Here is a 57,317-nt window from a genome sequence, read left to right on the forward strand (position 1 = left end):
CTCAGGAGGATGATGCGGCTGATCCAATGCACGAAGACCGGGCCCTCTAGGGTGAAATGAGAAAATGGACTGACCTGCGCACCACATTGATCAGCGACCCAGTATTATAGAGAAGCCACGCTTGCTGCGTGCAATCCGCCGTTTTCATTGCCACGACCCCCTCATGACCGACACCCACACCCCGGACACCCGCCTGGCGGCCCTGCGCCAATGGCTGGAAACCCATGCCGCCGCCCAGGGCCTGAGGCTCGATACCCTCGCTCCGGTTTCCGGGGACGCCAGTTTCCGCCGCTACTTCCGCATCCAGGCGGCAGGCGGCCCGCAGATCGTGATGGACGCCCCGCCGCCCCACGAAGACTGCCGGCCTTTCGTCGCCATCGCGCAGCGGCTCGCGGCTGGCGGTCTGCACGTGCCGACCATTCTGGCTCAGGACCTGGACCGGGGCTTCCTGCTGCTGACCGACCTGGGCAAGCAGACCTTCTACGAGGCAGTCCAGGCGGGCCTGACCCAGGACGACGCAGCCTGGCAGCAGCACATGCGCGGGGCGCTGCGGGCATTGGCGCAGTTGCAGCAATGTCCGACCGAGGGCCTGCCCGCCTACGACCACGCCCGCCTGCGACAGGAACTGACCCTGTTCCCCCAGTGGTACCTGGAAACACATCTGGGCCACGCGCCTGGCACCGACACCCAGGCCATGCTGGATCGCGTCTTCGACCTGCTGGCAGATCAGGCCGCCGCCCAGCCCCAGGTGTTCGTCCACCGCGACTACCATTCGCCCAATCTGATGCTGGGGTCGGGGGCGCCTGATTTCATCCCGGGCGTGATCGATTTCCAGGATGCGCTGCTGGGCCCCATCAGCTATGACATCGCCTCGCTGGTCATGGACGCGCGCACGACCTGGGACGAACCCCAGCAACTGGATTGGGCCATCCGCTACTGGGAATACGCCCGCGCCGCCCACCTGCCGGTGCCTGACGATTTCGCCCAGTTCCACCAGCAGTACGAGTGGATGAGCCTGCAACGCAACCTGCGCATCCTGGGGGTGTTCGCCCGGCTGTCTCATCGGGACGGCAAGCACCACTATCTGGACCACATGCCTCGGGTCCAGGCTTATGTCCGTCAGGTGGCAAGCCGCTACACGGTTTTTCGCCCGCTGCTGCGCCTGCTGGACCAGGCTGAACAGGTGCCGCTGCAAAACGGCTATTCCTTCTGATGCGAGCCATGATCCTGGCGGCCGGGCGTGGCGAACGTATGCGTCCGCTGACCGACGCCTGCCCAAAACCCCTGCTGGCCGTGGGCGGCCAGCCCCTGATCATCTGGCACCTGCAGCGTCTGGCGCAGGCCGGCTTTATCGACATCCTGATCAACCACGCCTGGCTGGGCGCGCAGATCGAAACCGCGCTGGGCGACGGCAGCCCCTGGGGGGTGCGCCTGCGCTATTCGGCCGAATCGCCCGCGCTGGAAACGGCCGGCGGCATCGCCCACGCGCTGCCTTTCTTCCAGGACCAGCCGTTTCTGGTCGTCAATGGCGACATCTGGTGCGACTGGGACCCCGTTCAGGCCCACGACTGGGCGTCACGCCTGCCCACTGACGCCCAGGCCCACCTGCTGATGGTCGACAATCCCGCACATCACCTGGCCGGCGACTTCCACCTGCGGGCCGACGGCCGGGTCACGCTGCCCGAGCCGGGCGCCACCACGCTGACCTTTTCAGGCATCGGCCTGTACCGCCCGGCCCTGTTCGCCGCCACGCCGCCGGACCGCCCCGCCCCACTGGCGCCGCTGCTGCGGCTGGCCATGACCCGGGGCGCCGTCCAGGGTTCCCGTCACGCAGGCCGCTGGACCGACGTCGGCACCCCCGAGCGCCTGCAGGCGCTGGACCAGGCCTTGCGCGAGGCTGCTGCACGATGACCGGCGCGCAGGGCGGGCTGTTAAACTGAGCGATGAATCGGCCTGCGCCGCCTTGGTCGGCATTGGCCCCGATTCCGGCGCCTTTTGTCCAGTTCTGGCAATTCGCAACCGTCTGTAGGCCTCTTGGCGACGACGGCGGCAAACCGTTTATGCTAACGGACTTTGGTGTCCAGCACCTCGCCTTGCCGCTTCAGGAATTTTGTCATGTCTCTCGGTTCCAACCGCCCCACGTTCAAGCCCACCCCCTACGGATACACCCGCCGCAGTCGCGGCATTCCGCGCTGGTTGCTGCTGCTGATCACCGGCATCGTGCTGGGCGCGGGCGGCGTGCTTTTCCTGCAACGCAGCTACGGCCCGCAGCGCCTGACGGTGGAACAGTCCGAACAACTGCGCATGGACCTGAACACGGCCAACCTGGAAAACCAGCGCCTGAACAGCGACGCCAAGACCCTGCGCCAGGATCTTGGCAAGGCCCAGGCCGCGCAGAAAGACCAGAGCACCCAGGTGGAACAGCTGCGCAAGCGCGCCGCCGACATGGAAGCCGGCGTCTCGTCTCTGATCGCGGCCATCCCTGCCGACCCACGCGGCACGACTCCCGGCATCCGCAGCGCCGACATGGTCCTGCAGGAAGACGGCCTGCACTACCAGGTCCTGCTGATCCAGGATCCGCCCAAGGGTGAAACGGAAGTGCCCAACCTGCGAGGCGAGGTCAAGCTGATCGGCACGGGCACTTATCCCAACGGCAACACGGCCTACGTGGAGCTGGGCCAGCAGGCCCTGGACATGGGCCGCTACATCGTGATCAGCGGCCAGACAGAGCTGCCCAAGGCCTACCGCCTGCACCAGGTCACGGTCCAGATCATGGCGGAAGGATCCGACAAGGTCATCGCCACCCGCACGATGCGGGTCACGGCGCCCCGCCGATAATCGGGGACAGCGCGATATGACATGGGGGCCGGCAGGCCCCCATGTCATATCGGCAAAGCGGCACCGGTCAGGACACGTGCTGCAGGAAGTCCTTCAGGCGCTGGCTGGGCGGATTGCTGAGCAGCGCTTCGGGAGCGCCGTCCTCGGCGATTTTCCCCTGATCCATGAAGATCAGCCGGCTGCCGACCTTGCGGGCGAATTCCATTTCGTGCGTGACCACGATCATGGTCATGCCTTCCTCGGCCACGTCCTGCATGACGCGCAGGACCTCGTGGCGCAGTTCGGGGTCCAGTGCCGAGGTGGGCTCGTCAAACAGCATCAGCAGGGGCTTGATGGCCAGCGCGCGGGCGATAGCCACGCGCTGCTGCTGGCCGCCGGACAACTGACCGGGATAATGGCCTGCACGTTCGGCCAGGCCGACCTTGTCCAGCAATTCCTGGGCCTGCTGCCGGGCCTGGTCCTTGGGCGTACCTCGGGTGTGCAGGGGGCCGAACATGACGTTCTCCAGCGCTGTCAGCTGCGGAAACAGGTTGAACTGCTGGAACACCATGCCGGCCTCGCGGCGCAATTCGAGAATCTGGGACTTTTTCCCCAGCACGCTGTGGCCGTTGACCACGATGTCGCCACCCTGGATGGTTTCCAGTACGTTGATGCAGCGCAGAAACGTGGATTTCCCCGATCCGGACGGCCCGACCACCACCACGACCTCGCCGGATTCGATGGACAGGTCGATGCCGTCGAGCACCACGTTGTCGCCGAATCGCTTGGTGACGTTCTTGAATTCGACGATGCTCATACGATGCGGGTCCTGTGTTCAATGAATTTGAGCACCAGGGCAATGAAACCGGTCATGATCAGATAGATCACCGCGACCGCCCCCCAGATTTCCACCGCGCGGAAGTTGCTGGCGATGATTTCCTGCCCCTGGCGGGTGAGTTCGGCCACGCCGATCACGATGAACAGGGAGGAATCCTTGAGGCTGATGATGCACTGATTGCCCATGGTGGGAATCATGCGCCGCAAGGCGACCGGCCCGATGATGCGCAGCAGGATCTTGTAGAACGGCAGGCCCATGGCCTGGCCGGCTTCCTGCAGGCCCTTGGGCACCGACAGCAGGCCGCCACGCACGATTTCGGCGATGTAGGCCCCCGAATTGATCATCAGGGTAAAGGTGGCGGCGGTGAAACCGTCGATGCGCAGGCTGACCATCAGCGGCAAGGCGAAGTAGATGAACATCACCTGCACCACGATCGGGGTGCCGCGTATCAGCAGGATGTAGATCTGGGCAATCACGGACAGGGCCACCGGCACCCAGGCCAGGCAGCGCCAGGCCACCAGGGCCAGGACCGCCAGTCGCACGACCCACCAGACCGGGTCCGGCACGCTGGCCAGCGGCCCGGCGCCCAGCCAGGACAGCAGTCGCAGCACCGCGTACAGAACCACCAGGCCCACCACGCTCCAGGCCAGTGTGCGGCGCGTTACCGGCACCGGCACATAGGTGACGACCACCCCGGCCAGGCCGCCGATGATCGTCCCCCCCACCAGGCCCAGCACCGTGATCTGGACAGTCATCCAGGCGCCGGCCATGAGGTCGGGCCAGGCGGCCCAGATTGCAGACCATTCAAACGTCACGATGGATTCCGGTCTGATTTAGTCGGGCTTTTTGCCAAACCAGGTTTCGTACAGTTTGTCGTAGGCGCCGCTGGTCTTCAGATCGGCCAGTGCCTTGTTGACGACAGGCACCAGCTTGCTGTCCTTAGGGAAGGCAATGCCGTAGAAGTCGCCGCTTTTCAGGGAACCCACGACCTTGACCTTGCCCTGGCCGGCGGTCTTGGCGTAGTACTGGACATTGGGCGTATCGTGCACCACCGCATCCACGCGGCCGGTCGCCAGTTCCAGGAAGGCATTGTCGATATTGGGGAAGAGCTTCAGTTTGGCCGACGGCACGTTGGCCTTCATGTAGTCCACCGTAGCCGTACCGATCTTGACGGCGACGGTCTTGTTTTCCAGGTCCTTGGCGGTCTTGATGGGGCTGTCCTTGGACACCAGGATGGCCAGGCCGGACTCATAGTAGGGATCGGAGAAATCGATGACCTTGGCACGGTCCGGGCGGATGGTGATGCCGGCCAGCGCCACGTCGATGTTGTGCGTCTGCAGACCCGGGATGATGCCGTTGAAATCCATGGGCTGCAGGCGGTATTTCAGGTTCGCCTGCTTGGCAATGGCGTCCCAGAGCTGGATGTCGAACCCGGTGTATTTTCCGTCTTGCTTGAATTCGAACGGAACAAAGGCGGTGTCGGTTGCGACGACCAGTTCCTTGTCTGCCGCTTGGGCAGTGGGCAGGGCCAGGGTAAAGGCCAGCCCCAGCAGGGCGGCTTTCAGGGATTTAGGCAACATGATCTGGGTCTCCTTGTGGGATGGTTCTTCAGCGGCCAGCCGGTCGCGCCAGGCCACCATCTTAACTGAAAGGCCCGGGATTCCCGCCTGAAAAGTGGCGGAAATCCCGGACCTTGCGGGTGCTTCTGGGGAAATCCCCTAGGGTTTCCAGGGGATTTCCGGCAGGCGCATCGGCTTAGAACGCCGGCACGATCGCGCCCTTGTATTGCTTCAGGATGAAGTCGCGCACCTTGTCGGACTGCAGCGCAGCGACCAGTTTGCGGATCGCGGGATCGTCCTTGCGGTCGGCACGGGTCACCACCAGGTTCGCGTAGGGGGAATCCTTGTCCTCGATGAACAGGGCGTCCTTCACCGGATTCAGGCCGGCTTCCAGCGCGTAGTTGGTGTTGATCAGGGCCACGTCCACGTCCGGCAGCACGCGCGGCAGCGTGGCGGCTTCCAGTTCCTTGAACTTCAGGTGCTTGGGATTCTCGGACACGTCGCGCGCCGTCGCCAGGATGTTGCTGGGATCCTTGAGTTTGATCAGGCCCTGTTTCTGCAGCAGCAGCAAGGCGCGGGCGCCATTGGACGGATCATTGGGGATGGCGATCAGGGCGCCGTCCTTCAGGTCCTTGATGTCCTTGATTTTCTTGGAATAGGCGCCAAAGGGCTCCACGTGCACGGCACCGACCGACACCAGCTTGGTGTCGTGTTCCTTGTTGAAGGAATCCAGATACGGCTGGTGCTGGAAGAAATTGGCGTCGATCTGCTTGTCGGCGACCTGCAGGTTGGGCTGCACGTAGTCGGTGAAGACCTTGATGTCCAGATCCACGCCTTCCTTGGCCAGATCGGGCTTGACGAATTCCAGCAGCTCGGCGTGCGGGACGGGCGTGGCCGCAATGGACAATTTTTCCGCATGAGCGGGGGCGGCGAAGGCCAGCGGCAACGCCAGCGCCAGGACCGGCGCGAACTTCTTGAACATGAGTAGAACCTCCTGAGACATCACGATATGACTACTTCCGATTCAACCGGGCCACCCAGCGGTCGCCCAGCACCTGAAACACCTGCACCATGATGACCAGGATCACCACGGTCACTGCCATCACGTCGCCCTGGTAGCGCTGGTAGCCGTAGCGCACGGCCAGATCCCCCAGGCCGCCGCCGCCGATCACCCCCGACATGGCCGAATAGCCCACCAGCGTGATTGCCGTGACGACGATGGCCGCCAGAATGCCGGTAGTGGCCTCGGGCAGCAAGGCCCACAGCACGGTCTGGCGCGAAGTCGCGCCCATGGACCGGCAGGCCTCGCTGACCCCGGGATCGAGCTCGCGCAGCACGTTCTCCACCAGGCGCGCGAAAAACGGCGCGGCGCTGGCCACCAGCGGAGGGATCGAGCCCTGCACCCCCAGAGCCGTGCCCACCAACAGGCGAGACATCGGGATCATGACGATCAGCAAAATCAGAAAGGGCACGGAGCGCAGCACATTGACGATGAAGGCCGTGCTTTGATAGATGCCCCGGTGGCTCATCACCTGCCCCGGGCTGGTCAGAAACAGCAGCACGCCCACCGGCAGGCCGATCAGCACGGTGAACAGCAGGGAAAAGCCGGTCATCAGCAAGGTGTCGATCGTGGCTTCGCCGATCATCCACCAGTCCACATTGGCCATCATGTCCGCAGTACCTCGTAGTGCACGCCAGCCTGATCCAGTGCGCCTCCCAGCGCATCCAGGTCGGCATCGGCGCCCTGCGCCGCCACGACCAACTGGCCGTAGGGCGTGTCCTTGATGCGCCCGACCGAGCCCTGCAGAATGCTGAGATCCAGATTCAGGTCACGGCTGAGCCGGCTGAGCAGCGGCGTGCCCGTGGCGTCGCCCCGGAAGCTCAGTCGCAGCAGGCGGCCCGACAGGCCTTCGGCCATGGCCCGCCAGCCTTCGCCGCCGTCCAGACCGCTTTCGGACAACAGCGAACGCGTGGCGTCGTGCTGCGGATGCAGGAAGACTTCCAGCACCTGGCCGGATTCCACGATGCGCCCGGCTTCGATCACCGCCACCCGATCGCACACGGCGCGGATCACGTCCATGCTGTGCGTGATCAGCACGATGGTCAGACCCAGACGCTGGTTGATGTCGCCCAGCAGCCGCAGGATGGACTGGGTGGTTTCCGGGTCCAGTGCGGACGTGGCCTCGTCGCACAGCAACAGGCGCGGCTTGCTCGCCAGCGCCCGGGCGATGCCCACCCGCTGCTGCTGGCCACCGGACAGCTGGCCCGGATATTTGTGCGCATGATCCGCCAGGCCGACCAGGTTCAGGACTTCGCGGGCGCGTGCTTCGCGGGCTGCGCGCGACATGCCCGACAGCCGCAGCGGAAAGCAGACGTTGTCCATGACCGTGCGAGCGCGCAGCAGGTTGAAGTGCTGGAACACCATGCCCACGCCGCGCCGGTATTCGCGCAGCTGCGCATCGGAATAGGCGGTGATGTCGTGGCCGTCCACGCGCACGACGCCTTCGGTGGGCCGTTCCAGCAGGTTCAGCATGCGAATGAGCGTGCTCTTGCCCGCCCCCGAGCGGCCGATGATGCCGAAGACCTCGCCTTCGCGGACGTTCAGATTGACATCGGCCAGCGCATGCACGGAGCGGCCGGCCGATTCAAAAGTTTTACGGATGTTCTCGAGATCGATCAAGATGCGGAGTCACTTAAAAGGCGAAATCCTGGATCAGCAGGATGCGGGGACCCTGTGGCAATGTCCCTCAAGCCGAGAATTTACCATGCCGATTCACAGGGTTAGCTGTGTAGCATATAGCGAAAAATTATAACTCGCCCCCGCTCAGCGCCGTCCCGAAGGCTTGTCGCGATACATGGCCTCGTCGGCCTGCTTCAACAGAGCTTCGGCATCCCGGGCGTCGGCGGGCCAGCAGGCCGCGCCGATGGCGACGCCCAGACGCACGACACGGCCCGGCGGGATATTCGTCAAGGTCTCCAGGGGAGCGGTGATCCGGATCCGCAACTTGGCCTTCAGGCTGTCCAGCGCGTCGGCCGACGACACCCCCATGGCCACCACGATGAATTCGTCGCCGCTGCGCCGGGCCAGCAGATCCTCCGCCCGCAAGCACGCCTTGATCCGGCCGGCGATTTCAAGCAGCGCTTGGTCGCCACTGTCATGCCCAAACTGGTCATTGAGCGGCTTGAAATCATTCAAATCGATGAACAGGACCGCGAAAGACATCGCGCGTCGATCGGCCGTCAGCCGCGCCAACAAGCTGTCGAGCGCCATCCGGCTGGCGGCCCCGGTCAGGCGGTCCGTGAACAGGTCCCGTTGCATGGCGCTGAAATTGCGGGCCAGATCGCCCAGTTCGTCCTGGCGCCGGGTGGCGATGGCAACCGAAGGGTCGCCGGAACGAATGCGGTCGACGGCCTGCGACAGGGCAATGACCTCCTGGGCGATGCGGCCGAAAATACGGGTGCCGATCAGGATGGTCAGGAGCACGGCCAGCAGGCCGATGCCCAGTGCGATGCCAAGCTGCTGATGGATGCCGGTGAAGATCGCCGTACGCGGAATGGCGACGATGGCCAGCCAGTCCATGCCCGCATCGTCCACCACCCGGCGAGCCGCCACGGTGATGGTGTCGCCCTCGTCATCCTGCACCAGCAAGCGGTATTCTCGATTGTCGTCCAGCCGCGAGTCGGCCCGGGATTCGCCCACCAGCCGGGCCATGCCCTGATACGCCGCCCGGATGACGGGATCGTCGCTGTTGGCCGCATTGACCCGCAGCGGCTTGCCATCGACGCTCAGCCCCAGATTCGCCGCCCCCGTGGCGGCGATCAGCTTGCCGTCGCGCTCCACCACGAAGGCGCGGCCCCGGTCGCCGACATCCAGCCCGCCGACGAAGCGATTGACTTCCTGCAGCGACACATCCGTGGCCACCACGCCCTGGAACAAGCCATCGGCGCCCAGCACGCGCCGCGCGCGGGTCACCACCAGATCCTGCGAGGAAAAATCAATATAGACTGTCGTCCAGACCTGCATGCTGGTCTGCCGGGCCAATTGATACCAGACCCGTTCACGCGGATCGAACAGCCCGGGCTCCTGTCCAATCAGACGCGGTTTGCCCTGGACCCCCCGATAACTGTAGTACAGGCGATGCAGTTCCGGGCGCAGCTTCAGGCGCAATTCGGCCTCCTGCTCGCTCAGGCGCTTGAGCGCGATGCTCTGCCCGGCCTCGTTGCCGTAATAAACGTAATTATTGGGATTGGTGAACATGGACGTGGCCACCCAGAACCGGGTGCGCAATTCGGCCAGTTGCAGAGCAAGATCCGACTTCACCGGCATCCCTTCCGGAAAGGCGGCCTCCAGGACGGACGCCGAGCCACGCACGTGGAAATGCACGGCCTGCGCGATGCGCGATGCAATCGCCCGCATGTACTGATCGGAAAACAGACCGATGTTGCGGCTGGCCGCCCAGTAGAACGTCCCCCCCAATGCGGCTGCGACCAGGGCCAGCAGCAACACGTAAGGCAGGACCAGCGAGACGCGCAAGGATCTCAGAGTCATCAGTGGATGAAAAAATATATTACAAATAAAGCCGTGCTGCAGTTTACCCGGATGCCGCCGGTCACGCTGGTTCGTCTTGGCCAACCCCGGGCATGCCCTATCCGACACCTTCCGCGCACCGCACGACCCTCCGATGGTTTAAGCTTCGACCGCCGCTGCCGTAAACCCGTACCGTGATTTCTTTTTCTCTTTGTCGCCCCCACCTCACAGCGCCATGACCATGATGATGGATTCCTTTTTTCTGACGGCGGCCGACGGGACGCATTTCGTCCAAGGCGCCTATCAGCCCGGCCTGGTCTTGCTGTCGGTCCTGGTCCCGGTCTGCCTGTCCCTGATGGCGCTGCACACGGCGCACATCGCCCTGAGCACCCAGAACCGGTCCTATCGCCACATCGCCATCGGCATGGGCGGCATTGCCCTGGGCGGAGGCATCTGGGCCATGCATTTCATCGGCATGCTGGCCTTCACGCTGCCGGCCCCGGTGCACTACGACATGGGGCTGACCCTGTTGTCGCTGCTGCCGGGCTGGGCAGCCTCCTGGCTGGCCCTGTACATGCTGTCGCGCCAGGCGCTGCCGCGCAGTCTGCTGGCCATCAGCGGCGTCCTGATGGGGGCGGGCATCGGCCTGATGCACTACACCGGCATGATGGCGATGATGACGCCGCTGGCCATGCGCTACGATCCCGCGCTGTTCGCGCTCTCCATCGTGGTCGCCGTGGGACTGGCCATGCTGGCGCTGTGGATCCGTTTCGGACTGCAGCAGACCCGGCTGGATGGGCGCCTGCGCTTCGTCCTGAGCGGCGTCATCATGGGCGTGGCCATCGCCGGCATGCACTACACCGGCATGGCGGCCGCGCGTTTCCTGGGCGAACCCAGTCTGGCCGACAACACCATCCGCGTGGATGCCACCTACGGCGCCCTGGCCCTGTCGTCCCTGACCCTCACCATCGGCGTGCTGGTGGCGGCGCTGAACGGCCTGATCCACACCCGCGAACTGTATCGCGAGATGGAGCTGAGCAAGTCGCGCCTGCGGGCCATCGTCGACACGGCCGTGGACGCCATCATCACCATCGACGGCCTGGGCACGGTGCAGGAATTCAGCCCCTCGGCCGAGCGTCTGTTCGGCTACACGGCCGACGAAGTCGTGGGCCGCAACGTGAAGATGCTGATGCCCGAACCCTATCATTCCGAACATGACGGCTATCTGCAGCGCTACCACGCCACGGGCGAACCTCACATCATCGGCACCGGGCGCGAAGTCACGGCGTTGCGCAAGGACGGCATCCGGGTGCCGGTACGCCTGGCCGTCGGCCGCGTCCACCTGATCGGCGACGAACGTCTTTACGTCGGCATGCTGACCGATATCAGCGATCGCCAGGCCCTGGAAGCCTCCCTGCGCGACGCCGCGCAGCGAGCGGAACTGGCCGCCGCTGCCAAGACCCGGTTCCTGGCCAACATGAGCCACGAAATCCGCACGCCCATGAATTCCATCATCGGTTTCGCCGAACTGTTGCAGCAGACCGACCTGAGCACGACCCAGCGCAATTATCTGAATACGATCGGCCAGTCGTCGCGCACCCTGCTGCGGCTGATCAACGACATCCTGGACACGACGAAACTGGAACACGGCCGGATGGACCTGGAAAGCCGGGACTTTTCCCTGAAGGCCCTGGCGCACCAGATCGAATCTTCGCTGCGGCTGGGTGCGCAGGCCAAGCACCTGACGCTGAGCACCCATTACCCGGACGACATGCCCGAATACTTCCAGGGCGATACCCTGCGCCTGCTGCAGATCCTGACCAATCTGGTGGGCAATGCCATCAAATTCACCGAAAGCGGCTCCGTCGAATTGCATTTCTCCTACCAGACCGGCACCGTGCATGTGCAGGTCCGCGACACCGGCATCGGCATGAGTCCCGAGCAGATCCGGGCGATCTTCGACCCCTTCACCCAGGCCGATGCCTCGATCAGCCGGCGCTTCGGCGGCACCGGGCTGGGCACGACCATCGCGCGCCAGCTGGTACAGACCATGGGGGGCCGCATCGAAGTCAGCAGCACCCCGGGCCAGGGCAGCACGTTCCACATCCGGCTGCCGCTGCCACTGGGCAAGGCGCCCGAGCAGGAACCCACCGTCCACGACGTGCCGGCCCTGGCGCCGCTGCGCGTGCTGATCGCCGATGACATCGACCTGAACCTGGAACTGCTGGCCCTGACGCTCCAGGCCCAGGGCCATCAGGTGACCTCGGCCCGGGACGGTCGGGAAGCCGTCGACACGTTCATGGCGGGCGCCTTCGACGTGGTGCTGATGGACGTCCACATGCCGGGCATCGACGGGCTGCAGGCCACCCGCCTGATCCGCCAGCACGAACGGCAGCACGGCCTGCGCCCCACGCCCGTCATCGCCCTGACGGCCAGCGTCATGGCCCACGACCGTCAGCAGGCGCAGCAGGCCGGGATGGACGGCTTCGCCGTCAAACCGCTGGACGCGCCGCGCCTGTTTGCGGAAATGGCCCGCGTGACCACCGGGCAGCCCGGCGCCTCCGCGCCGGCGGACGCGCCTCGGGCGGATGCCGCCGCGCCGGCCATCGACTGGGACCGGGGGCTGCGCCTGTGGGGCAGCCGGGATCAACTGGCCGAACGGATCCTGGGCTTTCTGGACCAGGCGGGGGCCCAATACCCCCTGCCTGCGCCCGACGGCCCGGCGGCGGATCCGGACGCCCTGCGCTTCAGCTTGCACGGCTTGCGGGGCGCCGCCGGCAATCTGGCGCTGACGGCGGTGTCGCGCTGCGCCGCCGAACTGGAAGACCAGACCCGGGCGGGCCTGCCCCACGCCGCCCAGGCCCGCATCCCGCAGTTGCTGGCCCTGATGGATGCCGCCCGCCAGGCGGCTGCGCAGGCCGTCGCCCAGTCCACCGCCGCGCCGCCTGCGGCGGATCCGCTCCCGGCAAGCGCCCTGGACGACGGGCTGCTGAACGCCATGTCCGCCCTGCGCACCGTGCTGACCCGCCACGAACTGGACGACCCTGCGCTGGACGCCGTCTGCGCCGGCCTGACCGCGCACGGTCGCCATGCGCACGCCCAGGCCCTGCGCGAAGCCACCGACGGTTTCGATTTCGATCGCGCCAGCATGCTGCTGCACACCTGGCTGGACGAGGAAACCCCCGCATGAACACTTCCCCCGACATGCGCCGCACCCTGCTGCTGGTGGACGACGAATCCACCAACCTGCAGGTGCTGCGCCACACGCTGCAGGCCGACTACCGCCTGTTGTTCGCCAAGGACGGCCCGACCGCCCTGACGCTGGTCGCCCAGGACCGGCCCGACCTGATCCTGCTGGACATCATGATGCCCGGCATGTCGGGCTACGAGGTTTGCACCGCCCTGAAACGCGACGACGCCACCCGCCCGATTCCCATCATCTTCGTGACGGCGCTCAATGAATCCGCCGACGAACAGAAAGGGCTGGAACTGGGCGCCGTGGACTACATCGCCAAACCCTTCAGCCCCCCGATCGTGCAGGCCCGGGTGCGCACGCACCTGTCCCTGGTACAGGCCACGGAGGTGCGCGAAACGCGGCTGCAGATCATCCGCTGCCTGGGCGCGGCCGCCGAATACCGGGACAACGAGACCGGCCTGCACATCGTGCGCATGAGCCACTACGCCTGGCGCCTGGCCCGCGAGATCGGCTACAGCGACGAAGCCGCCGACGAACTGCTGCATGCCGCACCCATGCACGACGTCGGCAAGATCGGCATCCCGGACGGCGTACTGCTCAAACCCGGCAAGCTGGACACAGCCGAATGGGCCATCATGCGCCAGCACCCCATCATCGGCGCCCGCATCATCGGCGATCATCCGTCCGGCCTGCTGCGGCTTGCCGCCAGCATCGCCCTGCACCACCACGAGAAATGGGACGGCAGCGGCTACCCCCACGGCCTGGCCGGCCTGGCCATCCCGCAGCCGGCCCGCATCGTGGCCCTGGTGGACGTCTTCGACGCCCTGACCAGCATCCGGCCCTACAAGCCCGCCTGGCCCGTGGACGAGGCCATGGACTACATCCGGCAGCAAAGCGGCCGCCACTTCGAACCCGCGCTCGTCGAGGCCTTCGAGCGCTGCCTGCCGGACATCCTGATATTCAAGGAACGCTGGGCGGACGAGCCCAGTGAACTGACCGAGCAGGTCGGCACCTGACGCACGGCCGCGATGCCCGGGCGCCGCGAAGGCCGCCGGACATCAGGCCGCCGCGCCCAGCAGGGACAGCCATCCGTACAGGGCCGCCAGCACCAGCAGCAGGACCGGCGGGGTGATCAGGATGCCGATCCGCATGTACTGCCCCCAACCGATCCCATAGCCCTTGCCCGCCAGCACGTGCAGCCACAGCAAGGTGGCCAGACTGCCGATGGGCGTGAACTTCGGGCCCAGGTCGTTGCCGATCACGTTGGCATAGACCATCAGTTCCTGGACATGGGAGGCCACCTGGGCCTGGCCGATGGCCAGCGCCCCGACCAGCGTGGACGGCAGATTGTTCATCACCGACGCCAGGATGGCCGACAGGAAACCGGTGCCCACCGTGGCGACGAAGCCCCCCTGCTGCGACAGCCAGACCAGCGCGCGAGCGCCCTCATCGGTCAGGCCGGCCTTGCCCAGCCCATACACCACCAGATACATGCCGACGGAAAACAGCACGATCTGCCAGGGGGCATGGCGCAAGGCCGACGCCACCGACACCACGGCCCCGCGACCGCCCTGCCACCAGCGCCCGGCGATCGCCATCAACAACAGCGCGGCGGTGCCGGTCACCAGCGAGACCGGGATGCCAGACGGCGCCGTCACAAAGTAGGCCAGCAGCAGAACCGCCAGCAGGGGCGGCGCCATCCGGAAGATCAGGGCATCCTGGATGACCGACCGGGGCGGCTCCAGCGCGTCCACCCGGTAAACGGCCGGCACCTGGCGCCGGAAGGCCAGCCACAGCACCCCCAGCGTTGCAGCCAGCGACACCAGGTTCACCGGCACCATGACGAGCGCATACCGCCCGAACCCGACGCCGAAATAATTGGCGCTGACGATATTGACCAGATTGGAGATGATCAGGGGCAGGCTGGTGGTATCGGCGACAAAGCCTGTCGCGATGATGAACGCCAGCGTAGCGCCCGGGGCGAAGCGCAGGCGGACCAGGATGGCGATGACGATGGGCGTCAGCAGCAAGGCAGCGCCGTCGTTGGCGAAAAAGGCGGCAATGACAGCCCCCAGGACGATGATCAGGGCGAACAGCCGGCCCCCCCGGCCCGCGCCCCAGCGGGCGACGTGCAGGGCAGCCCAGGAGAAGAACCCCGCCTCATCCAGGATCAGGGAGATGATGATCAGCGCGACGAATGTGAAGGTGGCATCCCAGACGATGCCCCAGACCGTCGCGACGTCTGCCCACTGCACGACACCCGTGAGCAGCGCCACGCCCGCGCCACCCAGGGCGATCCAGCCAATGCCCAGGTCGCGAGGCTGCCAGATCACCAGAACCAGGGTGACCGCAAAAATAATCAATGCCAGCATGATGTCCGCACGATGACGACAGGCCGCAGACGGCCGAAGGAATGAATAGTAAGCTACCCGCAACACAAAACCTTCCCGGACCCGCCGCATCCCGAAACCTGCGCCCCGCCATGCACCTTACAGAACCGGTCAATTCCCTGCGCCACTATGACGGACAGGCCCACGCCCACGTGCACGAGCACGTCCAGGTCATGGTGCCGCTGGCCGGACGCATGGAACTGGACGTCGACGGGCACGCAGCATTCACGGATCCGTCCTGCGGCATGATCATCCCGGCCGGTGCCCGGCACGCCTACCAGGCGCAGCCCGGCACGCGCATCCTGGTCATCGACGCGCCGGAATCCGCCGGCCTGTCGCGGCTGCGACGCTTTGCGCTCACCCCGGCCTGCCGCACGCTGGACGAACACGGCGACGCCGGCCGGCAGCTTGCCCTGCTGCTGGGACTGCCGACCGTGCTGCCTTCGCGCCGGGGGCTCGACCTGGCCCGCCTGGACGCCGCACTGACGACTGCGCTGGACGAACCCTGGAACACCGCTCGCATGGCCGGTCTCTTCCATCTCAGCGCGCAGCGCTTCCATGCGCGCCTGCTGGAACTGAGCGGCAGTACGCCCGGTAACTACCTGCGCACCCTGCGGCTCAAACAGGCCAGCCGCCTGCTGACGCGGGGCGTGACCCTGGAGGCCGCCGCCGCGCGGGTCGGCTACCGATCCGCCAGCGCCCTGGCCTACGCCCTGCGGCGCGACATGGACGCCACAGCCCGGACCTTGCGCCAGCCCCAGGGCTGACGCATCCACGCGAGTTTCTCGATAGTTCCGGCGCCGACACGCTGCCATCATGGCGGCATGAACACACGATCGAAATCATCAGACACCGCCTCCCTGGCCCCAGGCACACCCCTGAACGGCGCGCTGCTGGTGCTGGCAGCCGGCCTGTTCTGGGGCACCACGGGCACGGCGCAAAGCTTCTCCGACGCCGCGCTGTCGCCCTACTGGGTGGGGGCCCTGCGCCTGCTGGTGGCAGCCGTCTTCTTCCTTGCCTACGCCGCCTGGCACCTGGGAGCCGCACGCCTGCGCCACGAACTGTCCGCACTGTGCTGGAAGCAGGCGATCTGGGCGGGCGCCTGCATGGCGGGCTACAACCTGACGTTCTTCGCCGGGGTCAAGATCACCGGCGTGGCGGTCGGCACGGCGCTGGCGCTGGGCAGCGGTCCGATCTGGGCCGGCCTGCTGCAGGTCCTGTCAGGCGCGCGCCCGGCATGGGGCTGGTGGCTGGGCACCCTGCTGGCGGTGGGCGGCGGCGTGCTGCTGGTATTCGGGCGCGGTGGTGACGTGCAGGCCGACCCGCTGGGCATCGGCCTGTGCCTGGCCTCGGGCCTGTGCTATGCGCTGTATGCGCTGATCAACAAGCAACTCGTCCATCGGACATCCCCGGCCGTCACGACGCTGGGGGTGTTCTCGGTAGGCGCAGTGCTAGCGCTGCCTGCGGCGGGACTGCAAGCCGGAGCACTGCAGATCACGCCTTCGGGCTGGCTGGTGGTCGGTTTCCTGGGGGTGGCCGCCACAGGCATCGCCTATCTGCTGTTCACCACCGGTCTGCGCAGCATCAGCGCGGCCAGCGGCGTGTCGCTGGCACTGATGGAACCGGTCACCGCTTTCCTGCTGGCCATCCTGATAGTGGGCGAGCGGCCCGATGCGCCCGCCTATGCGGGCCTGGCGGCCCTGCTGGCCGGCCTGCTCATCGTCATCCGGGCGGAAACGCGCCGCCCGGCGTGAAACAAATCCGGACGATCCAGCATCTATTGAGGCAAGACCGGCGGAACACGTGTCACGACCGGCCATGACCCCATCAGGAGAACCTCCAAATGCTGACCGTCACCCTACTGGTCTTCGCCATTGCCGCCATCGGCGGCCTGATCCTTGCCGCGCACGTACTGCGAGGCAAGTTCGCGCCCTGGGCGCTATCCGTGCTGCACGCGCTGCTGGGCGCCATCGGCCTGATTCTGCTGATCACCCTGCTGGTGCAGGGCAACGCCGCGCAGCAGGTGCTGGTCGGTTTCATCATCCTGCTGATCGCTGCTCTGGGCGGGTTCTTCCTGGCGTCCTTCCATCTGCGCAAGCGCCTGCCGCCCAAGGCGGTCGTGATTCTGCACGCTGCCTTGGCCGTGATCGGTTTTCTGACCCTGCTGAGCCTCGTTCTGTAGCGCCATGCGCCACCCTCTCCATCCCGCGCTGGTGCATTTTCCGGTCGCCTGCTGGTCATTATCCGCGCTGACCGATTTCGCCAGCCTGTGGCTTGGCGAAGCCGCCTGGCAATGGTCGGCCGGATTGCTGGCGGTCGGCTGCATGATGGCCCTGGCCGCCATGACGGCGGGACTCATGGAACTCGCCCGGATCCCGGACGGCCCCGCCTTGCGGGACACCTATTGGCACATGGGCGTCATGCTGACCGCATTCGCGCTCTTCACCGCACGGCTGCTGATCGGCCTGGACCACCTGCAGCCCCTGCCCCCGGACGCGTTGGCGCTGCTGCTCGACGCACTCGGCTTCATCGCCCTGGCGGTCGGCGGCTGGCTGGGCGGCCGGCTGGTGTATGGCCACGGCATCGGGCGCTCGCCGCACACCCCCCACTGACGATCACACGTCACTTCCCCGCATGCACATGCGGGGAAACACATATTCACAGGCCTTGAATCTGGCGGCAGAATGTCCATAGCCGGTGCTCGCGGCTGCGCGCAGGCAGGCGACAAAGGACGTGCAAAGGGGGAATGAATACAGAAGATATGGTGGGTCGTGCGCGGCTCGAACGCGCGACCAACGGATTAAAAGTCCGGTGCTCTACCGACTGAGCTAACGACCCAACCTAAGCATTAAATTTTGACATCATATGAAAATGCCGTCAAGTAGCCTAGGGAGAATTGGCCTTCATGTCAGAATCCCGTGACCCAGCAGCCCTGCGGCTGCACATCGTATCGGACTTGCATCTCAGCATGCAGGGTCTGGCGTTGCCCGACATCCAGGCCGACGTCACCATTCTCGCGGGCGACATCGCCCGCCCACAGGCGGCGATGCAGTGGGCGGAACAGATCCCGCGGCCCGTGCTCTACGTGCCGGGCAATCACGAATTCTACGGCGGGGACATTCCAGGGGTGCGCGCGCAGCTGGCACAGGCCGCCGCCCAGCACGGCATCGAACTGCTGGATCAAAGGACGGCAGTCATCAACGGGGTTCGATTCCTGGGGGCTACGCTCTGGACGGATTTCGAACTGTTCGGCACGGACCAACGCGACCACGCCATGGAACAGACCGGCCAGTTCATGCGGGACTTCCAGGTCATACGCAACGGCGACGGGTCGCGCTTCACACCGCAGGATTCCGCAATTTTGTTCCGGCAGCAATATGATTGGCTGGACACGATGCTGGACGAACCGTTCGACGGCCCGACCGTGGTCATCACGCACCATGCGCCCAGCCTGCGCAGCGTCCACCCGCGTTTCGAGGATTCCCTGATCAGCGCCGGCTTCGTGTCCGACTGCACGGGGCTGATGGGGCGCGCCTGCCTGTGGGTGCACGGACACACGCACGACAGCTTCGACTATGTCGTGCGCGGCACTCGCGTGCTGTGCAACCCCCGGGGCTACTGCCGCGACGGGGTCAACGAAAACCCGGTCTTCAACCCCGGGCTACGCGTCGAAGTACCGGTTACCGAATCATCGCGCCCGTGAGATCCGGACTTCCGCGCCGCGACGCTTGACCTCGAGGCCCTCGGACGGCAGGATCTTCAGGCCTTCCAGTCCTTTGATGTAGCTGGATCCCTGCATCTGCATGACGCGGATCTTGTTGCGCATGACCACCGGATTGTGTTCCGGCATGCCGAACATCCAGACCTCTTCCAGGATGCGGGCGGAATTGATCTCGCCGGTATGCTGCGCCACCGGCCCCAGGCACAGCATGTGCCCTTCGCGGCCGAACACGGGCAGGTCGTTCAGGCCGGCGCTGACCGTCCAGCGGGTGCCGCCTTCGTAGCGCCAGCCCGTTCCCAGGTCCCACCAGGCGTCGCCCTTGGGCAGGTAGATCTCGGTTTCGCCGCCCGGCTGCATGACCGGCGCCACCAGCAGCGCAGGCCCCAGCAGGTATTGGGTGTCCCAGGCATGCGCATCCGGGTCTTCGGGATAGGCCTGCATCATCGAACGCTGCACCGGCAGGCCGGTGCGCACGGCATCGTCGATGATGCCGGCCACGTAGGGCAGCAAGCGATAGCGCCACTGCAGCCAGTGTTTGATTGTCGCGCGGGTGTCCGCATCGAAGGCATCGGGCATCAGATCAGGAGCGCCCTGGAAGCTGAAATTGGCGGAAAACACGCACATCGCCAGCCAGCGCAGATACAGCTCAGGGGACATGCCCGCAGTCGGATGCGAGGCACTGCCCAGCCCGTGCGTCTGCACGGCTACGCCGCTATTGCCAACCGACAGCGCTGCGCGCAAGGTGCGGGCGTAGCCGTCCCAGGTGTTGTCCACGTCCGGCCCCTGTTGCCAGGCGAACCGCTGCACGCCCGGGAACAGATCGCGGCTGAGCATGACGCCTTCCTGGGGCGTGCGCGGCCCGGCGACGGCATCGAACAGGGCGCGCCGCGCCAGGTGCGGGTAGGCGGTGCGCAGCACCGCGTCGGACTCGCCGCCCCGGGCCTCGACCACCGAAGGAAAATCGAACTGCGCCTGGCAGGCCGGGGCTTCCAGCCCGTCTTCCAGCGCCTGTTGGTAGCGTTCCGTCCAGAGACGGGCGGCGTCCTTGTGGGTCAGGTCCAGCAAACCGAAAGGCCGGCCATCCGAGGCCGGTGTGCCGGGACAGACCCAGGCCGCCCCACCGTCATCGCACAGCAGCCAGCCCCGATCTTCCCATTCGTCGAACAAGGCGGTGCCCTGCACGACCCCGGGAACTACGCTGCCGGCCAGATGGATGTCCAGGGATTCGGCGGCCGCGACCAGGGCGCGCCAATCCGGGGCGCGATCGGACCACTCGAAGACGGGTTTGTCCGTCTGGAACCCGATGATGGCGGGATCGGCCAGGCGCAGGACATCCAGCGCCAGACCCTGCGCGCGCAGGCTGCGAATCTGCTGCAGGCTGTCGTCGATCGTCTGTCCGGCAGCCTGGTCCAGCCAGACCCCCATGGGCCAGAGATTCGGCTGGCCGGCGCGACCGGTCAGCGCGGTATATTGATTGAGGATTTCCGACGGATCGCCGATGAACAGGAAGACGTCCAGCCCGGCCCCGCGCACCTGCATCCGGTAACTGCCGGGCTCGCGGGCATCGTGTTCGACCCGATCCAGGGTATTGGCTGCCACGCCCCAGCCGGCCGGCGTCCAGGCCAGCGGCAGGCAACGGTCGGCCGGGCTGTCCGATACCAGCAGGCTGCCGCGCCGGTCCGGGTCCCCCTGGGTTTCACCCAGGCCGAACAGGCCTTCGGTTTCGTCCAGAGACCAGTCGATCGACCAGGTCGAAGCGCCGTCGCTGCCAACCGCCGGATGGAAGGACGCCCTGGCGCGCGCTATGCACCGGTCCCGATGCAGCAGCTGGATGGAGGGTTCGGCCCCGCCGATCTGCAGGCAGGCATCCCCCTGCGTCAGGCGCCAGACGCCGGATTCGGGGGATTGGCAGTCGAATTCGCCGACTGCCTCGTGACGGGCCAACAGCATGTCGGCCTGGCGCTGTGCCCGCGCCGTCGGTTTTCCGGGTTCCAGCCAGGTGCGTGGGCCGCAGCGCAGGCGATAGACGCCGGGGGCGTGGGCTTCGATGCGCAAACACCATTCGTCAGAATGGTAGGCCCACTCGACGCAGGACGACGTCGTGGTGGCCGGGCCTGTCTCGAACAGTTGGTCCGCCAATTCGATGGTGGGCGACACAGCGTGATCCTCTGGGCAATTCGCCCACATGAGTCTTGTAAAAGACATTATTCTGACGGATTTGCGCCATAAAATAAAATCCGACCGCAGTTTCACTCCGAAAACCGCCGTTTGCCCCCGGTTTTCAGGCAGTTTTTCCTGCCCGGCCCCCCGTGCCGGGCATCAGCGCACGCGAATTCGATGTTGCAATTCACGTTCGATCGGCCTGGGTTCCTGATCCAGCCGGGACGCGATCAGGTCGCCGGCCAGCGCCGACCAGCTCAAGCCCCTGGACCCATACGCACACGCCAGCCACACGCCAGGCAACCCAGGCACGGCATCGATGATGGGCAGGTGATCGCGCGTGGCCGCCCGCCAGCCCGCCCAGCCCTGCGGGGCTCCGCGCCCCAGCCAGGGCAAGGCCCCATCCGGCAGCCAGGCGCCGATCCGCGCCAGGATCTCTCGATGCCCATCCAGATCGGCCACGCTGTCGACGCCCCCCGGCCGGTACGTGCTGCCCGCCACGGCCCAGCCGTGACGCGGAGGCAGGCAATAGCCATTGCCCGACACAATACACGACGGCGTCCGGGATTCCGATGGCGCCACCGGATAGAGGCTGACCTGCCCGGCCAGCGGCATCACCCCCTCCAGCACCGGCCAGCCCGACAAAGACACGCAAGTGGCCAGCAGCGGCGCTGCATGCCGGGCATTGGCCAGCACGACCTGGTCGGCCCGTCCCAGGGCCGCGCCATCATCGGCCAACAGCACCCAGCCGCCGTCGGACTCGGGCCGCAAACTACCCACGTGCACAGCATGCCGGGTCACGCCAGGCTGCGCCATCAAGGCCGCGATCAAAGCCCCCGGGCAGATCCGCAAGGCATCAGGAAACCATAAGCCCCCCCGCTGCAGGTCCACACCTGCATGGCCGCCGGCCTCGGGCGCCGTCAGCCAGCGCACCCAGTCCTCGGGGAACTGCAATCGCGCCAATGCATGCTGCTGCATCCGGGCATGATCGTCCGTCTGTGCGCAAACCAGGGCGCCGCAGGGGTCGGGCCGAGCGTCTTCATCCAGCCCGTGCCAACGCGCCCAGGCGCGCTCCAGGCCCACACGGCTCAGGCGGGAACGCGTATCGTCGTCCGGGCTCAGCGCGGGCACCAGGGCGGCAGCCCCCAGCCGCCGGTTCGCCGGGTCCGCATCCAGCGTGCAGGACGGATCCCAGACCTGGACTTCATGTCCCCGCAGGGCCAGGGCCTGGGCCATCCCGGCGCCGGCCAGGCCGGCGCCGATGATGGCTACAGCCAGCCGGCGCGGCGGGGACGGCCGTACCCCCAGATTGGGGCGCAACACGGCCACTGTCATTTCATGCTTGCCCGCCAGCCCCGGGATCTTGCGGACCAGAAACCCGGCATCGCGCAGGTCGCGCCGCATCTGGCCGGCGGAACACCAGCTGGCGGCCGTCGCTCCGACCCGAGCCAGCCGCCGCAACTGCCCGAAGACCGTGGGCGACCACATTTCGGGATTGGTCCGGGGCGCAAAGCCATCCAGAAAAAAGGCATCGACCACCGCCTCGGCCTGCCGGGCGGTACGCATGATGTCCCCAAAGAGCAGGGTCAGGCTGACGCGGCCACCCGCCAGATCCAGGCGATGCACCCCAGGGGTCAACGCCGGCCAGCAGGCTGCCAGATCATCGGCCAGCGACTGCATATCATCGGGCAAGCGCCCCCAGGCGCGAATCAGATCCGGCACCGGGAAGGGATGGGCCTCGAAGGCCACGTAGTGCAGCCGGGCGCTGCGCTGCGGATCGTCGCGCCAGGCCTGCCAGGCCGTCAGGAAATTTTGTCCCAGCCCGAAGCCGGTCTCGCAAATCGTGAAGGCCTCGCGGCCCTGCCAGCGCTGCGGCAGACCATTGCCCCGCAGGAAGATATGGCGGGCCTGCGCCACCGCCCCCGCCTGGCCGTAGTAGACGTCGCCATAGCGTTCGCTGCGCGGAACGCCCCGCGCATCCTCGCTCCAGCGAGCAGGGATCAGTCTTTCATAGGGGCCGGACATGGCGGGACACTCTCTGGATGCTCACGTACAATGAAATACGCCACGCAGCGCGCGGGCCGGCTGGCGGTCTCGCGGGCGCAGCACAGGAACGATACTGATATGTTGAAACCGCATCTCCTGTCGGCCGACTACCTGGATGCTGCCGTCACGGCCGCCCATGCAGCGGCAGCCATTTTACAAACCCACGCCCTGCATCGCAGCGACCTGGTCATCGACACCAAGCAACGCAACGACCTGGTCTCCCAGGCCGACCGCGAGGCCGAACAAGCCATCATCGCCATTCTGCGGGAACGCACCCCGGACATCGGCATCATCGCCGAGGAATCCGGCGGCCAACCGGGCAGCCAGGCCACCTGGTGCATCGACCCTCTGGATGGCACCACCAATTTCCTCAGCGGCATTCCCCACTACGCGGTATCCATCGCACTGATCGGCCATGCCGGCAGCAAACCCGATGGCCAGACGATCCTGCCGCAAGATACGCCCCTGATCGGCGTTGTCTACGACCCCAACCGCCAGGAACTGTTCACCGCCCTGCACGGCATCGGCGCCTGGCTCAATGGCCGGCGCATCCATTGCTCCAGCACGGATTCACTGAGCCAGTCCGTGCTGGCCACCGGTTTCCCCTTCCGGGACTTTTCCTTCGAACCGCAATACATGCCCGGCTTCCTGGACGCCATGCACCAGACCCGGGGCGTGCGCCGGCTGGGCTCAGCCGCGCTGGACCTGGCCTGGACCGCCTGTGGGCGCTACGATGGCTACTGGGAAATGGGCCTGGCACCCTGGGACGTCGCGGCCGGCACGATCCTGGTCCGGGCTGCAGGCGGCGTCTGCGAGGATATGCATCGCCAGGACCCCTGGCCCCAGGGCGGCTACGTCATCGCGGCCAACCCGCACATCGCCCTGGCCCTGGACGCACTCATCACCCGACATCTATGAAACAAGCGATCCTCGACACCCTGGGCGGCTGGCTGCCCGACATGACCGACATCCGGCGATCCATCCACGCCTGGCCCGAACTGGCCTTCCAGGAAGTCCGCACCGCCGATACGGTGGCCCGCCTGCTGGAATCCTGGGGCATCGAGACCCACCGAGGCCTGGGGGAAACGGGGGTCGTGGGCCGCATCGAGGGCGCGCGAACAGGCCGGTCCATCGGCCTGCGGGCCGACATGGATGCCCTGCCCATGCCCGAGGCCAACACATTTGCCCACGCCAGCCGCAACCCAGGCGTCATGCACGCCTGCGGCCACGACGGCCACACGACCATGCTGCTGGCGGCAGCCCGCTACCTGGCGCAACACCGCGATTTCCCTGGCACGGTGCAGGTGATCTTCCAGCCTGCCGAAGAAGGCGGCGGCGGTGCCCGACACATGATCGAGGACGGCCTGTTCGACCGGTTTCCCATGGATGCGGTTTTTGGCATGCACAACTGGCCCGGCCTGCCGGTCGGCACCTTCGGCCTGACCGACGGCCCCATCATGGCCTCCAGCAACCGCTTCCAGATCACGCTGCAGGGGCGCGGCGCCCACGGCGCCATGCCGCACCTGGGGGTGGACCCGGTCGTGGCTGCCGCCCAACTGACCATGGCCTTCCAGACCATCCTGACCCGCGACCAGGACCCCCTGGACGCCGGCGTCATCAGCGTCACCCAGATCCACGCAGGGTCGGCCGACAACGTCATCCCCGACCAGGCCGTGCTGCGCGGCACGGTGCGCACCCTGTCCACCTCGGTACTGGACGGGATCGAATCACGCATGCGCGACCTCACGCAGCACCTGGCGGCAGCCCTGCGCTGCACGGCTGATTTCCAGTTCAGCCGCGAATATCCCGCCACCATCAACCACCCGGCAGAAACCGCCCTCAGCACCCAGGTACTGAACGACCTGGTGGGCGCCGATCAGGTGCGCACCGCCGTGCGCCCATCCATGGGTGCCGAAGACTTCGCCTTCATGCTGCAGGCCCGCCCCGGCTGCTATATCTGGATCGGCAACGGCGATGGCGATCACCGCACCCCAGGCCACGGACTGGGCCCCTGCACCCTGCACAACGGCAGCTACGATTTCAACGACGAACTGATTCCGCTGGGCGCCGCCTACTGGGTCCTGCTGGCTCAGCGCTACTTGTCGACCGTACCAGCCTCCTGACTGCAGGCCAGATGGCGCCCGGCACATTCAGGACTCCGGCCCCTTCCCATGCGCTTGCCGTAAAATACGCCCGGTATCGGGCCGGCCCGCCCGCGCCGCCCACCTGTCGAGGACGCCATGTCATCCACCACCCTGCCCCCGCACCATTCCCCTGCCGTGCTGCGCGTCATGCCCATGCCGGCCGATGCCAACATCCATGGTGACGTCTTCGGCGGCTGGATCATGTCCCAGGTCGACATCGCCGGATCCATCCCGGCCACCCGCCGCGCGGGGGGCCGCGTAGCCACAGTGGCCGTGAATGCCTTCACCTTCAAACAACCAGTCTTCGTCGGCGATCTGCTGAGCTTCTACGCCACTGTCACCCATACGGGCCGCACTTCGGTCACGGTGTCGGTCGAGGTCTACGCGGAACGCCAGCGCCTGGAAGCCGAAGTCGTCAAAGTCACCGAGGCCACCCTGACTTACGTGGCCACTGACGAAAACCGTCACAGCCGTCCCCTGCCACCGATCTGAGGACGCCATGGCTGATCAGCCGGTGCTCGAAACCACAACTCCCGTCGTGATCCCCCGCCGCCTGGATCCGGAAGACGCCCAGTTGGCCCTGCAGGAACTGCAATCCATCCTGAAGCGCCAGGAGGTAGTGGACGCGCTCGCCCAGCGCCAGCACGACACGGAAGACGAAGACGGATCCAATCTGCTGGAAGGCATGCTGCAGCGCCAGCATGAAGACGAGATCCGGCACATCATCAACGTCCTGCACCCGGCCGACATCGCCTTCATCCTGGAATCCCTGCCGGTCACGCAGCGCCAGGTCGTCTGGCAGCTGGTCAGCCAGGAATACGACGCGGACGTGCTGCTGGAGGTCGAGGACTGGGTCCGCGAATCGCTGATCGAGTCCATGGACCACGAGGACCTGATCGCGGCCACCGGCAACATGGACGCCGACGAGATCGCGGACCTGGCGCCCGACCTGCCGCCCGACGTCATCGCCGAGGTCCAGAAAGGCCTGACCGACGCCGAACGCGCCCAGCTGATCGCGGCCATGGGCTACCCGGAAGACACCGTCGGCGCCATCATGGACTTCGACATGGTGCGGGTGCGCGAGGACATCACCCTGGAAGTCGTGCTGCGCTACCTGCGCCGCCTGCACGAACTGCCCGACCACACCGACCAGATCTTTGTCGTCGACCGCACCGACCAGCTGCGCGGCACCCTGTCGCTCTCGCGCCTGCTGCTCAGCGAACCCGACACCCTGGTCAACGCCGTCATGGAGCCCGACGTGCTCAGCCTGAATCCCATGGATTCAGACGCCGACGCCGCCAGCGCCTTCGAGCGCTACGACCTGGTGTCCGCCCCCGTGGTGGACGAACAGGGCCGCCTGATCGGCCGCGTCACCATCGACGAGGTCGTGGACGTGCTGCAGGAAGACTCCCAGGAACAGGAACTGTCTCGCGCCGGCCTGCAGGAAGAAGACATCTTCGCCCCCGTGCTGTCGGCGCTGCGCAACCGCGCGCCCTGGCTGCTGGTGAATCTATGCACGGCCTCGACCGCTTCGCTGGTCGCTTCGCGCTTCGAGGACACGGTCAGCCACATCGTGATCCTGGCGTTCCTGATGTCCATCGTCGCCGGGATTGGCGGCAATTCGGGCAACCAGACGATGACCATGATCATCCGCGCGATGGCCACCGGCCGCGTGACGGGCGCCAACATCTGGCAACTGGTCAAACGCGAACTGCAGGTCACGTTCCTGGTGGGCGCCTGCGGCAGCCTGGTCGCGGCTTCCTTTGCCTGGATGATTTCGGATTCCTACGCCATCGCGGGGGTGATGATGGCGGCCATGGTGGGCAATATGCTGATCGGCGCCGCCCTGGGCGTGCTGATCCCGCTGCTGCGCGACCGCTTCGGCAAGGACCCCGCCATGGGGTCGTCGGTGCTGCTGACCTTCGCCACGGATTCGCTGGGGTTCTTTTTGTTCCTGGGGCTGGCGACGGTGTTTTTGCTGTAGTGCTGCTGGTGTAGCAGCTCGGTCATGCCCAGACGAAAGCCACAGCGGGCAAACCAGCCTTCTGCTTGATTTCTCCAGACAGGCCTTCGAGGCCGTATCGGAGGCTTTGCGATCCGACAAAACTCAGGCCCCCACTCCCGCAGATTATCCCGTCAGCAGATTTCAATGGACGGCAATGAGCACAAGGCCGGGGAGATGCGCCGGATCCTATGCTGATAAAAATTCAGCAAGGCCTTGATGTCTGCGATTTTGACAGCGGTGGCGCGACCCTGGCGTTCGGTCTCAAGCTGTCTTATCGAACAACACCACGCCCGGCAATCCCTTGAAATGCGCGTCGCAGGTCATCAACTCCGCGCCCTGAGACCGCGCCGTTGCATAAACGATGGCATCAGCAGTGGCCAGCTTGTATTCGCGGTGCAGATCCGCCGCCAGCAAGGCAATTGTGGTATCCAAAGGAACCTCAACGCACTTCTGCGTGTAGGCGATCGCCTGATCGGCCTGGTCCTCGCCCAGTTCACGTACCAGCCACTTTGACAGTTCAAGCTGCACGATGGTCGGCACGATGCACTGCGGCTTGCCAGGAAACCGCTTGCCCAGGCTCTTGCCCAAAGCGCTGCCAATGAACCATTCGATCCAGGCTGACGTATCGACCACACACAGCGCCGCTGCCATCAGTAGCGGTCCTTGCGATCGCGATAGTCATCAGCGCGCGCGCCCCTGGCGATGCCGGCCAACTGATCAAGTTCGGGTACCGGCATGACCAGCACACCTTTGCCCTTTGGGATGAAGACGAATTCCTGACCCGCCGCCCATTGCTGCTTCTCGCGCACGGCCTTGGGGATGGAGATCTGGAACTTGCTGGATAGTGTAGCGGTAGCGGTCATTTCGTACTCCTACAACATCGATCTAGTTCTAGTAAGAATAGATCATTCCACCGTCCAATGCCAGCAGCACTCCACCATTCGTCAGGCGGAGTCCTGGGGTGGCTCCGGGCGCTGTTGGAGTCCGCCGGCCAGAAGGCCATTGGAGGGGAGGCAAGTGAGCCACTGTTTGAGCGGGACGCTTGTGGTCAGTCCGGGGGACTGACCACCCCGCGAGTTTGGCGAGCGCCCCGGAAATGGCCTGGCGGCCGGGAAGTTCCGGCGCAGCCGGAACCGGACGACCGGCGCCCGGAGCCACCCCAGGACACTGCCGAGTTCCGACTCAAGAACCCGCCAAGCCCTCGAACCTTATCGAGGGAGTACACCCAAAAAGCGCCACCAGCAAGAAAAAAGGCCGGGATCCCATCCCGGCCTTTCCGAACATCACGCCAATTTACCGTGGCAGTGCTTGTACTTCTTTCCGCTGCCGCAAGGACAAGGATCGTTGCGCCCCACCCGGGGCACCGCCCCTGCCGGCACGCCACCCGAAGCGCCGGGCGCCTGATCCAGCCCCGGATCATCCCCGCGCAGCGCCGCATCATAGTCCGCGTGGTGATAACGCACATTTTCCAGTGCCGGAGACGCCGGTTCTTCGACTTCCACCTGTTCCGCCGACTGGATCCGCACCGTCATCAGCACCCGGATCGTTTCATTGCGGACCCGGTCCAGCATGTCTGAAAACAGCGTGAACGCCTCGCGCTTGTAGGCCTGCTTCGGGTCCACCTGCGCATAGCCGCGCAGATGAATCCCCTGCCGCAGGTGATCCAGCGACGCCAAGTGCGAACGCCAGTTGCTGTCCAGCGACTGCAGCAGCACTGAACGCTCGAACGGCCCCCAGCCCTCGACGCCCACCAGCGCGACCTTCTCGTCGTAGAGGCGCTTGGACTCGGCCAGGACACGTTCCAGCAGATCGTCGTCCGTCAGATTGGGTTCCTTTTCCAGCATTTCGGCCAGCGGCATAGGCATCGCCCAGTCCGATTCCAGCGTCGTCTGCAGGCCCGGGACGTCCCACTGCTCTTCCATCGTTTCCTCTGGAACGTAGCGGCGGAAGACGGACGTGATTTCCGCCTCGCGCAGATTGGCGATCGTCTCGGCCACCGACGCAGATTCCAGCACCTCGTTGCGCTGACCATACAACACCTTGCGCTGGTCGTTGGCTACGTCATCGTATTCCAGCAGTTGCTTGCGGATATCGAAGTTGCGGCCCTCGACCTTGCGCTGCGCGGATTCGATCGAACGCGACACCATGCGCGCCTCGATCGGCTCGCCTTCCGGCAGGCGCAGGCGGTCCATGATGGCGCGAACCCGGTCGCCCGCGAAAATACGCATCAGCGAATCGTCCAGCGACAGATAGAAGCGTGACGAACCCGGGTCGCCCTGGCGCCCGGCACGGCCGCGCAGCTGATTGTCGATACGGCGGGATTCGTGGCGTTCCGTACCGATGATGCGCAAACCCCCGGCGGCCTTCACGGCCTCGTTGGCAGGCGCCCACTCGGCGCGGATGGCTGCGACGCGCGCGTCTTTTTCTTCCGGACTGAGGTCGGGATCGGCGCGGACCAGGTCCACCTGTTTGTCCACGCTGCCGCCCAGCACGATGTCGGTCCCGCGGCCTGCCATGTTCGTGGCGATCGTGATGTGGCCGGGCTTGCCGGCCTCGGCGACGATTTCGGCCTCGCGGGCGTGCTGCTTGGCGTTCAGCACATCGTGCGGCAGGCCGTCTTTCTTCAGGGCATTGGACAGCAGCTCGGAATTCTCGATGCTGGTCGTACCCACCAGCACCGGCTGGCCGCGTTTATGGCAATCGATGATGTCCGCCAGGATCGCCTGGTATTTCTCCGCGTCTGTCTTGAAGACCTGGTCGTTCTGGTCATTGCGGGCCATCGGCCGGTTAGTCGGGATGATGACGGTTTCCAGGCCGTAGATTTCCTGGAACTCATAGGCCTCGGTATCGGCCGTGCCCGTCATGCCCGCCAATTTGTCGTACATGCGGAAATAATTCTGGAACGTGATCGACGCCAGGGTCTGGTTCTCGTTCTGGATGCGCACGCCTTCCTTGGCCTCGACGGCCTGATGCAGGCCGTCGGACCAGCGGCGCCCGGCCATCAGGCGGCCGGTGAACTCGTCCACGATCACGACTTCGCCGTCCTGCACCACGTACTGCTGATCGCGATGGAACAGATTGTGCGCCCGCAACGCGGTCAGCAGATGGTGCATCAGCGAGATATGGCGCGGGTCATACAGGGATTCGCCTTCCGGCAGAATGCCCTGCTGAGCCATGATCTGTTCAGCCTTGATCTGCCCGGCCTCGGACAAGTGGACCTGCTGGGCCTTTTCATCGACCCAGAAGTCGCCTTCGGGTTCCGGTTCGTGCGGCTTGGGCTCTTCGACCATGCGCGTCAGCAGCGGCGGCACCGCGTTCATGCGCACATAGAGTTCGGTATTGTCTTCCGCCTGCCCGGAAATGATCAGCGGCGTGCGGGCCTCGTCGATCAGGATCGAGTCGACCTCGTCGACGATGGCATAGGCCAGGCTGCGCTGACGGCGGTCTTCCGGGCGGAATTCCATGTTGTCGCGCAGATAGTCGAAGCCGTATTCGTTGTTCGTGCCGTAAGTGATGTCGGCCTGGTAGGCCGCGCGCTTTTCCTCGTTTTCCTGTTGCGGCACGACGACCCCGGTCGTCATGCCCAGAAAGCCGTACAGACGCCCCATCCATTCGGCGTCGCGCCGGGCCAGGTAGTCGTTGACCGTCACCACGTGCACGCCGCGACTGGGCAGCGCGTTCAGGTACACCGCCAGGGTGGCCATCAGGGTCTTGCCCTCGCCGGTGCGCATTTCGGCGATCTTGCCGTTATGCAGCGCAATGGCCCCCAGCATCTGCACGTCGAAATGGCGCATGCCAAAGACCCGCTTGCTGGCCTCGCGCACCACGGCGAAGGCCTCGGGCAACAGGGAATTCAGGGATTTTCCGTCGGCGATGCGCTGGCGGAATTCATCGGTCTTGGCCTTCAGCTCGTCGTCGGACAGCACCTGCATGGCAGGTTCGAGCGCATTGATCTGTACGACCTGCTTGCGGTACTGCTTCAGCAGCCGGTCATTACGGCTGCCAATGATTTTTTTGAGCAGAGAAACCATAGTATGTCGTCGCTGCGGGCCAGGCCTGCGTCGGGCAGGCCCGGCAACCGGAAGATTGTCAGGCACGGTCACTGAACAGTGACCGCAGGTAAACGATGCAGTTTAACGCAGCTGGGGTCCACTCGCTTTGGCTGCACCTTCGGCCGCCGCCAGGCGCGCGGGCGCGGATGCATTGAGCGGCTGCCCGCCAGGCTGAATGAACAGCGTCGGGTCCAGCGGGTAGTCCGCCATGCGGATCTCGAAGTGCAGATGCGAGCCCGTCGAACGCCCCGTGCTGCCGACCCGGGCGATCACGTCGCCCTGGCGCACGATGTCGCCCGCCTTGACCAGCAGGCTGGAGGCATGCGCATAGCGCGTGCGCAGGCCGTTGCCGTGATCGATCTCGACCATCTTGCCGTAGCCCCGCTGGGTGCCGGCCCGCACCACCAGGCCACCGGACGCGGCCCTGATCGGCGCCCCTCGGGGAGCCACGAAATCCAGGCCTTCATGCATGGTATTGCGACCGCTGACCGGATTGCGCCGCCAGCCGAACGAGGAACTGAGCGCCGGATAGTCGACGGGCGACAAGGTCGGCAGGCTGGCCTGAAAGCCGGCCTGTTGCGACAGGGCCGCATCCACCAGGGCATAGGCGTCTTCCTGGGTCGTCAGCCGCTGGCCCAGGGCATCGATATGACGCCCCAACTGTTCGGCCGAGCCGATCGAGGACAGCGCCGCATCCTGTTCGGGAATGTCGTCCAGTACCTGCGAGGCATCGGCCTGCGGCTGCCCGGACGCCGTCGTGCGGCCAGGCAGCGCCAGTTCCGGGGCGCTGTAGTTCAGGCCGGCCGCCGTGGCGATCCGGCGGCGCACGGCCTCCATGGCCAGCACCCGGCCCTGCAGCTCGCCGACCTTGCCGGCCAGTCCGGCGAGATTGCCCTGCAAGGCGGCGGATTCCTGCTGCAAGCGGGCATCCAGCGCCTGACGCTGGCCCGCATCCAGGCCGCGCGCCTGCCAGGACTGCCATTGCGCCCCGCTCCAGGCGGCCAGCGTCAGAGCCAATACCAGCCCGCCGCCCTTTGCCAGGCGCACGCTAGAATGTCCTGACGGCTTGACCGCCCCTGCTATCCTGATCCATCTACTCATCCATTCCTTCCTTCATGTCTTCGGCCTCGCACCATCGCAGCCACTCACCCGGGGTTCCGGCCCTGAACTGGCTGAGCCACCACCCCCAGGGGGCGCGCCTGCTGCGTACGGCGCACGAACTGCTGGCACTGCAGACGGTGCTGGCCCGAATCCTGCCGCCCGCCCTGGGCCGCCGCATCCAGGTGGCCCGTGTGGATGGACAGCAGATTACGGTGATGGTTCCCGGCCCGGCCCACGCTGCGCGTCTGCGCCAGCTGACGGAAGACACCGCCCGCCGACTGCGGGATGCGGGCTGGCCGGTCGATACGATTGTCGTGCGGATCGATGCTGCCATGGGCCGCGACGGGACACAAAAGTCCGCCCGGGAAACTCAGCCCCTGAATGAGCAGGCCCTGCAGTCGTTCGAGAATCTGCAGCAGCAGCTGGCCCCCAGCCCATTGGCCGACGCCATTGCACGATTGCTGCAGCATCACCGCCGCTGATCCGCTTGCCCGATTCACTGCTGGCTTTGGGTTGGTCAGACACTGAACGGCCCGCAGGAACTGTTCAGTACCTGACCCATCCCGAGCGATCAGGCGAACTGCCAATCGCGGGTGTAGGCTGCCGGCGCGGTTTCCGGCGAGTCATAGCTGACGAGCTCCCAGCAATCCTGCTGGGCCAGCAAAGCCCGTACCAGCTGATTATTCAGGCCGTGGCCCGATTTGCAGGCCACATAGCGAGCCACCAGGGGCTTGCCGGCCAGGTACAGATCCCCGATGGCATCGAGGATCTTATGTTTGACGAATTCGTCGTCATAGCGCAGACCGTCGGCATTGAGCACGCGGTATTCATCCATGACGATGGCGTTGTCCAGGCTGCCCCCCCGCGCCAGGCCCATGGATCGCAGGGCCTCGACTTCGCTGGCGAAACCGAAGGTACGTGCCCGGGCGATGGTCTTGACGTAGGAATCCCGGGCGAAATCGACTTCGGCCCGATTGGCTGTAGAGTCGATGGCCGGATGGCGGAAATCGATGGCGAACGACAGCGCGAAGCCGTCGTAGGGTTCCAGGCGCGCCCATTTGGCGGAGGGGCCTTCGCCTTCGCGGATTTCGACGGGCTTCAGGACCCGGATGAACTGTTTGGCGGCAGGCTGTTCCTGCAGCCCGGCACTGCGCAGCAGATAGACGAAGGTGCCGGCGCTGCCATCCATGATGGGGACTTCTTCGGCATCCAGGTCGATGTGCACATTGTCGACGCCCAGCCCTGCCAGGGCGGACATCAGGTGTTCGACGGTGGACACGCGCACCGAGCCCTGCTGCAGCACCGACGCCATGCGCGTATCACCCACCGCATCCGCGCGCGCGGGCAGGTCGACGATTTCGGGCAGGTCGACGCGATGAAACACGATCCCGGTGTTGGGCTCGGCGGGGCGCAACGTGATTTCCACCCGGCGGCCGGAATGCAGGCCAACGCCCTTGGTGGAGATCGATTGTTTGAGAGTGCGCTGTAAAAGCATGTGATTTCGTGGTCGGCAACAGCCGCACTGCGGCCAGCGGCGCAACAGGCATGGCTAATCCGGCCATTGTAACGGTTCTACGGGTTTTCCACGACTTTAATTATGCAAACGACTGTGTGCGCGCGCATCCGACATGCGAAGGCGCACCCGCCCCCAGGGGAAGGGACGAGTGCGCCAGGCGCCGCGATCTGCATGACGGCAGCCGCGATGTGAGGTAATGCAGACTCAGTGATCAGCCCGTGATCAATCAGCCTGTTTACGCAGGAAAGCCGGAATGTCGAAATGATCCATGCCGGCGCCTTCCAGGGCCCGCACCTGGGCGGACGCATTGGAACGCGGATTGCGGATGACCGAGGGCACGTCCGTCCCCGAGAAATCATGACCCATGTGGATGGGCTGATTATCGGTGCCGGTACGTTGTGCCTCGACCGGATGCGGCACCAGCGTCGGCTTGGATGCCGTCACGGATGCCCCCAGGCCGGTGGCCACGACCGTGACGCGCAGGTTCTCGCCCATGGAATCATCGTAGGCCGTGCCGAAGATGACGGTGGCGTCTTCCGAGGCATAGCTGCGGATGGTGTCCATGATCTCGCGGGTTTCGCGCATCTTCAGCGAACGGCTGGCGGTGATGTTCACTAGGATGCCGCGCGCGCCATGCAGGTCAACGCCTTCCAGCAGCGGGCAGGCAATGGCCTGTTCGGCTGCGATCCGCGCGCGATCGGCGCCGCCCGCCATGGACGTGCCCATCATGGCCTGGCCTTGCTCGCCCATGATCGTCTTGACGTCTTCGAAGTCGACATTGACATTGCCTTCGACATTGATGATCTCGGCAATCCCGGCGCAGGCATTGTGCAGCACGTCGTCGGCTGCCTGGAAGCAGTCTTCCTGGGTGGCGTCCTCGTCCATCAGCTCGTACAGGTTCTCGTTCAGCACCACAACCAGGGAATGCACGTGGCGGGACAGTTCGCGAATGCCTTCCTCGGCCAGGCGCATGCGCTTGTTGCCTTCGAACACGAAGGGCTTGGTCACGACGCCCACCGTCAGGATGCCCAGTTCCTTGGCGACTTCCGCCACCACCGGACCCGCGCCCGTGCCAGTGCCACCGCCCATGCCGGCGGTGATGAACACCATGTGGGCGCCATTCAGGGCCGCGCGGATTTCTTCGCGGGCCGTCTCGGCCGCCGTGCGGCCCTGGTCGGGCTTGGCGCCTGCGCCCAGGCCAGAGCGGCCCAGGCGGATCTGCACCGGAGCCTCGCTGGCCAGCAGCGCCTGGGAATCCGTGTTGGCGCAGATGAATTCCACGCCCTGGACTCCCGAGTGGATCATGTGGGCCACGGCATTGCCGCCCGCCCCGCCGACGCCGACCACCTTGATCACCGTCCCGTTTCTGCTGGTATCCAGCATTTCAAAATTCATCATGATTGACTCCCTCACATACGGAAAAACAGAACAAACCCCTGACGATCCATGACTGCCCCGAAGGGTCAGTTCATGAACCACTCCTTCATGCGCGTCAGAATGGACTTGACGGCCCCTTTCTGTTGCGCCACTTTGCGACCGCGCGCCCGCTGCATGCGGGCCTCGGTCAGCAAACCCATCACCGTCGCAAAGCGCGGATTGCGCATCACGTCGGCAAGACTGCCTTCATACATGGGCACGGCCACCCGCACCGGCTTGAGGAACACGTCCTCGGCCAGTTCGACCATGCCCGGCATGAGCGCCGTCCCGCCGGTCAGCACGACCCCGGACGACAGCAGTTCTTCGTAACCGGACTCGCGCACCACCTGCTGCACGAACCCGAACAATTCCTCCATGCGCGGCTCGATCACCGCCCCCAGGGCCTGACGCTTGACGCTACGGTTGGGGCGATCCCCCAGGCCCGGCACTTCGATCATTTCCTCGGCATCGACCAGGATCTGCTTGGCCACGCCGTAGCGCAGCTTGATCTCCTCGGCATCCGGCGTGGGCGTGCGCAGCATGGCAGCGATGTCGCTGGTGACCTGATCGCCCGCAATGGGGATGACCGAGGTATGGCGGATCGCGCCGCCGGTGTAGATGGCGATGTCGGTGGTGCCTCCGCCGATGTCCACCAGCACCACGCCCAGTTCCTTTTCATCGGCCGTCAGGCACGACAGGCTGGAGGCCAGCGGCTGCAGAATCAGGTCCTGGACCTCCAGGCCGCAGCGGCGCACGCACTTGACGATGTTCTGGGCGGCGCTGACCGCCCCCGTGACGATGTGCACCCGCACTTCCAGGCGCATGCCGCTCATGCCGATGGGTTCGCGGATGTCTTCCTGGGCGTCGACGATGAATTCCTGGGTCAGCACGTGCAGCACTTGCTGGTCCGTGGGAATGTTGACGGCCTTGGCCGTCTCGATCACGCGGGCCACGTCGGTGGCGGTCACTTCCTTGTCCTTGACGGCCACCATGCCGCTGGAATTGAAGCTGGTGATGTGGCTGCCCGCAATGCCGGTGTAGACCTCGCGGATCTTGCAGTCGGCCATCAATTCCGCCTCTTCCAGCGCGCGCTGGATGGAATTCACGGTGGACTCGATGTTGACCACGACGCCCTTGCGCATCCCTTCGGATTCATGCTGGCCCAGGCCCAGCACCTCGAAGCCGCTGTCGGGCAGGATCTCGGCCACGACGGCCACCACCTTGCTGGTGCCGATATCGAGTGCAACGATCAGGTCTTTGATGTCACGAGTCATGGTTTGGACGGTCGGGAAGAAGCAGGGGTTTCAGGGGCCAACGTGATGGCGAATCCATTCGGATAGCGCAGATCGGCACTGGCGATCATTCGGTTGCCCAGGCGCTCGGACAGGGCCGGCCAGGCCTGGACAAAACGTTCGATGCGGGCGGCAAACGGCAAGGCACCGGAGCGACCGTGCGGGTCGGCGACGTCGGCTGCCGGGTCTCGTCCCAGCGTCAGCCGCACGCCGTCGGACAGGGAAACTTCCCAGGCATAGCGCGGCGACAGCGTGGCCTCGCGCACGCTCAGGCCCAGCGGCGCGAACCAGCGGGCGATCTCGGCGTAGCGCTGCACGACCAGGCGTTCGGAATTCCCCGGCCCGTTCAACTGCGGCAGGTGCAGGTCGTCCGGCAATTCCCCGGGGTTGGCGGTGAAGGCCTCACCCCAGGTATTGATCATCTGGTTCTCGTTCCACAGCGCCAACGGCTGCTGTTCTTCGATGCGCACCAGCAGGGTGGACGGCCAGACCCGCCGGATCGCCGCATGCCGCACCCAGGGCACGGTCTCGATGCGGCGGCGCACCTGGTCCAGGTTCAGCAGGAAGAAATTGCCCCGCACCTGGCCCGCCAGCGCGGTCTGCAGCCCGGTGGGGCTGACGTATTGCAGGCCGGCGCCCGCCATCGGGGCCAACTGGATCTGCTGGATCGTGAAATAGGGGCGCCGGATGACCCAGGTCAGGGCGCCCGCGACCATGGCCAATACCGCCAGCAAAGCCAGCAGATTGGCAATCAGATTGGTCAGACGGGCGTCCGCAAACACGTGGGGCTCCTAGTGGCTGGCAGGACGGCGCACTTTGCAGCGCGCCGTCGCCAGGATGTCCATGCACAGCTGGGCGTAGCTCATGCCCAGCGCCTTGGCCCCCATCGGCACCAGAGAATGGCTGGTCATGCCGGGGGACGTATTCATTTCCAGCAGCCAGGGCCGGTTCTGCGCATCCAGCATCAGATCGGCCCGGCCCCAGCCCTCGCAGCCGAGTGCGCGATAGGCCCGCACCGACAGATCCCGGATCTGCAGGCTCAGGGCTTCGGGCAGGTCGGCGGGGCAGACGTAGCGGGTGTCGTTGGACACGTATTTATGTTCGTAGTCGTAATTGCCTTCGGGGGCGATGATCTCGATCACCGGCAAGGCCCGGGCATCGTCGCCGCAGCCCAGCACCGGCACGGTCAGCTCGCGCCCCCGGATGAACTGCTCGGCCAGCACCTGTTCGTCATGCTGACAGGCCAGCGCCAAGGCGTCCGGCAGCTGGTCGGCCGACTGCACGCGGGTCACGCCCAGCGTGGATCCCTCGTGCGGCGGCTTGACGATCAGCGGCAGGCCCAGGCTCCCGACCAGCGCTGCCGGGTCGGCCCGGCAGTCCAGCACGGCGAACTGCGGCGTGGGCAGGCCGTGCTGCAACCACAGGTGCTTGGTGGCGATCTTGTCCATCGCCAGGCTGGAGGCCAGCGGCCCGCTGCCGGTATAGGGGATGCCCAGCAGTTCCAGCGCGCCCTGGATGGTGCCGTCTTCGCCAAAGCGGCCATGCAAGGCGATGAAGACCCGATCGAAGTTCTCGGCCGCAAGCTCGGCCAGGCTCTGGCGCCCCGTATCGAACAGGTGGGCGTCCACTCCGGATTCGCGCAGGGCCGCACACACGCCCGCCCCCGACATCAGGGAGACTTCCCGTTCGGCGGACAGACCGCCATACAACACGCCGACGCGCCCGAATGTCTGGCTCATAGCGGACTCCCCAATTGCGCGGGCACCCGGCTGATGGACCCGGCTCCCATGATGATCACCACATCGCCGTCGCGGGCGAAATCCTGGATGGCGGCGGCCATGTCGGCCACCTGCTCGACGAAGACCGGCTCGACCTTGCCCGCCACCCGCAGCCCGCGAGCCAGCGCCCGGCCATCGGCAGCGATCAGCGGCGCCTCGCCGGCCGGATAGACCTCGGTCAGCAGCACGGCATCCGCCGAACTGAGGACGCGCACGAAGTCCTCGAAGCAGTCGCGCGTACGGGTGTAGCGGTGCGGCTGGAAGGCCAGCACCACCCGGCGATCCGGCCAGGCGCCCCGGGCGGCGGCCAGGGTGGCAGCCATTTCGACCGGATGATGGCCGTAGTCGTCAATGACGGCATACGTGCCGCCGCCATTGCGCTCCGACACGGGGAAATTGCCGATCTGCGTGAAGCGCCGCCCCACGCCTCGGAATTGTTCCAGGGACTCGACGATGGCCTCGTCGGGCACGCCCAGTTCGGTCGCCACGGCAATCGTCGCCAGGGCATTGAGCACATTGTGCCGTCCGGGCAGGTTCAGGCGCACCGCCAGCGGCGGCAAGGCGTCCTGCTGGCTCCGGCGCTCCACGGTGAAGGCCATGGTGGTGCCCTCGGCACGGATGTCGTGGGCCCGCACCTGGGCGGGCATGTCGATGCCATAGGTGGTGATGGGCCGCGACACGAAGGGGATGATCTCGCGCACATTGGAATCATCCAGGCACAGCACTGCGCTGCCGTAGAACGGCAGGCGCTGGGTGAACTCGACGAAGGCGCTTTTCAGGCGCGCGACGTCGTGGCCATAGGTGTCCATGTGATCCAGATCGATGTTGGTGACGATGGCCATCACCGGCAGCAGATTCAGGAAGGACGCATCGGACTCGTCGGCCTCGACCACGATGTATTCGCCCTGGCCCAGGCGGGCATTGGCGTCGGCGGCATTCAGCCGCCCGCCGATCACGAAGGTCGGGTCCAGGCCTCCGGCCGCCAGCACGCTGGCGACCAGGCTGGTGGTGGTGGTCTTGCCATGGGTGCCGGCCACGGCAATGCCGCGCTTCAGGCGCATCAGCTCGGCCAGCATCAGGGCGCGAGGCACCACGGGAATGTGCGCGGCGCGGGCCGCCAGGACTTCCGGGTTGTCGGCATGGATGGCCGTGGACGTGATGATGGCCCCCGCCCCCTGGATGTGTTGGGCCGCATGGCCGATGGCGATCCGCGCGCCCAGGGAAGCCAGACGCCGGGTGACGGGTGTTTCCTGCACGTCGGAACCGCTGATGGCATACCCCAGATTCAGCAGGACCTCGGCAATGCCGCTCATCCCGGCGCCGCCGATGCCGACGAAATGCAGATTGTGTATCCGGTGTTTCATGCCGATTCCTCTTTGGTATGGACGCAGGCTTCGGCAATCAGCTGCGTAGCGTTCAAGCTTGCATGTTCGCGGGCATGGGCGGCGACGGCGGCCAGCTCCGGGCGTTCGCGGGCGGCCAGCCAATCGGCCAGGCGGCTCGCGTCCAGTTCGGCCTGCGGCATCAGCCAGCCGCCCCCGCATTCGGACAGATAGCGCGCGTTGGCGGTCTGATGGTCATCGATGGCATGGGGCAGCGGAATGAAGACCGCCGCCACGCCGACAGCCGCGACCTCGGCCACCGTCATGGCGCCCGCGCGGCAGATCACCAGATCAGCCTCGGCCAGGGCCTGCCCCATGTCCTGAATGAAGGCGGACACCTGTGCCTGCAACCCCAGGCGCTCATAGTGCTGGCGTACGGCGTCCGCATGGCGTTCACCGGCCTGGTGATGGACCTGCGGGCGACGATCGGCCGGCAATTGCGCCAGGGCTTCGGGCACCAGTTCATTGATGCGGGCCGCGCCCAGGCTGCCGCCCAACACCAGCAGGCGCAGCGGTCCCTGGCGGGACGCGTAGCGCTGGGCCGTCGGTGCCAGCGCCAGCAGATCCTGGCGCACCGGATTGCCCACCATCAATGCGTCCGGCAAGGCGCTTGGGAAACCGGTCAATACCCGGGCCGCCAGGCGGGCCAACAGGCGATTGGCGGTTCCCGCCACGGCATTCTGTTCGTGGATCACCAGCGGTATCCCGCTGAGGCGGGCCATCAGGCCTCCCGGCACGGCCGCGTAGCCGCCCATGCCCAGCACGACATCCGGGCGGTACCGGCGCAGCAGCCGGCGCACGCTCAGGCAGGCGGACGCCAGCGTGAACGGCAATTTCAACAAGGCTGCCGGGCCCTTGCCGCGCACCCCGCCAAACTGCAGGGGCAGCAATTCGATGCCCTGAGCAGGAACCAGCCGGCCTTCCATGCGATCCGGATTGCCCAGCCACAGCACCTGCCATCCCAGGCTTTGCAACGCCTTGGCCACGGCCAGGCCCGGCATGATATGCCCGCCCGTGCCGCCCGCCATGATGAGGATCACAGGCTGTGTCATCGCCGTTTCCCCCGCATCATGCAGCGCGTCTCGTAGTCCACTCGCAGCAGCAGGGCGATGGCCACCAGATTCAGCACGATGCCCGAACCGCCGTAGCTCACCAGCGGCAGGGTCAGGCCCTTGGTCGGCAGCAGCCCCAGGCACACGCCCACGTTGATGAAGGCCTGCACGCCCATCCATAAAGCCACCCCCTGGGCGGCCAGGCCGTCGAACACGCGGTCCAGCACCATGGCCTTGCGGGCGATTTCAAAGCCGCGCAGGACGATGAAGACGAAGAAGGCCACCAGGCACATCACCCCGACGAAACCCAGTTCCTCGCCGATCACGGCGACGATGAAGTCGGTATGGGCCTCGGGCAGGTAGTGCAGTTTCTCGATGCTGGCGCCCAGCCCCACCCCGAACCATTCGCCGCGCCCCAGGGCGATCAGGGAATGGGACAGCTGGTAGGCGCTGCCGTAGGCATTGTCCGGGTTCCAGGGATCCAGGTAGACGAAGAGCCGTTCCCGACGCCATGGCGACAGCCAGATCAGCAACAGGAAGCAGGACATCACGGCCGTCAGCAGGGTCGCGAACAGTTTCAGATTGATGCCGCCGATGAACAGCACCCCGACGGCGATCGCGCCGATGACGATGAAGGCGCCCAGGTCAGGCTCCAGCAGCAGCAGCATGCCCACCAGCGCCAGGGCCATCGCCATGGGCAGGAAGCCGCGCAGGAAGCCCTGCAGATGCGCCTGCTTGCGCACCACGTAGTCCGCCGCATACAGGATGACGGCGAACTTCATCAATTCCGACGGCTGGAAGTTCAGCGGCCCCAGAGGCAGCCAGCGGCGCGCGCCGTTGACTTCGCGCCCCAGGCCCGGCACCAGCACCACCAGCAGCATCAGCAGCGCGACGGCGAACAGCGGCAGGGCCAGTTTCTGCCAGACTTTCATGGGCACGCTGGCGGTGAACAGGGCCGCCAGCAGGCCGATGAGGATGAAGACCGCGTGGCGTCCGACGAAATAAAAGCGGCCATAGCTTTCGTAGCGCGGCCCGTCGGCCAGTGCGATCGAGGCGGAATACACCATCAGCAGACCGAACATCACCAGGGCGCTGACCGCGATGATCAGGCTGGCGTCCACGGTCGGCATGGTCGTGCGGCCCGGCCGCACGGCATTCAGGCTGGCGCTGAGATCGGCGATCATGCTCATGCGACCTCTCCCCGATCCGCCGCAAGATCGCGCACGGCCTCGACGAAGCAGGCGCTGCGATGGGCGTAGTTCCGGAACATGTCCATGCTGGCGCAGGCGGGCGACAACAGCACGGCATCGCCGGGCAGGGCGCGTTCCAGGCCTTCACGCACCGCCTGTTCCAGCGTCTCGCAAGGCACCAGCGGCACCTCGCAGTCGGCCAGGGCCTGGCCGATGGCCGGTCCGTCCTGACCGATCAGCAGCACCGCGCGCGCATGGGCTCGCACAGCGGGCGCCAGGGGCGAGAAGTCCTGGCCTTTGCCCAGGCCCCCGGCAATCAGCACCACCGGACGGCCCAGGCCCTGCAGGGCCGCCAGAGTCGCGCCCACGTTGGTGCCCTTGCTGTCGTCGATGAAGTCGACGCCGGCCACGGACTGGATGAATTCCGTGCGATGCGCCTCGCCGCGATAGTCGCGCAAGGCGTGCAGCATGCGTGCCCAATCCAGCCCGACGGCGCCCCCCAGCGCCAGGGCGGCCAGCGCGTTGAGCGCATTGTGTCGGCCCCGGATCTGCAAGGCATCGGCCGGCATCAGCGCCTGCGCCGTGCCTTGGGGCCGGGATGGGGTTTCAGCCGCTTGACGCGTTTTGCGACGCGGCACGCTCGGGTCGGGTTCGACGGCCGGCACCGCTGCCAGCCAGGTCAGATCGTGCTGCACCAGCAGCCCCAGGTCGCCGGCCAGCGCCGGCGCATCCTGCCCGAAGCTGAGCACGTCAGGCGCAGCCGGGTCATCGACCATGGCCAGCACCCGCGCGTCGGCGCGATTGACGATGCGCACGCGCGTCATGCCCAGCAGCCGCGCCTTGGCCGCCGCATAGGCCTGCATCGAACCGTGCCAGTCCAGGTGGTCCTGGGTGACGTTCAGCACCACGGCGGCATCCGCCATCAGCGAATGGGTGGTTTCCAGCTGGAAGCTGGACAGTTCCAGCACCCAGACATCCGGCAACGCGTCGGTCTGCAGGGCATCCAGCAGGCTGGACAGCGCAGCCGGGCTGATGTTGCCGGCGGCTCGCGCGCTGCGTCCGCAGCCCTGCGCCAGATGACGCGTCAGCGACGTCACGGTGGTCTTGCCATTGGTGCCGGTGATGGCCACCACGGCAGGGGCATAGCCCTGATCTCTCAGGTCTGCCAGCGCCCGGGCGAAGAGTTCGATTTCCCCCAGGATCTCGATTCCGCGCGCGCGGGCGGCATCCAGCAACCCGGCAATCGGGGCCTCGTGCGGATTCAGGCCCGGGCTGAGCACCAGCGTGAGCACGCCCTCCAGGGCGGCTTCGCCGAGAGCCTGCGCGCCCAGGCGCAGATCGGCGGCAATCCCCGCCTGTTTCAAGGCCACCAGCCCGCCCGGCTCGTCGCGAGTATCCAGCACCCGCAACGGCACGCCCTGGGCCGCGCACCAGCGGGCGGCGGCCACACCGGTCTCGCCCAGCCCCAGGATCAGGGTCAGGCCGTCGCGGCGCAGGGAGGGGAACTGGCAGGTGCTCATCATCGCAGCTTCAGGCTCGACAGCCCGATCAGGACCAGCATCATGGTGATGATCCAGAACCGGACCACCACCTGGGTTTCCTTCCAGCCGCTGACCTCGAAATGGTGGTGCAGCGGCGCCATGCGAAAGATGCGCCGGCCTTCTCCGTATCGTTTCTTGGTGTATTTGAACCAGCTGACCTGCAGCATCACCGACAGGGTTTCCACCACGAACACACCCCCCATGATGAAGAGCACGATTTCCTGGCGCACGATCACAGCGATGGTGCCCAGGGCGCCTCCCAGCGCCAGGGCGCCGACGTCGCCCATGAAGACCTGGGCGGGATAGGTGTTGAACCACAGGAAAGCCAGCCCGGCCCCTGCGATGGCTGCGCACAGCACCATCAGCTCGGACGCCCCCGGGATGTACGGGAACAGCAGATATTTTGAATAGTCGACGCGACCGACGACGTAGGCGAAAATCCCCAGGGCCGAACCGATCATCACTGTCGGCATGATGGCCAGGCCGTCCAGGCCGTCAGTCAGGTTGACGGCATTGCTGGTGCCCACGATCACCAGCCAGGTCAGCGCCACGAAGCCGAACACCCCCAGGGGATAGCTGACCGACTTGAAGAACGGCACGATCAGGTCTGCCCGCGCGGGCAGGGGCATCGAAAATCCGCTGAGCACCCAGTCGCGGAACAAGGGCCACAGTTCGGTATTGGCCGGCACCGCGACGGCGAAACTGAGATAGACGGCCGCCACTGCGCCGACCAGCGCCTGCCAGAAAAATTTCTGACGGGCCGGCATGCCCTCGGGGTCGTGATGCACGACCTTGCGATAATCGTCAGCCCAGCCGATCCAGCCGAAACCGAAGGTCACCAGCAGCACCACCCAGACAAAGCGGTTGGTCCAGTCGGCCCACAGCAGCGTGCTGATGCCGATGCCGATCAGGATCAGTGCGCCACCCATGGTGGGCGTGCCGTTCTTCTGCAGGTGCGTCTGCGGACCGTAGCTGCGCACCGCCTGGCCGATCTTCAGGGCCGTCAGTCGGCGAATCAGCCAGGGGCCGGCCAGCAGGCCGATGGCCAGGGCCGTGGCCGAGGCCAGCAGGGCCCGAAACGTGATGTATTCCACCACGCCGAAGGCGCGGAAGTGGTGATCTGCCAGCCAGCGAGCCAGTTCAAGCAGCATGATCGCCCTCCTCGGTGGCGCCATCGGCATGCAGGGCCTGCACGACGCGTTCCATGCGCATGCTGCGCGATCCCTTGACCAGAATGTGCGCCGGCCGGGCGGCCAGCAACACAGGCAACAGGGCATCCAGCGTATCGAAGGCCTGCGCCCCCTCGCCAAAGGCTCGGACCGCCTCGTGGCAGGCTGCCCCCAGGGTCAGCAGGACGTGCACGCCGCACTGCCGGGCGTAGGCGCCGACTTCGGCGTGCATGGCTGGCCCCTGGTCGCCGACTTCGGCCATGTCGCCCAGCACCAGGATGCGACGGCCATCCAGGCTCGCCAGCACGTCGATGGCCGCCCGCACAGAATCGGGATTGGCGTTGTAGGTATCGTCGATCAGCTGGAAACCATCGGCCAGCGCCTGTGGCCGCATCCGCCCGCCTACCGGCGCAAAGGCCGTCAGGCCGGCGGCGATGGCCGCCAGCGGGGCGCCGGCTGCGCTGGCGCAACTGGCGGCAGCCAGCGCGTTGCGCAGATTGTGTCGGCCCGGGGCGTGCAGCGTGACGGCGGCGACATCGCGCCCGACGTGCAGGCGAAATTCGGTGCGGTCCGTGCCTGCGCGGATCTGCGCGGCATGCACGGCGGCCGTCTCGGCAAAGCCGAAGCGGCGCACCGGCCGCTGGCCCGCCATGTCCTGCCACAGGTCGCCATAGGCCTCGTCCATCGGGAAGACGGCCACGCCGTCCGGGGGCAAGGCCTGCAGCACTGCGCCGTTTTCACGCGCCACCGCATCGACCGAGCTCATGAATTCCTGGTGCTCGCGCTGGGCATTGTTCACCAGCGCCACCGTGGGCTGGGCGATGGCCGCCAGCACGGAGATCTCGCCGGGATGGTTCATGCCCAGTTCCAGCACGGCAGCGCGATGCTGGCCGCGCAAGCGCAGCACCGTCAGCGGCAGGCCGATGGCGTTGTTGAAATTGCCCCGGGTCGCCAGGCGCGCATCTTCGCCCCACCAGGCGGCCAGGATCGCGCTGATCATTTCCTTGGTGGTGGTCTTGCCGTTGCTGCCGGTCACGGCGATCACCGGCAGTTCGAACAGGCCGCGCCATACGGTGGCGATGCGGATCAGGGCCTGATGGGTGTCGCCCAGCACGATCTGCGGCAGGGCGACCCCAGGCGTGGGTCGAGCCACGATGGCTGCGCGTGCCCCCGCCCGCGCAGCGGCATCCAGATAGTCGTGGCCGTCGAATTTTTCCCCATGCAGCGCCAGGAACAGGGCGCCGGTCGTCAGGCTGCGCGTATCCGTCGACAAGAATGGGTTCTGCTGCCAGCTGAGCGCGAAACGAGCCCATTCCCGGTCGTCGAACGCGCTGCGCTCGTGCTGGACTTCCTGATAGGTCTCATGCCCCTTGCCGGCCAGCAGCACGACGTCGCGCTCGCCCGCCCGCCAGATGGCGTCCAGGATGGCCTTGGCGCGATCCGCCTGCACGGCCGGCCGCGCAGGCATGCCGGCCACGATGGCTTCGATGATGGCCTCGGGCGCTTCCGTGCGGGGGTTGTCCGTCGTCACCACGACGGCGTCCGCCAGGCGCGCAGCCGCTGCGCCCATCAGGGGGCGTTTTCCGGCATCGCGATCGCCGCCGCAACCGAAGACGCACAACAGCCGACCACCGCGTTCCTGCGCCACCGGGCGCAGGGCCTGCAGCACGCGCTCCAGCGCGTCGGGCGTGTGGGCGTAATCCACCACCACCAGCGGCTGCGGCCGCGCGGCGCTGGCGCCGCCCACAGCCGACACCACCTGCAGGCGGCCCGGCACGGGATGCAGCACCGCCAGCGCCCGGGCCGTGCGGCTCAGGCCCCAGCCCAGTTCGCGCAGGACCCCAGCCACCAGCAGCAGATTGGAAATATTGTGTTCACCCACCAGGTGGGTGAGGATCTGGGCGCGGCCATCGGGCGTCACCAGATTGAAGACCAGGCCGTCGGCGCCATGCTGGATGTCCTCGGCCCGGAAGGCCGCTGGCTGGTCGCCGCGCAGGCTGTAGCCCACCCGATGTCCGGATGGCGCCACGCCGGCCAGCAGTTCCCTGCCTGCTGCGTCATCGGCATTGATGACGGCGCTGCGCAGGCCGGGACGCGCAAACAGCGCGAACTTCGCCTGTTTGTAGCGTTCCAGGGTGCCGTGATAGTCGAGGTGGTCGCGCGTCAGGTTGGTGAAGCCCGCGACCTGAATGCGCACGCCGTCCAGGCGTCCTTGCTCGATGCCGATGGACGAGGCCTCGATCGCGGCGGCCTGGCCGCCCGCGCGCACAATGGCCGCCAGACTGCGATGCAAGGTCAGCACGTCGGGCGTCGTCAACACGCCGCCCAGGTTGCTGCCATCGGCCAGCGCCACCCCCAGGGTGCCCACCGTGCCGCAGGGCATGCCTTCGGCATTCAGGGCGTCGGCCAGCCAGCGCGTGGTCGAGGTCTTGCCATTGGTGCCCGTGACCGCGATCACGGCCAGGGCATCGGACGGCCGCCCGTACCAGAGGTGGGCGATGTCGCCCAGCAGGCCGCCCAGGCCGTCCACGATCAGAACCGGGATCTGCTCGGACGGCGTCTGCGGGCCGCCGGCGGCGCAGATGATCGCCGCCGCACCGGCCGCTGCCGCCTGGTCCATATAGGCTCGCCCGTCAGTGGCGATCCCCGGGCAGGCAAAAAACACGTCGCCCGGCTGAATTTGCCTGGAATCCAGGCACAGGTTCGCCTGGCGGTCGACTCGCTCGTCCAGCCAGGCCAGAATGTCTATGGTATTCATTGTGCGCGTCCCCCCTGCTCCGCTACAGCCACAAGGGCATCCACCGGCGCGTCGGGCCGCACCCCAAGGCGGCGCAGGGTACTGGAAACAATATCTGAAAACACGGGGGCGGCCACGGCGCCGCCATAATACCCCCCCGCGCTCGGTTCATCGATCGACACGGCCACCACGATGCGAGGATCGGACACCGGGGCCAGGCCCACGAAAGACCCGCGATATTTGGTCTTGCTGTACTGACCGTTGACGATCTTGCGGGCCGTCCCGCTCTTGCCCGCCACCCGATAGCCCTGCACCTGGGCCTTGCGGGCGCCATCCGGTCCGGCGGCGGCTTCCAGCATGCCGCGCATCAGCTGCGCCACCTGGGGGGAATACACCTGGACGCTGGTAGGCTGGCCCTCTCGTCGCAGCAGCGACAGAGACACCATGTCGCCATTACGAGCGAAGGCAGTATAGGCATGCGCCACCTGGATCAGGGACACCGACAGGCCATAGCCGTAGGCCATGGTGGCGCGCTCGATGGGACGCCAGCGCTGCCAGGGGCGCAAGCGGCCCGACGCCATTCCCGGGAAGTCCGTCTGCGGCACCCGGCCGAAACCCAATTCGGAAAACTTCGTCCACATGTCCCGCGAGTCGAGCAGTTCCGAAATCATCGTCATGCCGACGTTGCTGGAATGCTGGATGATGCCGCCCACGTCCAGCACGCCGTAATGCCCGACGTCGGAAATCAAGGCGCCCTGATAGCGATAACGGCCATTGCCGGTGTCGAACCGCGTCTTCGTGGTGATCTTGCCCTCGTCCAGGGCCAGCGCCGCCGTGAACGGCTTCATGATGGACCCGGGTTCGAAGGTATCGGTCATGACGCGGTTGCGCAGGGCCTGGCCGGTGCGCTGCAACGTGTCGTTGGGGTCATAGGACGGCAGATTGACCATGGCCAGGATCTCGCCCGTGCGCGCATCCAGGACGATGGCCGCGCCGGCGCGGGCCTTGTGCAGTTCCAGTGAACTCTTCAGGGCCGCGTAGGTGTCGAACTGGATACCGGCATCGATGGACAGCTGCAGATTCTGCCCATCGACGGGCGGCACCACGGCCTGGACATCTTCCACGACCCGTCCCAGCCGGTCCTTGATCACGCGCCGCGACCCCGGCTGGCCGGACAGGCGGTCATTGAACGCCAGCTCGATGCCTTCGATGCCCCGGTCCTCGATGTTGGTAAAGCCCACGATGTGGGCCATGACCTCGCCTTCGGGGTAATAGCGGCGCGTTTCGGGCAGTTGCTGCACGCCCGGGATCTTCAGTCGACGAACCTGGTCGGCCACGTCCAGCGCCACCTGGCGCTGCAGGTAGACGAAATTCTTGTCCTCGTCGCGGGTGCGCTGGCGGATGTCGTCGGCCTTCATGCCCAGCAAGCGGGCCAGCGCGGTGACCTGTTCGTCCGAGGCCTTGTGGAAATCCTCCGGGATCACCCAGATGGCTCGGGCCGGCACGCTGGAGGCCAGCACCACCGAGCCATTTCGGTCGAAGATCTTGCCGCGCGAGGCCGGCAGCACCAGCGTGCGCTCGTAGCGGCGTTCGCCCTGACGCTGCAGGAATTCATTGGACAGGATCTGCAGATTCAGCGCCTTGGCCGCCAGCGCGACGAAGCCGAGCATCAGCACGATGACGACCAGACGCGCCCGCCAGAAGGCCGGACGCGTGGACAGGACGGGGCTTTCGTGGAAACCGAAGCGTTTCATGGCCGCCCCCCCGCCGACGCATGGCCGGTTTCCGGTTCCTGCAGGTAGATCGTGCGATCCGGCGTCACGGGAACCAGGTGCAGTTCGGTCCGGGCCAGGGAATCGATGCGGGCATTGCGCGCCAGTTCAGCCCGTTCCAGCTGCAGGCGGCGCCATTCCGTATCCAGTTCGTGGGCCTGCGACTTCAGGTGTTCGGAGGCCACGAACAGTTCGCGGGTCTGGAAACGCACCGTCACCAGGGAAATGGCGGACGCCATGAGCAGCAAGGCCAGGATCAGCGTGACCCGGATCATCGGGAGGCCCTCCCGCGCCGGGCCGGCGCCTGACCGGGCAGGCGCACCAGGGCGGCAGCCTGCGCGAACGACAGGGGCTCATCGGTGCGCTGCGCCACGCGCAGCACGGCCGAACGCGAACGCACGTTGTCCCGCACCTCGGCGTCATCAGCCTGGACGCGCCCCAGCAATGTCACCCAGGGTCGGGGCATGTCCTTTTCAGGAATGGGCAGGCGGGCCTGCGCCTGCCCAGGCCGGGCAGCAGCCGCCAGGCACTGTTTGACCATGCGGTCTTCGAGGGAATGGAAGCTGATCACTGCCAGCCGCCCACCGGGACGCAGGTGGGTCAGAGCGGCCGGGAGGGTGTCCGCGAGCTGCGCAAGTTCCGCATTGATGTGAATCCGTATAGCTTGAAAGGTCCTTGTGGCCGGGTGTTGACCCTTTTCGCGCGTACGGACGACACCGGCGACGAGCTGGGCCAATTCGCCCGTGGTGCGCAGCGCCCGGGATTGGCGGCCCGCAACAATCGCCTTTGCAATCTGGAAAGCAAACCGTTCTTCGCCATAATGTGCGATGACCTCCTTGATCTGTTCCTGGTCGGCCTCGGCCAGCCAGTCGGCGGCCGTCTGCCCCCGCGTCGTATCCATGCGCATGTCCAGCGGACCATCGTGCATGAAGGAAAAGCCCCGTGCCGCATCATCGATCTGTGGCGACGAAACGCCCAGATCCAGCAAAACGCCATCCACGGCGGGGATGCCCAGACGGTCGAGATGATCCGCCAGGGTGGCAAAGCCGTCGTGCACGACCTGGACGCGGGCATCGGCCCGGCTCAGGTCCTGCGCCACGGCGATGGCTTCGGGGTCCTTGTCAAATACCAGCAGGCGGGCCTGCGGCGCCAGGCGCTGCAACAGCAGGCGGCTATGGCCGCCCCGGCCGAACGTGCCGTCGACGTACACCCCATCGAGCGCCGGCGCCTGCGACGCCCCCGCACCACGGCCGAACACGGGGCTCAACAATGCGTCGATAGCCGGTTCCAGCAGAACGGTGCGGTGGGAATACGCCATGGGCGGGACTCAGAAAGAAATCTGCTCAAGAATGGCCGGATCCAGCTGGCTCACATCCTGCAGGCTGCGGGCTTCCCACTGCTCGCGGTCCCACAGTTCAAAATGCGAACCCAGGCCCAGCAACATGACTTCGCGCGCCAATCCGGCGGCATCGCGCAATTCCGGCGCCACCAGGATGCGGCCGGCACCGTCCATGTCGACGTCCTGGGCACTGCCCAGCAGCAGGCGCTGCAAGGGCCGTGCCATGGCCGGCAAGGCGGCAATCTGGGCGCGTTTGATTTCCCAGACGGCGCGCGGATACAGCATCAGGCACCCATCGGGGTGTCGCGTCAGCGTGAGGCGCCCCTGTTCCTCGGCCAGCAGGACGTCGCGATGCCGAGCCGGAATCGACATCCGGCCCTTGGCATCTAAAGTCAACGCACTGCTTCCCTGAAACACGAGGATGTTCTCCCACTTCGTGACACAAAAATCTACTTTGCCCCACTCTACGGGATACCTGAAAGGCGGTCAAGGAGAAAAGCTAAATTTATTCAATGACAACAAGCACTTACAACCATTTTTAACATTTCATCAGGAAATAAAGTACTGAAAAATCAATGGATTGCAAACCAAACTGAAAGTCCTTTATCAGCAAAGGGGGTTTCCAGCGGCCATTCATCGCGCAGATCGGACCTGAGCCAATCCCCGATTGACACAAGTCCTGCCAATCTATGTAATGAAATAATGCCCGCACCGGGCTGCAGTACCGGCACCCAGGTGCCAGACTCGAAAGCATCCGAGCCTTTTCCGCGTTTGCCTGTCTCGTGCTAGCCAACCAAAAGGAGTCTCCTCATGTCGGATCATCCATCCCATCCCGCATCACGCCGCCAGTTCCTGACCACTCTCGGGGTCGCCGGTGGCTCGCTGGCGCTCAGCAACACCCTGCCCTTCGCCCGCGCCTTCGCTGCCGGCACGCCGCCCGCCATCAAGCTGGGCCAGGTTCTGCCCATGACCGGGTCAGCGGCGGAATTCGGCCCTTACTATCGCGATGCGGTCGGGCTGGCCGTCAACCAGATCAACACCGCCGCCAAGGAAGTCTTCGGCGGCCCCATCATCGCCAGCCACGTCACGGCCGACAGCGCCACCCTGCCTACCGTTGGCGTCCAGGCAGCCCGGCAGATGGTCGATACCCAGCACACGCCAGTCATCATCAACGGCTGGTCCAGCGGGGTCACGGTGGCCATCGCCACATCGGTCACGATTCCGTCCGGCGTCCTGCAGATCGGCAACGGCACCACCTCGCCGCTGGTCAGCGTGCTGCCCGCCGACGCCAAGGCCGACCTGCTCTTTCGCACCAGCGCATCCGATGCCATGCAAGGCGTCGTGGCGGCCCAGTTCGTCAATGGCGAAATCGATCCCAACTACAAATTCAAGCGCGTCTCGACCATCTACATCAACAACCCCTACGGGCAGGGCCTGGCCGATGCCTTCGCCAACGCCTTCAAGAAACGCGGGGGCACCGTCCTGGCGCAGGTGCCTCACCCGGAAGAAGTCCAGCCCACCTACAAATCCATGCTGTCCCAGGCCCTGAAGGACAAACCCGACCTGCTGCTCATCGTCAGCTACCCGGCCCACACCATCGCCATCTGCAAGGAATCCCGCGACACCTTCAACTTCACGAAATGGCAGTTCACCGACGGCAATGCCAGCATCGACATCATCAAGGAAGTCGGCGCCAAGAACATGGACGGCCTGTACGGCACGGCCCCCGGCGAGGACACCAGCACGCAGTCCTATAAAGACTTCTCCAAGACCTACCTGTCCACGTACAAATACGACCACTTCCCGCCCTTCACCACCTGCTCCTACGATGCCGGCATGGTGGCGGGGCTGGCCATGGCCGCTGCGGTGGCAGCCGGCGCCACGGATGCCTCCAAGATCACGGGCACGGTCCTGCGCGACGAACTGCGCAAGATCGCCAACCCGCCGGGCGACATGATCGACGGGGGGGACCAGGGCCGCGTCACGGACATGCTCAAGGCCCTGAAGGCCGGAAAGAAGATCAACTACAACGGGGTGGCCGGCCCCTGCGACTTCGACAAGAACGGCGACGTCATCACCCCCGTGAACATCTGGAAATACTCGGGCGACAAGATCGAAACCGTCAAGATGGTCGCAGCCAAGGACATCCCGGCCAGCTGACCGGCACGCCTTGGCACAAAAAAGGCCGCCCCGGAATCCGAGGCGGCCTTTTTCAATGCCGGAATCGTGATCGCATCCCCGATGCCGGACAGGATCAGTCCTCGGGCACGTCCTTCAGGAACCGGGACACGCGCTTTTTCTCGGGCAGGATGCCCTGCGGCCGGAACAGCACGATCAGGGCCAGCAGCAGGCCCACGAAGGCCCAGCGCAGGAAGGACATCCGGGACGCCACGTCGGGCGCCACCCCCTGCAGGGCGACCTGCAGGTAATCGGTGACAAAGCCTGTGCCGCTCCAGACCGCCCAGATGACGAAGGCCCCCAGGATCGCGCCTTTGTTGTTGCCGCTGCCCCCCAGCATGAGCATCACCCACACCAGGAAGGTCGCGAACAACGGCTTGAAGTGGCTGTAGTCGATGGTCACCATGTAGGGGGCGTACAGAGCCCCCGCCACGCCGATGACGACCGCCCCCAGCACAAAGGACTGCACGCGCAGCGATTTGACGTGCTTGCCGTTCATCGCGGCGGATTCTTCCTCGTCGCGGACCGCGCGCAGCGCCCGACCCCAGGGGGATCGCACCATGGCTTCCAGGACCAGGTACACCACGGCCAGGCTGATCGTCACGATGACCAGGTACAGATAGCTGTAGTCCCGGGGCTGCAGCGCGGACAGCGCCCGGCCCACCGCATCGGGCAGCCAGCTGCAGCCGCCCTGATCGAATACGCAGGACAGGGGCTGCGTGATGCCCGACAGCGGCTGGGGCCCGTTGGCCAGCCAGCGCTCGTTCTGGAAGATGAGCCGGATGATTTCGGCGATGCCCAGGGTCGCAATGGCCAGAAAGTCGGCCCGCAGATGCAGGATCGGCTGCGCGATCAGATAGCCCACCACGCCGGAGACGATGCCGGCTGCGATGACTCCCAGCAGAAAGGGCGCGCCCAGGCCGAACCATTGCTGCGCATAGGCAGCCATGGCGCCCGAGGGCGGCAGCGTGACGAACAGCGCCATGGTGAACGCCCCTACGGCGAAGAATCCCGCGATGCCGAAATTCAGGTGGCCGTTATACCCCCATTGCGAATTCAGACCCAGCGACAGGATCGAGTAGATGATGGCCATGATGCAGAAGGACACCAGGTAGTCCATCATCCCCGGCAGCCACCCCGCGACCCCGAAGGCCAGCACGCACCCCAGCGCGACGGCCGCCGGCAGCCGTATCGGCCAGCGCCAGCGGGAAAACAGCAGACATCCGAGCAGGAATGCGGGAACCAGCAGGAAGCAGGCTTTGAGCAGATGCGAAGAATCCATGGCCGGTGTCCTAGCGTTGAGCGAACAGCCCCTGGGGCCGCATCAGCAGCACCAGGACCATCAGGATGAACGCGACGGCCGGCCCGTAGGCCGGATTCAGGAAAGCCGAGGTCAGTTGCATGGCCACCCCGATGATGATGGCACCGACCAGAGCCCCCCAGGCGCTGCCGATTCCGCCCATGATGACGGCGGCAAACAGCGGCAACAGCAGCACGAAGCCCATGTCCGGGCGCATCTGGGACGCCAGGCCGTACATGACCCCGCCGACGGCGGCCAGCGCGGCCCCGATGGCCCAGGTCCAGGCGATCACCTGTTCGGTATTGATGCCGCGCACCTGGGCCAGGTCAGGATTGTCGGCCGTCGCCCTCATGGCCTTGCCGATGCGCGTGCGCGTCAGCATCCAGTACAGCAGCACCACCAGCACCAGGGCCAGGGCGAAGACGAACAGCTGGTCGGCCTGCAGGCGCAGGCCCAGCGGCAGGTACAAGGCCGGATTGGAGCGGCCCGAATAATAGAAGTGGAAGTCCGACCCCCAGATCAGGTAGACGATGCCGCGCAGCAGGAATTCCATGCCCAGCGAGGCCATGGCCAGCAACACCAGCGGCGACTGGTGCTTGCGCAGGGGACGGTACAGCAGCCGGTCGATCACGATGGCTACGACGGCGGTGATGACCGCCGCCAGCGCCAGGCCGACCAGCAGTTCCCAACCAAAGGAAAACCGCCAGATCGGGTTGGATTGCGGCAGGGTCAGCACCACGCCATAGGTGACGTAGGCCCCCAGCGTCAGGAATTCCCCGTGAGCGAAGTTCGGGAACTTCAACACCCCGTAGCACAGGGTCAGGCCGATGCCGCCCAGGGCGATGATGCCGCCCAGCATCACGCCCCACGCGGTCAGGGACAGCATTTCCTGGGCGTTCGTGCCGGACATCCAGCCGGCGACCCACATGCCGACCAGAATCAGCGCCAGCACGCCGCCGACGAAACGGCTGCTGCGGGCGCCGCCGGAGTCCCGCGCATCGACGGCGGTCTCGGGAGCATCGGGAGGGATTTCGGTTATTGCGGATTGCGCTGAATCGACCATAGCGGATCACCCTCCCAGGTAGAGACGCCCGACATTGGGGTCGTCGAGCAGATCGCGGCCGGAGCCCTCGTGGCGGTTCTCGCCATTGGCCAGGACATAGCCGCGATGCGCCATGCTCAGGGACTGCCGGGCGTTCTGCTCGACCATGAGCACGCCGATGCCGGTTTCGTTGATGCGCGCGATGCGCTCGAAGATCTCGTCCACGAGCTTGGGCGACAGGGCGGCCGTGGGTTCGTCGAGCAGCAGCAGTTTCGGGTTCATCATCAGGGCGCTGCCCATGGCCACCATCTGCCGTTCGCCGCCCGACATCTTGCCCGCCAGCTGACGGCGGCGCTGCCGCAGCTTCGGGAACATGTCGTAGACGCGGGCCTTGTGATCGGCGAGATCGGCCTTGCCCAGCGGGAAGGCCCCCATTTCCAGGTTTTCTTCTACGGTCAGCGTGGTGAAGACGTTGGCCACCTGGGGGACGTAGCACATGCCCAGGCGCACGATCCGGTGGGGCGCCACCTGGGTGATGTCATGACCGTCGAACTGGATCGACCCCTGGCGGGGGTGCAGCAGCCCGAAGATGGTTTTCATCAGGGTGGATTTTCCGGCCCCGTTGGGACCGATGATGGAGACGACTTCGTCGGATTCGACGACGATGGACAAGCTGCGCAGGATCTCGGTGTCTCCGTATCCCGCAGTGACGGCATCAACCTGCAGCAGCGGCATATTGCCCTCCAAGGTAAGCTTCCAGCACGGCGCGATTGTTGCGCACGGATTCCGGGTTGCCCTCGGCCAATTTGCGGCCGTCGCTCATGACGATCACCGGGTCGCAGAGACTCATGACCATGTTCATGTCGTGCTCGATCAGCAGGAACGTGATGCCGCGATCACGCGCCAGGGCCTTGATGTTGGAGATGATGCTTTGCAGCAGGGTGCGATTGACCCCGGCTGCTGGTTCGTCGAGCAGGATGATCTGCGGATCGGCCATCAGCATCCGCCCCATTTCCAGCAGCTTCTTCTGGCCGCCCGACAGGTTGGCCGCGTATTCGTGCTGCACGTGGGTCAGTTGCAGGTAGTCCAGGACTTCGTGGGCCTTTTCCAGGTTGCGGGATTCTTCAGCACGAACCTGGCCCGGACACAACATCGCCTTCCACCAGTGTTCCCCGGATTGGCCTGCGGGCACCAGCATCAGGTTTTCCAGCACGCTCATGGTGCCGTGTTCGCGGGGAATCTGGAAAGTGCGGCACAGGCCACGAGCGAAGATCTGGTCGGGGCGCAGGTGGCCGATGTCCTGCCCATCCAGCAAGATGCGCCCTGAGTCGGGCGGGATGAACCCGGTGATGAGATTGAAGACGGTGGTCTTGCCCGCGCCGTTGGGGCCGATCAGCCCCGTGATGGTGCCGCGCTGCACCTGGAAGGAGCAATGATCCACGGCCCTGAGGCCGCCGAAGCTTTTTGCCAGATCATGGACTTCCAGCAAAGGGGGGCGCCGATCGTCGGATGCCCCCGACAGGGATGATGCTGTCGAATCTGTCACCGATGTGTCTCCTGCTGGATTTCCAGGGTGGGAATCCTGCCGGCGTACCTGCCACGTGCTGCCGCACAGGCCGTCGGTTCGAAAGGTGTTTTCAGAGTATCACAGCGTGCGCGGGGGCCGTATGCGCGAATTCCCTAGGCGGGAAAGCGGAACAGGTCTGTAGGCCGGATTTTGTACGCCGGGTCGCCCCGGCGGGCAATCATTCCTCTGGGCAGGCCATTGCTGGACTGCTCTAGCCATCTACCCGCATGCTCGGGCGGGCCGCCCTGTCGGCACGAAGCCGGCGCATGCCTATTTGATGTTGCTCCCGATAGAGGTTGCCGCGTTTCACCCTGCCACGCCCTGCGCGGCCAGGCCGGCAGGCAGTACGGAGTAGCCGTACCGGAGAGCCGCCCCAAGGCGGCACCCGCGTGGCAGACTCGTCTCTGTGGCCCTGTTCCTCGGCTTGCCCCGAAGGGGTTGCCGGACGGCTGTTAGCCGCTATCGCGCCCGATGGAGTCCGGACCTTCC

The 57,317-nt window shown here is 66.0% G+C and carries 49 protein-coding genes, 1 tRNA gene and 1 other RNA gene (1 of these 51 running past the window's edge); 16 read left to right on the plus strand and 35 right to left on the minus strand.

Annotation, left to right across the window (positions count from 1 at the left end):
* The first annotated feature begins 163 nt into the window (after positions 1-163).
* The 3 genes from VDP74_RS10920 (at position 164) to VDP74_RS10930 (ending at position 2,838) form a co-directional block, all read left to right on the plus strand.
* Positions 164-1,213, plus strand: a complete 1,050-nt coding sequence (locus tag VDP74_RS10920) for an aminoglycoside phosphotransferase family protein (RefSeq protein ID WP_322999665.1) — start codon at positions 164-166, stop codon at positions 1,211-1,213.
* Positions 1,213-1,911: an N-acetylmuramate alpha-1-phosphate uridylyltransferase MurU gene (gene murU / locus VDP74_RS10925; RefSeq protein ID WP_322999666.1), complete on the plus strand. Its 699-nt coding sequence runs from the start codon at positions 1,213-1,215 to the stop codon at positions 1,909-1,911. Before VDP74_RS10920 ends, murU begins: the two co-directional genes overlap by 1 nt.
* 204 nt (positions 1,912-2,115) lie before the next feature.
* Positions 2,116-2,838 (plus strand): hypothetical protein, encoded by a 723-nt coding sequence (locus VDP74_RS10930; protein ID WP_322999667.1) that lies wholly within the window; start codon positions 2,116-2,118, stop codon positions 2,836-2,838.
* 67 nt (positions 2,839-2,905) lie between these two features.
* Here VDP74_RS10930 and glnQ read toward each other — a convergent pair whose 3' ends face one another.
* From glnQ to VDP74_RS10965, 7 genes are all read right to left on the minus strand, one after another.
* Positions 2,906-3,634 (minus strand): glutamine ABC transporter ATP-binding protein GlnQ, encoded by a 729-nt coding sequence (glnQ, locus tag VDP74_RS10935; protein WP_322999668.1) that lies wholly within the window; start codon positions 3,632-3,634, stop codon positions 2,906-2,908.
* On the minus strand, positions 3,631-4,221 hold the full coding sequence (locus tag VDP74_RS10940) for an ABC transporter permease subunit (protein WP_416232979.1): 591 nt from the start codon (positions 4,219-4,221) through the stop codon (positions 3,631-3,633). The genes glnQ and VDP74_RS10940 overlap by 4 nt, the downstream gene beginning before the upstream one ends.
* 267 nt (positions 4,222-4,488) lie before the next feature.
* The gene (gene glnH / locus VDP74_RS10945; RefSeq protein WP_322999670.1) at positions 4,489-5,235 is read right to left on the minus strand and encodes a glutamine ABC transporter substrate-binding protein GlnH; all 747 of its coding nucleotides are present in this window, start codon (positions 5,233-5,235) and stop codon (positions 4,489-4,491) included.
* A 175-nt stretch (positions 5,236-5,410) separates the two neighbouring features.
* Positions 5,411-6,196: a MetQ/NlpA family ABC transporter substrate-binding protein gene (locus VDP74_RS10950; RefSeq protein ID WP_322999671.1), complete on the minus strand. Its 786-nt coding sequence runs from the start codon at positions 6,194-6,196 to the stop codon at positions 5,411-5,413.
* Positions 6,197-6,227: 31 nt separating this feature from the next.
* Positions 6,228-6,884, minus strand: a complete 657-nt coding sequence (locus tag VDP74_RS10955) for a methionine ABC transporter permease (RefSeq protein ID WP_322999672.1) — start codon at positions 6,882-6,884, stop codon at positions 6,228-6,230.
* Entirely contained in the window at positions 6,881-7,894 is a 1,014-nt protein-coding gene (locus VDP74_RS10960; RefSeq protein ID WP_322999673.1) for a methionine ABC transporter ATP-binding protein, read from the minus strand. Before VDP74_RS10960 ends, VDP74_RS10955 begins: the two co-directional genes overlap by 4 nt.
* Positions 7,895-8,038: 144 nt before the next feature.
* Positions 8,039-9,763 carry a diguanylate cyclase domain-containing protein gene (locus tag VDP74_RS10965; RefSeq protein WP_322999674.1) on the minus strand — a complete coding sequence of 575 codons (1,725 nt, stop codon included), beginning with the start codon at positions 9,761-9,763 and terminating at the stop codon, positions 8,039-8,041.
* Between the two features lie 226 nt (positions 9,764-9,989).
* Between VDP74_RS10965 and VDP74_RS10970 the strand changes: the two genes are divergently transcribed.
* Both VDP74_RS10970 and VDP74_RS10975 read left to right on the plus strand, forming a co-directional pair.
* Positions 9,990-12,932 carry an MHYT domain-containing protein gene (locus tag VDP74_RS10970; RefSeq protein ID WP_322999675.1) on the plus strand — a complete coding sequence of 981 codons (2,943 nt, stop codon included), beginning with the start codon at positions 9,990-9,992 and terminating at the stop codon, positions 12,930-12,932.
* Entirely contained in the window at positions 12,929-13,954 is a 1,026-nt protein-coding gene (locus tag VDP74_RS10975) for a response regulator (protein WP_322999676.1), read from the plus strand. Before VDP74_RS10970 ends, VDP74_RS10975 begins: the two co-directional genes overlap by 4 nt.
* Before the next feature lie 42 nt (positions 13,955-13,996).
* Here the strand turns inward: VDP74_RS10975 and VDP74_RS10980 are convergent, their stop codons facing one another.
* Positions 13,997-15,313, minus strand: a complete 1,317-nt coding sequence (locus VDP74_RS10980) for an arsenic transporter (RefSeq protein ID WP_322999713.1) — start codon at positions 15,311-15,313, stop codon at positions 13,997-13,999.
* Between the two features lie 107 nt (positions 15,314-15,420).
* Between VDP74_RS10980 and VDP74_RS10985 the strand changes: the two genes are divergently transcribed.
* From VDP74_RS10985 to VDP74_RS11000, 4 genes are all read left to right on the plus strand, one after another.
* Positions 15,421-16,095 carry a helix-turn-helix domain-containing protein gene (locus tag VDP74_RS10985; RefSeq protein ID WP_322999677.1) on the plus strand — a complete coding sequence of 225 codons (675 nt, stop codon included), beginning with the start codon at positions 15,421-15,423 and terminating at the stop codon, positions 16,093-16,095.
* A 57-nt stretch (positions 16,096-16,152) separates the two neighbouring features.
* Entirely contained in the window at positions 16,153-17,082 is a 930-nt protein-coding gene (locus tag VDP74_RS10990) for a DMT family transporter (RefSeq protein WP_322999678.1), read from the plus strand.
* 89 nt (positions 17,083-17,171) lie between these two features.
* Positions 17,172-17,510, plus strand: a complete 339-nt coding sequence (locus VDP74_RS10995; RefSeq protein ID WP_322999679.1) for a hypothetical protein — start codon at positions 17,172-17,174, stop codon at positions 17,508-17,510.
* Positions 17,511-17,514: 4 nt separating this feature from the next.
* A complete protein-coding gene (locus VDP74_RS11000; protein ID WP_322999680.1) occupies positions 17,515-17,940 on the plus strand; it encodes a DUF2231 domain-containing protein in 426 nt (141 codons plus the stop codon).
* Positions 17,941-18,090: 150 nt separating this feature from the next.
* On the opposite strand, the gene VDP74_RS11005 is transcribed toward VDP74_RS11000, so the two are convergent.
* A tRNA-Lys gene (locus tag VDP74_RS11005) sits at positions 18,091-18,166 on the minus strand.
* A 67-nt stretch (positions 18,167-18,233) separates the two neighbouring features.
* Between VDP74_RS11005 and VDP74_RS11010 the strand changes: the two genes are divergently transcribed.
* Positions 18,234-19,031 (plus strand): metallophosphoesterase, encoded by a 798-nt coding sequence (locus VDP74_RS11010; protein WP_322999681.1) that lies wholly within the window; start codon positions 18,234-18,236, stop codon positions 19,029-19,031.
* Here the strand turns inward: VDP74_RS11010 and VDP74_RS11015 are convergent.
* Both VDP74_RS11015 and mnmC read right to left on the minus strand, forming a co-directional pair.
* Positions 19,017-21,104, minus strand: coding sequence for a glycoside hydrolase family 31 protein (locus tag VDP74_RS11015; RefSeq protein ID WP_322999714.1), 2,088 nt, complete (start codon positions 21,102-21,104; stop codon positions 19,017-19,019). The genes VDP74_RS11010 and VDP74_RS11015 overlap by 15 nt on opposite strands.
* A gap of 264 nt (positions 21,105-21,368) precedes the next feature.
* Positions 21,369-23,234 (minus strand): FAD-dependent 5-carboxymethylaminomethyl-2-thiouridine(34) oxidoreductase MnmC, encoded by a 1,866-nt coding sequence (gene mnmC / locus VDP74_RS11020; RefSeq protein ID WP_322999682.1) that lies wholly within the window; start codon positions 23,232-23,234, stop codon positions 21,369-21,371.
* Between the two features lie 99 nt (positions 23,235-23,333).
* Here mnmC and VDP74_RS11025 point away from each other — a divergent pair, with 99 nt between their 5' ends.
* From VDP74_RS11025 to mgtE, 4 genes are all read left to right on the plus strand, one after another.
* Complete coding sequence (locus VDP74_RS11025) at positions 23,334-24,173, plus strand: inositol monophosphatase family protein (RefSeq protein WP_322999683.1); 840 nt, start codon at positions 23,334-23,336, stop codon at positions 24,171-24,173.
* The gene (locus VDP74_RS11030; protein ID WP_322999684.1) at positions 24,170-25,378 is read left to right on the plus strand and encodes a M20 aminoacylase family protein; all 1,209 of its coding nucleotides are present in this window, start codon (positions 24,170-24,172) and stop codon (positions 25,376-25,378) included. Before VDP74_RS11025 ends, VDP74_RS11030 begins: the two co-directional genes overlap by 4 nt.
* A gap of 117 nt (positions 25,379-25,495) precedes the next feature.
* Positions 25,496-25,891, plus strand: coding sequence for an acyl-CoA thioesterase (locus VDP74_RS11035; protein ID WP_322999685.1), 396 nt, complete (start codon positions 25,496-25,498; stop codon positions 25,889-25,891).
* A gap of 7 nt (positions 25,892-25,898) precedes the next feature.
* Positions 25,899-27,383 carry a magnesium transporter gene (mgtE, locus tag VDP74_RS11040; RefSeq protein WP_322999686.1) on the plus strand — a complete coding sequence of 495 codons (1,485 nt, stop codon included), beginning with the start codon at positions 25,899-25,901 and terminating at the stop codon, positions 27,381-27,383.
* 282 nt (positions 27,384-27,665) lie between these two features.
* On the opposite strand, the gene VDP74_RS11045 is transcribed toward mgtE, so the two are convergent.
* From VDP74_RS11045 to VDP74_RS11060, 4 genes are all read right to left on the minus strand, one after another.
* Entirely contained in the window at positions 27,666-28,055 is a 390-nt protein-coding gene (locus VDP74_RS11045; protein ID WP_322999687.1) for a type II toxin-antitoxin system VapC family toxin, read from the minus strand.
* Complete coding sequence (locus tag VDP74_RS11050) at positions 28,055-28,267, minus strand: AbrB/MazE/SpoVT family DNA-binding domain-containing protein (protein ID WP_322999688.1); 213 nt, start codon at positions 28,265-28,267, stop codon at positions 28,055-28,057. The genes VDP74_RS11045 and VDP74_RS11050 overlap by 1 nt, the downstream gene beginning before the upstream one ends.
* Before the next feature lie 420 nt (positions 28,268-28,687).
* Positions 28,688-31,435 (minus strand): preprotein translocase subunit SecA, encoded by a 2,748-nt coding sequence (gene secA, locus VDP74_RS11055; protein ID WP_322999689.1) that lies wholly within the window; start codon positions 31,433-31,435, stop codon positions 28,688-28,690.
* Positions 31,436-31,537: 102 nt separating this feature from the next.
* Entirely contained in the window at positions 31,538-32,503 is a 966-nt protein-coding gene (locus VDP74_RS11060; protein WP_322999690.1) for a M23 family metallopeptidase, read from the minus strand.
* A gap of 68 nt (positions 32,504-32,571) precedes the next feature.
* Between VDP74_RS11060 and VDP74_RS11065 the strand changes: the two genes are divergently transcribed.
* A complete protein-coding gene (locus VDP74_RS11065; protein ID WP_322999691.1) occupies positions 32,572-33,039 on the plus strand; it encodes a DciA family protein in 468 nt (155 codons plus the stop codon).
* 89 nt (positions 33,040-33,128) lie between these two features.
* Here VDP74_RS11065 and lpxC read toward each other — a convergent pair whose 3' ends face one another.
* The 15 genes from lpxC to mraZ form a co-directional block, all read right to left on the minus strand.
* Positions 33,129-34,052 carry a UDP-3-O-acyl-N-acetylglucosamine deacetylase gene (lpxC, locus tag VDP74_RS11070; protein WP_322999692.1) on the minus strand — a complete coding sequence of 308 codons (924 nt, stop codon included), beginning with the start codon at positions 34,050-34,052 and terminating at the stop codon, positions 33,129-33,131.
* Between the two features lie 243 nt (positions 34,053-34,295).
* On the minus strand, positions 34,296-35,471 hold the full coding sequence (gene ftsZ, locus VDP74_RS11075) for a cell division protein FtsZ (RefSeq protein ID WP_322999693.1): 1,176 nt from the start codon (positions 35,469-35,471) through the stop codon (positions 34,296-34,298).
* Positions 35,472-35,536: 65 nt separating this feature from the next.
* Positions 35,537-36,763: a cell division protein FtsA gene (gene ftsA, locus VDP74_RS11080; RefSeq protein WP_322999694.1), complete on the minus strand. Its 1,227-nt coding sequence runs from the start codon at positions 36,761-36,763 to the stop codon at positions 35,537-35,539.
* Entirely contained in the window at positions 36,760-37,563 is an 804-nt protein-coding gene (locus tag VDP74_RS11085; protein ID WP_322999695.1) for a cell division protein FtsQ/DivIB, read from the minus strand. The genes ftsA and VDP74_RS11085 overlap by 4 nt, the downstream gene beginning before the upstream one ends.
* 9 nt (positions 37,564-37,572) lie before the next feature.
* A complete protein-coding gene (locus VDP74_RS11090; protein ID WP_322999696.1) occupies positions 37,573-38,520 on the minus strand; it encodes a D-alanine--D-alanine ligase in 948 nt (315 codons plus the stop codon).
* Positions 38,517-39,923 carry a UDP-N-acetylmuramate--L-alanine ligase gene (gene murC, locus VDP74_RS11095; RefSeq protein WP_322999697.1) on the minus strand — a complete coding sequence of 469 codons (1,407 nt, stop codon included), beginning with the start codon at positions 39,921-39,923 and terminating at the stop codon, positions 38,517-38,519. Before murC ends, VDP74_RS11090 begins: the two co-directional genes overlap by 4 nt.
* The gene (gene murG, locus VDP74_RS11100) at positions 39,920-40,993 is read right to left on the minus strand and encodes an undecaprenyldiphospho-muramoylpentapeptide beta-N-acetylglucosaminyltransferase (protein WP_322999698.1); all 1,074 of its coding nucleotides are present in this window, start codon (positions 40,991-40,993) and stop codon (positions 39,920-39,922) included. The genes murC and murG overlap by 4 nt, the downstream gene beginning before the upstream one ends.
* Positions 40,990-42,183 carry a putative lipid II flippase FtsW gene (gene ftsW / locus VDP74_RS11105; RefSeq protein WP_322999699.1) on the minus strand — a complete coding sequence of 398 codons (1,194 nt, stop codon included), beginning with the start codon at positions 42,181-42,183 and terminating at the stop codon, positions 40,990-40,992. Before ftsW ends, murG begins: the two co-directional genes overlap by 4 nt.
* Positions 42,180-43,703 carry a UDP-N-acetylmuramoyl-L-alanine--D-glutamate ligase gene (gene murD / locus VDP74_RS11110; RefSeq protein WP_322999700.1) on the minus strand — a complete coding sequence of 508 codons (1,524 nt, stop codon included), beginning with the start codon at positions 43,701-43,703 and terminating at the stop codon, positions 42,180-42,182. Before murD ends, ftsW begins: the two co-directional genes overlap by 4 nt.
* The gene (mraY, locus tag VDP74_RS11115) at positions 43,703-44,875 is read right to left on the minus strand and encodes a phospho-N-acetylmuramoyl-pentapeptide-transferase (protein ID WP_322999701.1); all 1,173 of its coding nucleotides are present in this window, start codon (positions 44,873-44,875) and stop codon (positions 43,703-43,705) included. The genes murD and mraY overlap by 1 nt, the downstream gene beginning before the upstream one ends.
* The gene (gene murF, locus VDP74_RS11120) at positions 44,865-47,651 is read right to left on the minus strand and encodes a bifunctional UDP-N-acetylmuramoyl-L-alanyl-D-glutamate--2,6-diaminopimelate ligase MurE/UDP-N-acetylmuramoyl-tripeptide--D-alanyl-D-alanine ligase MurF (RefSeq protein ID WP_322999702.1); all 2,787 of its coding nucleotides are present in this window, start codon (positions 47,649-47,651) and stop codon (positions 44,865-44,867) included. The genes mraY and murF overlap by 11 nt, the downstream gene beginning before the upstream one ends.
* Positions 47,648-49,384, minus strand: a complete 1,737-nt coding sequence (locus tag VDP74_RS11125; RefSeq protein WP_322999703.1) for a penicillin-binding protein 2 — start codon at positions 49,382-49,384, stop codon at positions 47,648-47,650. The genes murF and VDP74_RS11125 overlap by 4 nt, the downstream gene beginning before the upstream one ends.
* On the minus strand, positions 49,381-49,677 hold the full coding sequence (gene ftsL, locus VDP74_RS11130; protein WP_322999704.1) for a cell division protein FtsL: 297 nt from the start codon (positions 49,675-49,677) through the stop codon (positions 49,381-49,383). Before ftsL ends, VDP74_RS11125 begins: the two co-directional genes overlap by 4 nt.
* Positions 49,674-50,720, minus strand: coding sequence for a 16S rRNA (cytosine(1402)-N(4))-methyltransferase RsmH (gene rsmH / locus VDP74_RS11135; protein WP_322999705.1), 1,047 nt, complete (start codon positions 50,718-50,720; stop codon positions 49,674-49,676). Before rsmH ends, ftsL begins: the two co-directional genes overlap by 4 nt.
* 9 nt (positions 50,721-50,729) lie before the next feature.
* Positions 50,730-51,158: a division/cell wall cluster transcriptional repressor MraZ gene (gene mraZ, locus VDP74_RS11140; protein ID WP_322999706.1), complete on the minus strand. Its 429-nt coding sequence runs from the start codon at positions 51,156-51,158 to the stop codon at positions 50,730-50,732.
* 393 nt (positions 51,159-51,551) lie between these two features.
* Between mraZ and VDP74_RS11145 the strand changes: the two genes are divergently transcribed.
* Positions 51,552-52,901, plus strand: coding sequence for an ABC transporter substrate-binding protein (locus tag VDP74_RS11145; protein WP_322999707.1), 1,350 nt, complete (start codon positions 51,552-51,554; stop codon positions 52,899-52,901).
* Positions 52,902-52,995: 94 nt separating this feature from the next.
* Here the strand turns inward: VDP74_RS11145 and VDP74_RS11150 are convergent, their stop codons facing one another.
* The 5 genes from VDP74_RS11150 to rnpB all read right to left on the minus strand — a co-directional run.
* Positions 52,996-54,201 carry a branched-chain amino acid ABC transporter permease gene (locus tag VDP74_RS11150; RefSeq protein WP_322999708.1) on the minus strand — a complete coding sequence of 402 codons (1,206 nt, stop codon included), beginning with the start codon at positions 54,199-54,201 and terminating at the stop codon, positions 52,996-52,998.
* Between the two features lie 10 nt (positions 54,202-54,211).
* Positions 54,212-55,282 (minus strand): branched-chain amino acid ABC transporter permease, encoded by a 1,071-nt coding sequence (locus VDP74_RS11155; protein ID WP_322999709.1) that lies wholly within the window; start codon positions 55,280-55,282, stop codon positions 54,212-54,214.
* Between the two features lie 6 nt (positions 55,283-55,288).
* Positions 55,289-55,996 (minus strand): ABC transporter ATP-binding protein, encoded by a 708-nt coding sequence (locus tag VDP74_RS11160; RefSeq protein ID WP_322999710.1) that lies wholly within the window; start codon positions 55,994-55,996, stop codon positions 55,289-55,291.
* On the minus strand, positions 55,977-56,807 hold the full coding sequence (locus VDP74_RS11165; RefSeq protein ID WP_322999711.1) for an ABC transporter ATP-binding protein: 831 nt from the start codon (positions 56,805-56,807) through the stop codon (positions 55,977-55,979). The genes VDP74_RS11160 and VDP74_RS11165 overlap by 20 nt, the downstream gene beginning before the upstream one ends.
* A 144-nt stretch (positions 56,808-56,951) precedes the next feature.
* An RNA gene (gene rnpB / locus VDP74_RS11170) (RNase P RNA component class A) lies at positions 56,952-57,317 on the minus strand (it continues 36 nt past the right edge of the window).

Origin of the sequence: Castellaniella sp., from assembly GCF_034674885.1 — a bacterium.
Classification (GTDB): domain Bacteria; phylum Pseudomonadota; class Gammaproteobacteria; order Burkholderiales; family Burkholderiaceae_B; genus Castellaniella.

What these genes read in the sequence shown, in the direction of transcription:
- VDP74_RS10920 (WP_322999665.1), top strand. Translation starts at nt 164, where the DNA reads ATGACCGACACCCACACCCCGGACACCCGCCTGGCGGCCCTGCGCCAA.
- murU (WP_322999666.1), top strand. Translation starts at nt 1,213, where the DNA reads ATGCGAGCCATGATCCTGGCGGCCGGGCGTGGCGAACGTATGCGTCCG.
- VDP74_RS10930 (WP_322999667.1), top strand. Translation starts at nt 2,116, where the DNA reads ATGTCTCTCGGTTCCAACCGCCCCACGTTCAAGCCCACCCCCTACGGA.
- glnQ (WP_322999668.1), bottom strand. Translation starts at nt 3,634, where the DNA reads ATGAGCATCGTCGAATTCAAGAACGTCACCAAGCGATTCGGCGACAAC.
- glnH (WP_322999670.1), bottom strand. Translation starts at nt 5,235, where the DNA reads ATGTTGCCTAAATCCCTGAAAGCCGCCCTGCTGGGGCTGGCCTTTACC.
- VDP74_RS10950 (WP_322999671.1), bottom strand. Translation starts at nt 6,196, where the DNA reads ATGTTCAAGAAGTTCGCGCCGGTCCTGGCGCTGGCGTTGCCGCTGGCC.
- VDP74_RS10955 (WP_322999672.1), bottom strand. Translation starts at nt 6,884, where the DNA reads ATGATGGCCAATGTGGACTGGTGGATGATCGGCGAAGCCACGATCGAC.
- VDP74_RS10965 (WP_322999674.1), bottom strand. Translation starts at nt 9,763, where the DNA reads ATGACTCTGAGATCCTTGCGCGTCTCGCTGGTCCTGCCTTACGTGTTG.
- VDP74_RS10970 (WP_322999675.1), top strand. Translation starts at nt 9,990, where the DNA reads ATGGATTCCTTTTTTCTGACGGCGGCCGACGGGACGCATTTCGTCCAA.
- VDP74_RS10975 (WP_322999676.1), top strand. Translation starts at nt 12,929, where the DNA reads ATGAACACTTCCCCCGACATGCGCCGCACCCTGCTGCTGGTGGACGAC.
- VDP74_RS10985 (WP_322999677.1), top strand. Translation starts at nt 15,421, where the DNA reads ATGCACCTTACAGAACCGGTCAATTCCCTGCGCCACTATGACGGACAG.
- VDP74_RS10990 (WP_322999678.1), top strand. Translation starts at nt 16,153, where the DNA reads ATGAACACACGATCGAAATCATCAGACACCGCCTCCCTGGCCCCAGGC.
- VDP74_RS10995 (WP_322999679.1), top strand. Translation starts at nt 17,172, where the DNA reads ATGCTGACCGTCACCCTACTGGTCTTCGCCATTGCCGCCATCGGCGGC.
- VDP74_RS11000 (WP_322999680.1), top strand. Translation starts at nt 17,515, where the DNA reads ATGCGCCACCCTCTCCATCCCGCGCTGGTGCATTTTCCGGTCGCCTGC.
- VDP74_RS11010 (WP_322999681.1), top strand. Translation starts at nt 18,234, where the DNA reads ATGTCAGAATCCCGTGACCCAGCAGCCCTGCGGCTGCACATCGTATCG.
- mnmC (WP_322999682.1), bottom strand. Translation starts at nt 23,234, where the DNA reads ATGTCCGGCCCCTATGAAAGACTGATCCCTGCTCGCTGGAGCGAGGAT.
- VDP74_RS11025 (WP_322999683.1), top strand. Translation starts at nt 23,334, where the DNA reads ATGTTGAAACCGCATCTCCTGTCGGCCGACTACCTGGATGCTGCCGTC.
- VDP74_RS11030 (WP_322999684.1), top strand. Translation starts at nt 24,170, where the DNA reads ATGAAACAAGCGATCCTCGACACCCTGGGCGGCTGGCTGCCCGACATG.
- VDP74_RS11035 (WP_322999685.1), top strand. Translation starts at nt 25,496, where the DNA reads ATGTCATCCACCACCCTGCCCCCGCACCATTCCCCTGCCGTGCTGCGC.
- mgtE (WP_322999686.1), top strand. Translation starts at nt 25,899, where the DNA reads ATGGCTGATCAGCCGGTGCTCGAAACCACAACTCCCGTCGTGATCCCC.
- VDP74_RS11045 (WP_322999687.1), bottom strand. Translation starts at nt 28,055, where the DNA reads ATGGCAGCGGCGCTGTGTGTGGTCGATACGTCAGCCTGGATCGAATGG.
- VDP74_RS11050 (WP_322999688.1), bottom strand. Translation starts at nt 28,267, where the DNA reads ATGACCGCTACCGCTACACTATCCAGCAAGTTCCAGATCTCCATCCCC.
- secA (WP_322999689.1), bottom strand. Translation starts at nt 31,435, where the DNA reads ATGGTTTCTCTGCTCAAAAAAATCATTGGCAGCCGTAATGACCGGCTG.
- VDP74_RS11065 (WP_322999691.1), top strand. Translation starts at nt 32,572, where the DNA reads ATGTCTTCGGCCTCGCACCATCGCAGCCACTCACCCGGGGTTCCGGCC.
- lpxC (WP_322999692.1), bottom strand. Translation starts at nt 34,052, where the DNA reads ATGCTTTTACAGCGCACTCTCAAACAATCGATCTCCACCAAGGGCGTT.
- ftsZ (WP_322999693.1), bottom strand. Translation starts at nt 35,471, where the DNA reads ATGATGAATTTTGAAATGCTGGATACCAGCAGAAACGGGACGGTGATC.
- ftsA (WP_322999694.1), bottom strand. Translation starts at nt 36,763, where the DNA reads ATGACTCGTGACATCAAAGACCTGATCGTTGCACTCGATATCGGCACC.
- VDP74_RS11090 (WP_322999696.1), bottom strand. Translation starts at nt 38,520, where the DNA reads ATGAGCCAGACATTCGGGCGCGTCGGCGTGTTGTATGGCGGTCTGTCC.
- murC (WP_322999697.1), bottom strand. Translation starts at nt 39,923, where the DNA reads ATGAAACACCGGATACACAATCTGCATTTCGTCGGCATCGGCGGCGCC.
- murG (WP_322999698.1), bottom strand. Translation starts at nt 40,993, where the DNA reads ATGACACAGCCTGTGATCCTCATCATGGCGGGCGGCACGGGCGGGCAT.
- ftsW (WP_322999699.1), bottom strand. Translation starts at nt 42,183, where the DNA reads ATGAGCATGATCGCCGATCTCAGCGCCAGCCTGAATGCCGTGCGGCCG.
- murD (WP_322999700.1), bottom strand. Translation starts at nt 43,703, where the DNA reads ATGAGCACCTGCCAGTTCCCCTCCCTGCGCCGCGACGGCCTGACCCTG.
- mraY (WP_322999701.1), bottom strand. Translation starts at nt 44,875, where the DNA reads ATGCTGCTTGAACTGGCTCGCTGGCTGGCAGATCACCACTTCCGCGCC.
- murF (WP_322999702.1), bottom strand. Translation starts at nt 47,651, where the DNA reads ATGAATACCATAGACATTCTGGCCTGGCTGGACGAGCGAGTCGACCGC.
- VDP74_RS11125 (WP_322999703.1), bottom strand. Translation starts at nt 49,384, where the DNA reads ATGAAACGCTTCGGTTTCCACGAAAGCCCCGTCCTGTCCACGCGTCCG.
- ftsL (WP_322999704.1), bottom strand. Translation starts at nt 49,677, where the DNA reads ATGATCCGGGTCACGCTGATCCTGGCCTTGCTGCTCATGGCGTCCGCC.
- rsmH (WP_322999705.1), bottom strand. Translation starts at nt 50,720, where the DNA reads ATGGCGTATTCCCACCGCACCGTTCTGCTGGAACCGGCTATCGACGCA.
- VDP74_RS11145 (WP_322999707.1), top strand. Translation starts at nt 51,552, where the DNA reads ATGTCGGATCATCCATCCCATCCCGCATCACGCCGCCAGTTCCTGACC.
- VDP74_RS11150 (WP_322999708.1), bottom strand. Translation starts at nt 54,201, where the DNA reads ATGGATTCTTCGCATCTGCTCAAAGCCTGCTTCCTGCTGGTTCCCGCA.
- VDP74_RS11155 (WP_322999709.1), bottom strand. Translation starts at nt 55,282, where the DNA reads ATGGTCGATTCAGCGCAATCCGCAATAACCGAAATCCCTCCCGATGCT.
- VDP74_RS11160 (WP_322999710.1), bottom strand. Translation starts at nt 55,996, where the DNA reads ATGCCGCTGCTGCAGGTTGATGCCGTCACTGCGGGATACGGAGACACC.